Source organism: Pseudoalteromonas agarivorans (assembly GCF_024518735.1).
GTDB lineage: Bacteria > Pseudomonadota > Gammaproteobacteria > Enterobacterales > Alteromonadaceae > Pseudoalteromonas > Pseudoalteromonas atlantica.
Genome location: NZ_JANIGJ010000002.1, coordinates 403,701 through 461,371, shown reverse-complemented (window position 1 = coordinate 461,371; position 57,671 = coordinate 403,701). Strand labels below are relative to the sequence as shown.

49 protein-coding genes, 1 pseudogene and 1 riboswitch (1 of these 51 only partly in view) are annotated in these 57,671 nt (G+C 40.4%); of the genes and pseudogenes, 32 read left to right on the top strand and 18 right to left on the bottom strand.

The annotated features are described in order from the left end of the window. Positions 1-574, bottom strand: the start of a protein-coding gene (argE, locus tag NQT65_RS06460) for an acetylornithine deacetylase (RefSeq protein WP_256850745.1). The gene continues 578 nt to the left of window position 1, outside the view; the window shows 574 of its 1,152 coding nt (coding positions 1-574); its start codon is at positions 572-574; the stop codon falls past the left edge of the window. A gap of 218 nt (positions 575-792) precedes the next feature. Between argE and argC the strand changes: the two genes are divergently transcribed. The 11 genes and pseudogenes from argC to NQT65_RS06400 all read left to right on the top strand — a co-directional run bounded on the left by argC (position 793) and on the right by NQT65_RS06400 (position 10,254). After that, a complete protein-coding gene (argC, locus tag NQT65_RS06455; protein ID WP_256850744.1) occupies positions 793-1,803 on the top strand; it encodes an N-acetyl-gamma-glutamyl-phosphate reductase in 1,011 nt (336 codons plus the stop codon). Then, positions 1,803-2,570, top strand: a complete 768-nt coding sequence (gene argB / locus NQT65_RS06450; protein ID WP_024034342.1) for an acetylglutamate kinase — start codon at positions 1,803-1,805, stop codon at positions 2,568-2,570. Before argC ends, argB begins: the two co-directional genes overlap by 1 nt. 7 nt (positions 2,571-2,577) lie before the next feature. Then, complete coding sequence (locus NQT65_RS06445) at positions 2,578-3,510, top strand: ornithine carbamoyltransferase (RefSeq protein ID WP_024034341.1); 933 nt, start codon at positions 2,578-2,580, stop codon at positions 3,508-3,510. Continuing rightward, positions 3,507-4,709, top strand: a complete 1,203-nt coding sequence (locus NQT65_RS06440) for an argininosuccinate synthase (RefSeq protein ID WP_004588532.1) — start codon at positions 3,507-3,509, stop codon at positions 4,707-4,709. The genes NQT65_RS06445 and NQT65_RS06440 overlap by 4 nt, the downstream gene beginning before the upstream one ends. Positions 4,710-4,760: 51 nt before the next feature. After that, the gene (gene argH / locus NQT65_RS06435) at positions 4,761-6,626 is read left to right on the top strand and encodes an argininosuccinate lyase (RefSeq protein ID WP_004588531.1); all 1,866 of its coding nucleotides are present in this window, start codon (positions 4,761-4,763) and stop codon (positions 6,624-6,626) included. A 310-nt stretch (positions 6,627-6,936) separates the two neighbouring features. Then, a complete protein-coding gene (locus NQT65_RS06430; RefSeq protein ID WP_256850743.1) occupies positions 6,937-7,146 on the top strand; it encodes a hypothetical protein in 210 nt (69 codons plus the stop codon). Positions 7,147-7,720: 574 nt separating this feature from the next. Next, a complete protein-coding gene (locus tag NQT65_RS06420) occupies positions 7,721-8,200 on the top strand; it encodes a hypothetical protein (protein WP_240452947.1) in 480 nt (159 codons plus the stop codon). Continuing rightward, positions 8,184-8,675 carry a hypothetical protein gene (locus tag NQT65_RS06415; protein WP_138684400.1) on the top strand — a complete coding sequence of 164 codons (492 nt, stop codon included), beginning with the start codon at positions 8,184-8,186 and terminating at the stop codon, positions 8,673-8,675. Before NQT65_RS06420 ends, NQT65_RS06415 begins: the two co-directional genes overlap by 17 nt. A gap of 176 nt (positions 8,676-8,851) precedes the next feature. Next, positions 8,852-9,295 carry a hypothetical protein gene (locus NQT65_RS06410; RefSeq protein ID WP_084554546.1) on the top strand — a complete coding sequence of 148 codons (444 nt, stop codon included), beginning with the start codon at positions 8,852-8,854 and terminating at the stop codon, positions 9,293-9,295. A 68-nt stretch (positions 9,296-9,363) separates the two neighbouring features. Next, a complete protein-coding gene (locus tag NQT65_RS06405) occupies positions 9,364-9,807 on the top strand; it encodes a hypothetical protein (RefSeq protein ID WP_256850741.1) in 444 nt (147 codons plus the stop codon). Further along, a pseudogene (locus NQT65_RS06400) lies at positions 9,800-10,254 on the top strand (hypothetical protein). The gene NQT65_RS06405 and the pseudogene NQT65_RS06400 overlap by 8 nt, the downstream one beginning before the upstream one ends. Positions 10,255-10,295: 41 nt before the next feature. On the opposite strand, the gene coaD reads toward NQT65_RS06400, so the two are convergent. Continuing rightward, positions 10,296-10,787, bottom strand: coding sequence for a pantetheine-phosphate adenylyltransferase (gene coaD, locus NQT65_RS06395; protein ID WP_004588523.1), 492 nt, complete (start codon positions 10,785-10,787; stop codon positions 10,296-10,298). A 325-nt stretch (positions 10,788-11,112) separates the two neighbouring features. Here coaD and NQT65_RS06390 point away from each other — a divergent pair, with 325 nt between their 5' ends. Next, a complete protein-coding gene (locus NQT65_RS06390; protein WP_004588522.1) occupies positions 11,113-11,766 on the top strand; it encodes a TetR/AcrR family transcriptional regulator in 654 nt (217 codons plus the stop codon). Between the two features lie 97 nt (positions 11,767-11,863). Beyond that, the gene (gene thiI, locus NQT65_RS06385; protein WP_004588521.1) at positions 11,864-13,321 is read left to right on the top strand and encodes a tRNA uracil 4-sulfurtransferase ThiI; all 1,458 of its coding nucleotides are present in this window, start codon (positions 11,864-11,866) and stop codon (positions 13,319-13,321) included. 26 nt (positions 13,322-13,347) lie between these two features. On the opposite strand, the gene NQT65_RS06380 is transcribed toward thiI, so the two are convergent. Next, the gene (locus NQT65_RS06380) at positions 13,348-14,250 is read right to left on the bottom strand and encodes a ketopantoate reductase family protein (RefSeq protein WP_256850740.1); all 903 of its coding nucleotides are present in this window, start codon (positions 14,248-14,250) and stop codon (positions 13,348-13,350) included. Beyond that, the gene (locus NQT65_RS06375) at positions 14,243-14,596 is read right to left on the bottom strand and encodes a VanZ family protein (protein WP_064386896.1); all 354 of its coding nucleotides are present in this window, start codon (positions 14,594-14,596) and stop codon (positions 14,243-14,245) included. Before NQT65_RS06375 ends, NQT65_RS06380 begins: the two co-directional genes overlap by 8 nt. A 150-nt stretch (positions 14,597-14,746) precedes the next feature. Here NQT65_RS06375 and NQT65_RS06370 point away from each other — a divergent pair, with 150 nt between their 5' ends. The 3 genes from NQT65_RS06370 to NQT65_RS06360 all read left to right on the top strand — a co-directional run bounded on the left by NQT65_RS06370 (position 14,747) and on the right by NQT65_RS06360 (position 18,395). After that, positions 14,747-15,229 carry a YajQ family cyclic di-GMP-binding protein gene (locus tag NQT65_RS06370; protein ID WP_004588518.1) on the top strand — a complete coding sequence of 161 codons (483 nt, stop codon included), beginning with the start codon at positions 14,747-14,749 and terminating at the stop codon, positions 15,227-15,229. Between the two features lie 267 nt (positions 15,230-15,496). Then, entirely contained in the window at positions 15,497-16,279 is a 783-nt protein-coding gene (locus NQT65_RS06365; protein ID WP_256850739.1) for a transporter substrate-binding domain-containing protein, read from the top strand. Between the two features lie 67 nt (positions 16,280-16,346). Further along, positions 16,347-16,516: riboswitch (cobalamin riboswitch) on the top strand. A 49-nt stretch (positions 16,517-16,565) separates the two neighbouring features. Beyond that, positions 16,566-18,395, top strand: coding sequence for a TonB-dependent receptor domain-containing protein (locus tag NQT65_RS06360; protein ID WP_256850738.1), 1,830 nt, complete (start codon positions 16,566-16,568; stop codon positions 18,393-18,395). Between the two features lie 83 nt (positions 18,396-18,478). Here the strand turns inward: NQT65_RS06360 and msrA are convergent, their stop codons facing one another. From msrA to NQT65_RS06345, 3 genes are all read right to left on the bottom strand, one after another. Further along, on the bottom strand, positions 18,479-19,015 hold the full coding sequence (msrA, locus tag NQT65_RS06355; protein WP_256850737.1) for a peptide-methionine (S)-S-oxide reductase MsrA: 537 nt from the start codon (positions 19,013-19,015) through the stop codon (positions 18,479-18,481). A gap of 89 nt (positions 19,016-19,104) precedes the next feature. Beyond that, a complete protein-coding gene (locus tag NQT65_RS06350; RefSeq protein ID WP_256850736.1) occupies positions 19,105-22,212 on the bottom strand; it encodes an efflux RND transporter permease subunit in 3,108 nt (1,035 codons plus the stop codon). Positions 22,213-22,215: 3 nt separating this feature from the next. Further along, positions 22,216-23,268 carry an efflux RND transporter periplasmic adaptor subunit gene (locus tag NQT65_RS06345; protein WP_126006201.1) on the bottom strand — a complete coding sequence of 351 codons (1,053 nt, stop codon included), beginning with the start codon at positions 23,266-23,268 and terminating at the stop codon, positions 22,216-22,218. A gap of 246 nt (positions 23,269-23,514) precedes the next feature. Here NQT65_RS06345 and NQT65_RS06340 point away from each other — a divergent pair, with 246 nt between their 5' ends. The 6 genes from NQT65_RS06340 (at position 23,515) to NQT65_RS06315 (ending at position 29,094) form a co-directional block, all read left to right on the top strand. Beyond that, positions 23,515-24,219, top strand: coding sequence for a DUF2982 domain-containing protein (locus NQT65_RS06340; protein WP_004587177.1), 705 nt, complete (start codon positions 23,515-23,517; stop codon positions 24,217-24,219). A 20-nt stretch (positions 24,220-24,239) separates the two neighbouring features. After that, positions 24,240-24,572, top strand: coding sequence for a hypothetical protein (locus NQT65_RS06335; protein WP_024034321.1), 333 nt, complete (start codon positions 24,240-24,242; stop codon positions 24,570-24,572). A gap of 151 nt (positions 24,573-24,723) precedes the next feature. Then, positions 24,724-26,379 carry an Lcl C-terminal domain-containing protein gene (locus NQT65_RS06330; RefSeq protein ID WP_256850735.1) on the top strand — a complete coding sequence of 552 codons (1,656 nt, stop codon included), beginning with the start codon at positions 24,724-24,726 and terminating at the stop codon, positions 26,377-26,379. 9 nt (positions 26,380-26,388) lie between these two features. Beyond that, a complete protein-coding gene (locus NQT65_RS06325; RefSeq protein ID WP_256850734.1) occupies positions 26,389-26,907 on the top strand; it encodes an Lcl C-terminal domain-containing protein in 519 nt (172 codons plus the stop codon). 175 nt (positions 26,908-27,082) lie between these two features. Continuing rightward, the gene (locus NQT65_RS06320) at positions 27,083-28,000 is read left to right on the top strand and encodes an ExeA family protein (RefSeq protein WP_024034318.1); all 918 of its coding nucleotides are present in this window, start codon (positions 27,083-27,085) and stop codon (positions 27,998-28,000) included. 11 nt (positions 28,001-28,011) lie between these two features. Next, positions 28,012-29,094: a general secretion pathway protein GspB gene (locus NQT65_RS06315; protein WP_256850733.1), complete on the top strand. Its 1,083-nt coding sequence runs from the start codon at positions 28,012-28,014 to the stop codon at positions 29,092-29,094. A 49-nt stretch (positions 29,095-29,143) separates the two neighbouring features. On the opposite strand, the gene NQT65_RS06310 is transcribed toward NQT65_RS06315, so the two are convergent. Both NQT65_RS06310 and putA read right to left on the bottom strand, forming a co-directional pair. After that, positions 29,144-30,337 carry a cyclic di-GMP phosphodiesterase gene (locus tag NQT65_RS06310; protein WP_138684408.1) on the bottom strand — a complete coding sequence of 398 codons (1,194 nt, stop codon included), beginning with the start codon at positions 30,335-30,337 and terminating at the stop codon, positions 29,144-29,146. 121 nt (positions 30,338-30,458) lie between these two features. Next, on the bottom strand, positions 30,459-34,262 hold the full coding sequence (gene putA / locus NQT65_RS06305) for a bifunctional proline dehydrogenase/L-glutamate gamma-semialdehyde dehydrogenase PutA (protein ID WP_256850732.1): 3,804 nt from the start codon (positions 34,260-34,262) through the stop codon (positions 30,459-30,461). A gap of 207 nt (positions 34,263-34,469) precedes the next feature. Here putA and NQT65_RS06300 point away from each other — a divergent pair, with 207 nt between their 5' ends. Further along, positions 34,470-34,952: a winged helix-turn-helix transcriptional regulator gene (locus NQT65_RS06300; protein ID WP_004587169.1), complete on the top strand. Its 483-nt coding sequence runs from the start codon at positions 34,470-34,472 to the stop codon at positions 34,950-34,952. A gap of 110 nt (positions 34,953-35,062) precedes the next feature. Here NQT65_RS06300 and NQT65_RS06295 read toward each other — a convergent pair whose 3' ends face one another. Beyond that, complete coding sequence (locus tag NQT65_RS06295) at positions 35,063-35,668, bottom strand: TIGR04211 family SH3 domain-containing protein (RefSeq protein WP_054983196.1); 606 nt, start codon at positions 35,666-35,668, stop codon at positions 35,063-35,065. A 215-nt stretch (positions 35,669-35,883) separates the two neighbouring features. Between NQT65_RS06295 and NQT65_RS06290 the strand changes: the two genes are divergently transcribed. From NQT65_RS06290 to NQT65_RS06280, 3 genes are all read left to right on the top strand, one after another. Beyond that, on the top strand, positions 35,884-37,404 hold the full coding sequence (locus NQT65_RS06290; protein WP_138684410.1) for a CYTH and CHAD domain-containing protein: 1,521 nt from the start codon (positions 35,884-35,886) through the stop codon (positions 37,402-37,404). A 163-nt stretch (positions 37,405-37,567) separates the two neighbouring features. Then, positions 37,568-38,377, top strand: coding sequence for a phosphate/phosphite/phosphonate ABC transporter substrate-binding protein (locus tag NQT65_RS06285; RefSeq protein ID WP_256850731.1), 810 nt, complete (start codon positions 37,568-37,570; stop codon positions 38,375-38,377). Beyond that, complete coding sequence (locus NQT65_RS06280) at positions 38,364-40,610, top strand: ATP-binding protein (RefSeq protein ID WP_256850730.1); 2,247 nt, start codon at positions 38,364-38,366, stop codon at positions 40,608-40,610. The genes NQT65_RS06285 and NQT65_RS06280 overlap by 14 nt, the downstream gene beginning before the upstream one ends. A 24-nt stretch (positions 40,611-40,634) precedes the next feature. Here the strand turns inward: NQT65_RS06280 and NQT65_RS06275 are convergent, their stop codons facing one another. Then, the gene (locus NQT65_RS06275; protein WP_126006216.1) at positions 40,635-42,152 is read right to left on the bottom strand and encodes a S10 family peptidase; all 1,518 of its coding nucleotides are present in this window, start codon (positions 42,150-42,152) and stop codon (positions 40,635-40,637) included. Positions 42,153-42,489: 337 nt separating this feature from the next. Between NQT65_RS06275 and NQT65_RS06270 the strand changes: the two genes are divergently transcribed. The 4 genes from NQT65_RS06270 to mrcB all read left to right on the top strand — a co-directional run bounded on the left by NQT65_RS06270 (position 42,490) and on the right by mrcB (position 48,004). After that, positions 42,490-43,710 carry a GGDEF domain-containing response regulator gene (locus tag NQT65_RS06270; RefSeq protein ID WP_138684414.1) on the top strand — a complete coding sequence of 407 codons (1,221 nt, stop codon included), beginning with the start codon at positions 42,490-42,492 and terminating at the stop codon, positions 43,708-43,710. Between the two features lie 221 nt (positions 43,711-43,931). Then, positions 43,932-44,270: a P-II family nitrogen regulator gene (locus tag NQT65_RS06265; protein WP_004587162.1), complete on the top strand. Its 339-nt coding sequence runs from the start codon at positions 43,932-43,934 to the stop codon at positions 44,268-44,270. 12 nt (positions 44,271-44,282) lie between these two features. Then, a complete protein-coding gene (locus NQT65_RS06260) occupies positions 44,283-45,512 on the top strand; it encodes an ammonium transporter AmtB (RefSeq protein WP_004587161.1) in 1,230 nt (409 codons plus the stop codon). Between the two features lie 149 nt (positions 45,513-45,661). After that, complete coding sequence (gene mrcB / locus NQT65_RS06255; RefSeq protein WP_256850729.1) at positions 45,662-48,004, top strand: penicillin-binding protein 1B; 2,343 nt, start codon at positions 45,662-45,664, stop codon at positions 48,002-48,004. Between the two features lie 63 nt (positions 48,005-48,067). On the opposite strand, the gene NQT65_RS06250 is transcribed toward mrcB, so the two are convergent. The 5 genes from NQT65_RS06250 to NQT65_RS06230 all read right to left on the bottom strand — a co-directional run bounded on the left by NQT65_RS06250 (position 48,068) and on the right by NQT65_RS06230 (position 54,640). Continuing rightward, on the bottom strand, positions 48,068-49,909 hold the full coding sequence (locus NQT65_RS06250) for a methyl-accepting chemotaxis protein (RefSeq protein WP_256850728.1): 1,842 nt from the start codon (positions 49,907-49,909) through the stop codon (positions 48,068-48,070). Between the two features lie 157 nt (positions 49,910-50,066). After that, on the bottom strand, positions 50,067-51,347 hold the full coding sequence (gene hemL, locus NQT65_RS06245) for a glutamate-1-semialdehyde 2,1-aminomutase (RefSeq protein ID WP_256850727.1): 1,281 nt from the start codon (positions 51,345-51,347) through the stop codon (positions 50,067-50,069). A 35-nt stretch (positions 51,348-51,382) separates the two neighbouring features. Continuing rightward, the gene (locus NQT65_RS06240; RefSeq protein WP_004587156.1) at positions 51,383-52,399 is read right to left on the bottom strand and encodes an aspartate carbamoyltransferase; all 1,017 of its coding nucleotides are present in this window, start codon (positions 52,397-52,399) and stop codon (positions 51,383-51,385) included. 116 nt (positions 52,400-52,515) lie between these two features. Continuing rightward, a complete protein-coding gene (locus tag NQT65_RS06235) occupies positions 52,516-52,950 on the bottom strand; it encodes a CopD family protein (protein ID WP_024034304.1) in 435 nt (144 codons plus the stop codon). A 7-nt stretch (positions 52,951-52,957) separates the two neighbouring features. Continuing rightward, positions 52,958-54,640 carry a chloride channel protein gene (locus NQT65_RS06230; RefSeq protein ID WP_055252948.1) on the bottom strand — a complete coding sequence of 561 codons (1,683 nt, stop codon included), beginning with the start codon at positions 54,638-54,640 and terminating at the stop codon, positions 52,958-52,960. Positions 54,641-54,888: 248 nt separating this feature from the next. Between NQT65_RS06230 and erpA the strand changes: the two genes are divergently transcribed. Beyond that, on the top strand, positions 54,889-55,227 hold the full coding sequence (gene erpA / locus NQT65_RS06225) for an iron-sulfur cluster insertion protein ErpA (protein WP_002958911.1): 339 nt from the start codon (positions 54,889-54,891) through the stop codon (positions 55,225-55,227). 48 nt (positions 55,228-55,275) lie between these two features. On the opposite strand, the gene NQT65_RS06220 is transcribed toward erpA, so the two are convergent. After that, the gene (locus tag NQT65_RS06220; RefSeq protein WP_004587152.1) at positions 55,276-55,464 is read right to left on the bottom strand and encodes a hypothetical protein; all 189 of its coding nucleotides are present in this window, start codon (positions 55,462-55,464) and stop codon (positions 55,276-55,278) included. A 499-nt stretch (positions 55,465-55,963) separates the two neighbouring features. Between NQT65_RS06220 and NQT65_RS06215 the strand changes: the two genes are divergently transcribed. Beyond that, positions 55,964-56,203: a helix-turn-helix domain-containing protein gene (locus tag NQT65_RS06215; RefSeq protein ID WP_004587151.1), complete on the top strand. Its 240-nt coding sequence runs from the start codon at positions 55,964-55,966 to the stop codon at positions 56,201-56,203. 71 nt (positions 56,204-56,274) lie between these two features. Here the strand turns inward: NQT65_RS06215 and NQT65_RS06210 are convergent, their stop codons facing one another. Further along, on the bottom strand, positions 56,275-57,654 hold the full coding sequence (locus NQT65_RS06210) for an AmpG family muropeptide MFS transporter (protein WP_004587150.1): 1,380 nt from the start codon (positions 57,652-57,654) through the stop codon (positions 56,275-56,277). Between the last annotated feature and the right edge of the window lie 17 nt (positions 57,655-57,671).

Here is a 57,671-nt window from a genome sequence, read left to right as displayed (position 1 = left end):
CTGAACGGCCAATCACTCTTATAGCCGTGCTCATATGTCCTTTGTGAGTAAATACAGGAGTCATATCAGTAGGTTCACCAATAATACAACGCGCAGGTTTTAAATTAGGATGCTTACAAATTTGCTGCGCTCCCGCCATGGTGGTTTCTTCATCGGCAGTGGCGAGTATTAAAATAGGTTGTGTTTGCTGTTTTATATCAAGCTCACTAATAGCTTGTAATACAAAAGCAAAAAAGCCTTTCATATCAATACTACCTAACCCATATAAGTTATTGTTATGTTCAGTGAGTTTAAACGGGTCGTGGTTCCAGCGGCTATCGTCAAACGGTACGGTGTCTGTATGGCCTGCAAGCATTAAGCCGCCATCGCCTTCTCCCCGCTTAGCAAGTAGGTTGTATCGGCCTTTCCCACCTTCTAACTCTATAATTTCGCAAGTAAAACCTAAACTTTCGCACCAACGTGCTAGCAACTCTATTACCTCTTTATTACTCATACAAAGTTCATCTTCTATTGCACTAATAGAGGGGGCAGCAATGAGTTGTTGGTACATAGAGATAAATGACGGCAAAGACATAAAAAAATCCAAAATAATTATTCAATTTAATTGCATAACAATATAAAAGTATTTATGATGAATATCAATTCACTTTTTAAGCATAAATATATTAAGTATAGCCATGAAGATAATGCGACGATAATCAACATTTCATTGAGAAAAGTATTAGCTAGCATCTAAGCTAGTGTAAGCGAACACCACACCTATTTAGTAGTAAATTTATAAACGAGTAAAAAATGAATGTAGCGATTATTGGCGCAAGCGGTTATAGCGGCGCAGAATTAGCAAGCTTAGTTGCTAAGCACCCTAATTTAACGTTATCGGGCTGTTATGTCTCTGAGGGAAGTTTAGATAAACATAAATTATTAAGTGATTTATACCCAGAGCATAGAAACCTTCTTGATATTCCTCTACTACCACTGAACGAATCAGCATTTGATGACATAAATTCAAGTGCCGATTACATCTGCTTATGTACTGATCACAAAGTAAGTGTTGATTTAGCCCCGCAGTTTTTAGCAATGGGTAAAAAAGTATTTGACCTATCAGGTGGTTACCGCCTTGCTAACAACGACGACTATGTTACTTACTATGGTTTTGAGCACCAACATCCTGAGTTATTAAACGAAGCAGCCTACGGGTTAGCCGAATGGAATAGCAGTGCAATTGCCAATGCAAATCTTGTGGCAGTAGCCGGCTGTTACCCAACCGCTGCGCTTAATGCGTTAAAGCCGTTGCAACAGGCAGGCTTGTTGAGTGATGAAAAAGTGATTATTAATGCTGTTTCAGGTGTTACTGGCGCAGGGCGTAAAGCCAGCGTAGGTACTCACTTTTGTGAAGTATCGCTTGCCCCATATGGTTTATTTAACCATCGTCATGGGCCTGAAATTGAACAACACCTTGGCCACAAGGTGTTATTTACACCGCACTTAGGTAACTTTCCGCGTGGAATTTTAGAAACTATTTATGTACAGCTTAAGCCAGGCGTTACCAAGGAAAACGTATCTGATGCTTATCAAGTACTTAAAAACGAGCCGTTGATTCGTTTGTTAGCTGATAAAGTGCCATCTATTAAAAGCGTGGTAAAACAACCCTATGTTGATATTGGTTGGCAGCAGCAAGGCTCTCAACTGATTGTTATGGCAGCGATAGATAATCTATTAAAAGGCGCTGCGGGCCAAGCCTTGCAATGTATTAACTTATCGATGAATTTAGATCACACCACTGGCTTAAAAGGAGCCTTTTAATGAGCACTAAAACGTGGGTAATTAAATTAGGTGGTGCTGTACTTAATACTGAAAACGCGGCAAAAGCTTTGTTTGATGTATTAAGCGCTGATCAAAATAATCAGTTTGTTATTGTTCATGGTGGTGGCTCGTTAGTTGACACTTGGCTAAAACAAGCAGGCTTTGCTAGTGCAAAGCACCAAGGACTGCGTATTAGCCCAAGTGAGCAAATGCCTTACATAGTGGGGGCGTTGGCTGGCTGTGCAAATAAGCAGTTGGTAAGCCAAGCTATTAATGCAGGCCATAAACCTGTTGGCCTTTGTTTGTATGAAGCCGGAGTTATGGCGTCTCAAAAGCTAAAAGCGCTTGGGCAAGTAGGTAAGTGCGAAAGTAATGATGATTCAATTGTTAACGATTTACTTAAACTTGGTCGGTTACCTATCGTGAGCTCTATTGGGTTTGATGAGCAAGGTAACTGGTACAACGTTAATGCTGATGAAGCTGCCGCAGCGATTGCTAGCAACTTAAATGCAGAACTTATTTTTATGACAGATGTAGAAGCGGTACTTGATGCAAACAAGCAGCCGTTACATCAACTTGACACAAAACACATTGATACTTTAATTGATGAAGGGGTAATTTTGGGCGGAATGGAGGTCAAAGTTAAGACCAGCCTGCACGCTGCCCAACATTTACGACGCGGTGTGTATATTTCCAGCTGGCAAAAGCCAGACAATTTAACTGCTTTGCTACAGGGCGAGCATGTCGGAACAAAAATTACACCATAGGGTTATCATGTTAGAGAATTTTTTAACGGGTCTAGAATTAGACCAACAAGGCGCACTAAATTTACTAAAACTAGCGCGTGATTTAAAAGCAAAGCCAGAAAAATACAGCCAAGTATTAGCGGGTAAGTCAATTGTTACCTTATTTGAAAAGCAAAGTTTACGTACGCGTTTATCGTTTGATATTGGTATTAACCGTTTAGGCGGCCACGCTGTGTATTTAGATCAGCAAAACGGCGCTATGGGAGCACGTGAATCTGTAAAAGACTTTGCACTTAATATTTCTACGTGGGCTGATGGAATTGTAGCGCGCGTAAACCAGCACAGCACGTTAACCACCTTAGGTGAATACTCTAGTGTACCTGTAGTGAATAGCTTGTGTGATTTATATCACCCGTGCCAGGCATTGGCTGATTTTTTAACGCTACAAGAAGTACACGGCGATGTAAGCGAGCTAAAAGTGGCTTACTTAGGTGAAGGTAACAACGTTACTCATTCACTTATGCTATTAGCGGCAACGCTAGGTACTGATTTTGTTGCTGTTACACCAAAAGGCAGCTCGCCTGATTCGCAAATTCTAAAAAAGGCTGAGCAAATTGCTGCAATGAACGGCGCATCAGTAATGGTAAGCGACCGTGTAGAAGCCGCTGTAGGCGCTAATGTTGTATATGCAGATACGTGGGTGTCTATGGGCGATGATACGCCTCTTGAGCAAGTTAAAGAAAAATACATGCCATATCAGCTAAACCAAGCATTGCTAGAACAAACAGGTGCGACTACGGTATTACATTGCCAACCGGCACACCGTGAGTTTGAAATTACCTCTGAGGTAATGGACGGCCCAGCATCAAAAATTATTCAACAAGCAGAAAATCGCATGCATGCGCAAAATGCTCTGCTAGTTACATTACTAAATCCAAATTTTGTTAAGGAACACCTATGAGTTCAATTAAAAAAGTCGTTTTAGCCTATTCAGGTGGTCTTGATACTTCAGCTATCGTGCCATGGTTAAAAGAAAACTACGGTTGTGAAGTAATTGCCTTTGTTGCCGATGTAGGCCAAGGCGCTGAAGAGCTTGAAGGCGTTGAAGAAAAAGCAATCGCATCAGGCGCATCTGAGTGTTACGTAGTTGACTTAAAAGATGAAATGGTAAGTGAATACATTTACCCAACGCTTAAAACGGGTTCTATTTACGAAGGTACTTATTTATTAGGTACGTCTATGGCGCGTCCTATTATTGCTAAAGCGCAAGTTGAAATTGCACGTAAAGTAGGTGCCGATGCACTTTCGCATGGTTGTACTGGTAAAGGTAATGACCAAGTACGTTTTGAATCATGTTTTGCAGCACTTGCACCCGATTTAAAAGTAATTGCACCATGGCGTGAGTGGGATTTATCAAGCCGTGAATCATTATTAGATTACTTGGCTGAGCGTGATATTCCGTGTTCTGCTTCAGCAACAAAAATTTACAGCCGTGATGCTAACGCATGGCATATTTCGCACGAAGGTGGCGAGCTTGAAGACCCATGGTGTGAGCCTAGCGACCAAGTTTGGACCTGGACTAACTCTCCTGAGCAAGCACCCGATAAAGCTGAGCATGTAACGCTTACGGTTATTGAGGGTGAAGTAGTTGCCGTAAATGGCGAACAGCTTAAACCTTATGACTGTTTAGTTAAATTAAACGACATTGCTGCGCCACATGGTGTTGGCCGTGTAGATATTGTAGAAAATCGTTTAGTAGGCATGAAATCGCGCGGCTGTTACGAAACACCTGGTGGCACCGTTATTATGGCGGCACTGCAAGCCATTGACGAGCTAGTACTTGATAAATCAAGCCGTAAGTGGAAAGAAGTACTGGGCGGTGAATTTTCGCATTTAGTCTATGACGGTCGTTGGTTTACACCTCTTAAAGATTCTATTTTAGCCGGTGCAGAAGCGCTTTCTACACTTGCTACAGGTGAAGTTGTACTTAAGCTTTACAAAGGCCAAGTGACAGCCGTTCAGAAAAAATCACCTAATAGCTTATACAGCGAAGACTTTGCTACATTTGGTGAAGACGACGTATATGACCAGTCACATGCTGAAGGCTTTATTCGTTTATTCTCGCTTTCGAGCAGAATTTCAGCAATGGCTAAAAAGTAAATTATTTATAGCCCCTTGTATAAGGGGCATTACAGGGTTTGGAGAGATTTCATGGCATTATGGGGCGGACGTTTTTCTACGGGTCCAGATGAGGCGTTTAAACAATTTAACGACTCACTTCCGTTCGATTATCAGTTAGCAGAGCAAGATATTATTGGCTCTGTGGCATGGGCAGGTGCGCTTGAGCAAGTAAATGTACTTACAAGCGATGAGCACACTAAGTTGGTTGCAGCACTAAATGAACTACTTGAAGAAGTAAAAGCAGATCCACAAGCAGTGGCAACCTCAGGTGCAGAAGACATTCACTCGCACGTAGAAGCTGCACTAATCGAAAAAGTAGGTGATTTAGCTAAAAAGCTACACACAGGCCGAAGCCGTAATGACCAAGTAGCCACTGACTTTAGATTATGGTGCCGAGATACTGCCGATCATTTGCTCGGTGCAATTGCTGCACTAAAAGCTGAGTTTGTAGCGTTAGCTGAGCGCGAGCTGGGCACTATATTGCCAGGCTACACTCATTTACAACGTGCTCAACCTGTACTATTTAGCCATTGGTGTATGGCTTATGTAGAAATGCTAGAGCGTGATGAAAGCCGCTTGCAAGATGCCAAAGCGCGTTTTAATTTTTGCCCTCTAGGCAGTGGCGCACTAGCAGGTACTGCCTACCCAATTGATCGCCAAGCTTTGGCGCAAGGCCTAGGCTTTACTGGCGCAACTAAAAACAGCCTTGATGGCGTATCTGACCGTGATTTTGTAGTAGAGCTTTTAAGCTGTGCCTCTATTTCGATGATTCACTTATCACGTATGGCTGAAGATTTAATATTTTATAATTCTGGTGAAGCCGGGTTTATAGAGCTTGCTGATAATGTTACCTCTGGCTCATCGTTAATGCCGCAGAAAAAGAACCCTGATGCACTAGAGCTTATTCGTGGTAAAACGGGCCGTGTATTTGGCGCGTTTAGTGCCATGATGATGACCTTAAAAGCACTCCCTCTTGCGTACAACAAAGATATGCAAGAAGACAAAGAAGGTCTTTTTGACGCTATGCCAACTTGGCTTGCCTGTATTCACATGGCGCAAGCGTGTATTAAAGGCGTAAAAGTAAACGGCGATAAAACGCTTGCAGCGGCAAAAGGCGGCCATGCTAATGCGACAGAGCTTGCAGACTACTTAGTAGCTAAAGGTGTGCCATTTAGAGAAGGCCACCACATTGTGGGTGTACTTGTGCAGCTTGCTATAAGCGAAGGTAAAACCCTAGAGGAGCTTTCGCTTGAGCAGTACAAGTCAGTTAATGACGTATTTGAAGATGACGTTTACCCAGTACTTGAAATAGATGCCTGTATTAAAGCACGTCAAGCGCTTGGCGGTACATCTATTGAACAAGTTACTAAAGCGGTTAAAGAAGCCAAAAAAAAACAGCAAATAACGGTTCGTGATGCAAATTTAGATGATGTTGAAGATATTGCTAGGCTGATACAGCACTGGGCTACGGTAGGTGAAAACTTGCCGCGTGCTAAAAGCGACATGGTGCATTCAATTAACGAATTTGCAGTAACGGAAATAGACGGCAAAGTGTCGGGATGTGCATCGTTATACATTTACGATACGGGGCTTGCTGAAATACGCTCTTTAGGCATTGATCCACAAAGCGCGGTAACTGGGCAGGGTAGGCAGCTTGTAGAGCACTTATTAGCAAAAGCCAAAAAATTGGCGCTTAATCGCGTTATTGTATTAACCCGTGTGCCAGACTTTTTTGAACAGCAACGTTTTACTTTTTGTAGTAAAGAATCGTTACCAGAGAAGGTAATGAAAGATTGCGAACTTTGCCTTCGTAAAGAAAACTGTGACGAAGTAGCAATGGAATATATTTTAAAGCCAAGTACACGTGCGGAGATCCCGTGTAAATACGTGGCTTAAATTCCCTGGATATAAAAAACGTACGGTTACCCCTGTACGTTTTTTTATGTGTATAATAAGCTGGTCAGATGAGTTTGGGGTGCGAGTTTTCACTTTAGTTGCAAGGGTTAACTTAAGGCTTAGTGTGAATAAAATACCTTGTTAGCATATATTATGGGTATGTCAAAAAATCTTGGCACGCTGGTTGCTTTGTATAAGTCAGATAGCAAAATAGCTATCACTGCTTAAAACAGGTAATGCAATTACCTACATGATGGTGTGATTAAAAGTTGCGCCAAATAATATTAAAACTTATACAAGGATCAATCACATGCAAGTTTCAGCTAATAGCCAATTACAAATGCAAGCATACAATAAAACACAACAATTACAGCCTGCAGCGGAACAAATTGCTAGCCCTAAAACCCTACAATCTGATACAGTAAGTTTCTCTCACGAGGCGATGAGTGCTGCGAGTGCAGATATCCAACGTAATGGTGCTGCAATACTGTCAGGTGGTTCAGGTACTCGCCCTAAGTAATTACAAGGTCTTGAATGTTTTTAGCTGAGTTTTTTGGTCTGTTTTCGTTGTCAGCCTTTTCAATGTGGGCTTTTTTGATGGCGTTCTTCTTCAATATCTTTATATATACCTTAGATATTAAAAGGAATACTACACTACTGCTCAGCTCTTTCATTATGATGGTTTCGTATACTGCTTCGGATTATATTTTTACTTGGTTCTCATATTACGACACTACTTATTTCGATTGGGCTGTATACGATCTATCTACGATCTTATGCTTAATCATCGCTTCATTAATTATTAAAAAGACTACACCTTCTTTTTTATACTTACTCTTAGGTCTATCTATAAATTCTATATTTTTCTTTTTGATGTATTTAGATGTTTATATTAATAAAAATCTAGAACCTTGGTGGTTTTGGAGTCTTTATCAGTTTGCAGTAAATATTATAGATATGCTAATGGTTATAGCTCTTATTGTTGATAGGGACTTTTTAGGTCTACACGGTATAAAAAGAAAATTAACTCGATTGTTTAAATCGAGAAAAACACAGCCCACGACCTAGCTTAAATGTACTTATCTGAAGCCCTAATGGATTATGTAGCGGCTTTCTCCCAATGGGGCTTTTTAATGGCCTTCCTATTTTGTTTGGTCTCCAGCATAAACAAAGAAAATAAGTCACCAGTTTACCTATCTGCGCTAATGCTCTGCTCATATATTTTTGGCGGCTATATAAGATTGTTAGATAACCTATATCTTAATTGGGCGTTCTACGATTTTATTACAATTGTAGCGCTGCTCTCTTTGCAGTACTTCAATGTTTTTAAACGTACCAAAGCTTTCCTGTTCCTCGTTTTGGCTTTAACTGCTAATGCCGTACTTACGTTGCTTTTGTATTATGACTTATATGTTCTATATAACTTTGAGCCATGGTGGTACTGGAGTGCCTACTCCATCGGTGTGAACCTTATCGATGTATTAATGATGCTTTCATTAGTGGTTAACCACCGAATGGTAAATCCCTCTCAACCCGTTATTTTAAATAGAGGGGAAAATGACAGTAAGTTATAATTACGCAATTTATCTTGGAGCAATTGTACAATGGGGTTTTTTGTTTGCATTTTTGCATGCATTAGCAAACTCGATTAACAAGCCAGATAAAGAGCTTGTATATATCTCACTTGTTATGTGCATTTGCTATTCGGGAAGTTTGTTCACTGATTATGGGCAAACTACTTATTTAGATTTTATTTTATTAGATGCATGTACATTACTTGCTCTACTCTTTTTAAAGCGCTTCAAATTTAAATCATACCCAGTAGCGTATTATTATGTCACTACAGGATTATGCACTAATATTATTTTTAGTTTTTTAATGCACCTAGATATGACTTTTTCAAAATATTATGAATATTGGTGGTTTTGGTCAGTATTTACGGTTGTGGTAGGAAGTGTAAATATTTGTATGATCATAGTGTGCTTTATTAACCGAGATTTTTTAGGTCTTGTTAGGTTTAAAAGTTGGTTTTTTAATAGAACTTTGTAATTAACAATAATTGTTAAAAAGTTTAGTGTTAAGTCAGGTTGTTTAGTAAATGGTTGTTTTAATGAATTTCGAGATCTTTATTCTCCGAGCTTGCTTTTAAGATGGGGTTTATTTCTTTTATCTCAGATATAAGCTTTGCACATACTTTAAGTATTATTATGCAATGGGGATTTCTCATGGCATTTCTATACTCTTTAGTTTCATCTATTAACTCACGCTTTAAAGCATTAGTTATTCTTTCGCTTATAATGGCTGTTTCATATTTTCCAGGAATGTTCTTTAATTTTCAAACAGTTACTTATTTTGATATTGCTTTATTAGATGCTATAACCCTAGTTATATTGGCACTTGTGCAGAACTTATATATTAAAGAAAAAACAATTGCCTTTAACTACCTTATGTTTGGGCTGAGTATAAATATGTGTTTAGCTCTGGGTATGTACTTAGACCGTCATATTTTACAGAATTACACCCACTGGTGGTTTTATGATTTTTATGTAACGGTAGTACTGGTATTAGATTTAAGCATGATTTTAGTGTTGTTTATCAATAGAGATTTTTTAAAAATTATTTATTTAAAAAACCTTATTTACTCGTTCTTTGCTAAGAAACCGCAATAGTGAATAATGTCCTAATCCCTCCTGAAGTGTCAGTTTATATCGGTGTGTTGGTGCAGTGGGGATTTTTAATGGCCTTTTTATATTCACTAACAACTAGCATTAACAATCCAATAAAACAGGCTGTATGGCTATCTTTAGTTATGGCCATATCTTATTGCTTTAGTTTCTTTATTGATATTTATGATATTACCTACATAGAGTTATTTTGCTATGACGTAGTCACTTTGTTTTTTATTTTTTTTCTGCGGTATTACTTACCTGAAAAGCGCATATCTACTTACTTATTATTTGGCTTGAGCATTAATTCGTTATTATTTTTAGCTATGCACATAGATGTGTTTGTACGTGGTAATTACGAACCGTGGTGGTTTTGGTCTTTTTATACGGTTGTGATTAATATTATGGATATCATCATGGTTAGTATTTTTTTCGTTAAAAAGGATTTTTTAATGTTAGTGCATGCTACTGATAAGTGGGTGAGCGGTGTTATGAGATTGAAGCAAAGTGGCTGATATTCTTTGGGGACTGGTCGATTTAGGGTACAACGTAGGTATTTTGTTTACGTGGTTTTTTATTCTTGCCTTTTTGTATAACTTATCGGCAAGTATTAATAAGTCAGATAAGAGCAGGGCACAACTTTCATTTATTATGATGCTGTAACTATCTTGGTTTTACTTCTGTGGCGTAATTTCACCAAACAAACTATACCTACGCCCTTTTATTATTTAATTGTAGGGCTGAGCTTTAATGCCTGTTTATTTTTAGGTATGCATTACGACATTGTTATACAAGGTACACTTTACTATTGGTGGTTTTGGGCGGTATATATTTTTGGGATGTATTTTAGCGATTTCACAATGGCAATTGTACTAATTATAAACAAAGATATTTTAGGCTTGGCAAAGCTTAAACGCGCTTTATTTAACCGCAATGAATTACAAGCTATGGCTAAAAAGTAGTTAGGTATATTAGCGCACCAAAGTGCGCTAATTGTGTTTAATTAGCTTGCGTCGCAGCCTAACTTTTGTTTTAAAGCATCCACTACAAGTGGGCTTACAAATTCGCTCACATCGCCATTATGGCGGGCAACTTCTTTTACCAAGGTTGATGATATAAACGAATTGCGCTCAGAAGGTGTTAAAAATACGCTTTCTAAATCTGGATTTAGGCGGCGGTTCATATTTGCGAGCTGAAATTCGTAATCAAAATCAGATACCGCTCTAATACCGCGAATAAGCACATCAGCTTTATGATCAAAAGCTAAATCGGCTAGTAAGCCTGAAAAGCCAATCACTTTTACATTACTTAAATGCCCTAAAATAGTGTTGGCTAAATCAACTCGCTCATCAAGACTAAAGCACGGCTTTTTAGAAGGGTTATGAGCAATAGCAACAATAACTGTGCTAAACATTTTAGCTGCGCGCTGAATTAGGTCGGTGTGGCCGTTGGTTAACGGGTCGAATGTACCAGGATAGATTGCCGTAACGTTCATAGATTTCACTAACTATTATTTTTTAAGTAGTCTATCAGTGTTTGTTCTACAAATCAGCCTAGGAGATCAGGTTGAGCTTTTATGTTTGATATTTAATCAGTGAAAGTGCTTTAAATGCGTTACTATTTTTTAAAGTGTAATTACGCTGCTTAGGCTTTACTTTAGTTAACAGCACCACATTAATACAAATGCCTGCGTGGAGCATAATCAGACCTCGTTTTTAAAATAGTAAATTATGATGGTATTTAAACCAGCCTGATTTGTTTATACTGCAAGGCTGATATTTAGTGTAATGTAGTTTATAAGTTAATTTGAGTCGTCGCATATGAATACTAAGGATAAAATAATACACACCAGTATTTCGTTATTTAATGAACATGGTGAGCGTGCAATATCAACCAATCATATTGCATCACATTTAGGGATGAGCCCGGGTAATCTTTACTATCATTTTAAAAATAAAGAAGACATTATCCGACATATTTTTGCGCTTTACAGCGAGCATTTACATACTCATTTTAAACCCATTGAAGCAAACGATGATGCGTTTGATCATTTAACTGCTTATTTAGATTCATTATTTGAGCTAATGTGGCGCTATCATTTTTTTTACGACAACTTAGGCGACATCCTCTCAAGGGATGAAAGTTTAAAGCAAGCCTACATTGGTTTTCAGTCAACTTTATTAGAGCAGGTTCGCCAAGTTATTTTAGGCCTGCGCGATAACGAAATGATTGCCATAGAAGAGCAAGATGCGCTTGAACTTGCCCATACTCTTAAGCTAACCGTTAGTTTTTGGACTCCGTATATTAAAGCGCGTAGGCTCAGTGGTAATTTAGCTGAGCAAGATATTTATCATGGCATTTTAAAAGTATTAGCATTATTTAGGGCTTACAGCACCGAAAAAAGCATTCTTAAAATGAATCAGTTACGTGAAAAATACACCCAACTTGCAGAGCAAGCGCCAGCGCTTGCCTAACTGCTGTTAGTTGGTTAGTTCCTAGACGCAAAAATTTTTGCTATAATCGCGCGCCCAATGCCTGGGAGCGCGAATTCCCGCAGTCTAAGAGTGAACTATGCTTAAATTTATCGTCAAACTACATCCTGAAATTGCCATTAAAAGCCGTTCGGTACGTAAACGCTTTACTAAAGTGTTAGAAAATAACATTAAAATTGTATTGCGCCGTGTTGACGAAAAAGTACAAGTAAGAAACAACTGGGATAATATTTCTGTTGTAACTAAGCTTGATGATGCACAAACACGCCTAGACTTTATCGATAGCTTGCAGCGCATTCCTGGTATTGTGCAATTTATTGAAGTGACCGAAACTGACTTCACAACGCTTGACGATATCTATAAAAAAACCATAGACCTAGTAGGGCACACTATTGTTGGTAAAACGTTTTGTGTACGCGCAAAGCGTATTGGTCAACACGACTTTACTTCTACCGATTTAGAGCGTTACGTGGGTGGTGGTTTAAACCAGCACGTTGAAGGCGCTCGCGTTAAGTTAAGCCGCCCAGAAGTAACTATTCGCTTAGAAGTAAAAGACGATAAAGCCTACATAGTTACGCAAACTCACCTAGGTATGGCAGGCTTTCCACTGCCAACACAAGAAGACGTGCTTTCGTTAATGTCAGGCGGCTTTGACTCTGGTGTAGCAAGTTATCAGATGATCCGTAAGGGCGCTCGCACGCACTTTTTATTCTTTAATTTAGGTGGCGCAGCACACGAAATTGGTGTTAAACAAGCCAGCTACTACTTATGGAAAAAATTTAGCTCTACTCATAAAGTTAAATTTATCACGGTTGATTTTGAACCGGTTGTAGCCGAAATTTTAGAGAACGTTGAAAACAGCCAAATGGGTGTTGTGCTAAAACGTATGATGATGCGTGCTGGCAGCCAAGTAGCCGAAAAATTAAATATTCAAGCCTTGGTAACAGGTGAGAGTATAGGTCAGGTTTCTAGTCAAACTTTAGCTAATTTAAGTGTAATTGACCGCGTAACAGAAACCCTGATTTTGCGCCCACTTATTCAGCACGACAAACAAGAAATTATTAATATTGCACGTAAAATTGGCACCGCAGAAATGGCCGAAACCATGCCTGAATACTGCGGCGTAATATCTAAAAAGCCAACAGTTAAAGCTAAACTTGACGTTATTAAAGCCGAAGAAGAAAAGTTCGACTTTGATGTGCTTAATACTGTTGTTGAAAACGCTCGCATTATGGATGTGCGTGATATAGACGTAGAAGCTAAGCAAGAACTTAAAGAAGCTGAGTCGGTAGTTGATTTACCAGCGGGTGCAGTGGTTGTTGATATTCGCTCACCAGAGGAAGAGGATGCAGCGCCGCTTGAGATTGACGGTATAGATGTAGTGCATTTACCGTTTTTCCGCTTAGCGACTAAATTTGGTGATCTGCCAAAAGATAAGGATTACTACCTGTATTGTGAAAGAGGGGTTATGAGCCAGTTACAGGCGCTTATTCTTCATGAAGCAGGCTTTACGGGTGTAAAAGTTTATCGCCCGTAAAGGTTAACCGTAATTTAGAGCGTGGTTTATACCACGCTTTTTTTTGCCTTAATTTTAGCAAGTAGGGCATCGTTTAGCGGGGTGCTGATATTTAATCGCTTACCTTGTTGGCTAATATAGCCACAAATGGCGTCTATTTCGGTTTGTCGGTTATGCGCTACGTCTTGATGCATCGAAGAGTAGTTTTCAGCGGTTAGCATCATTACGTTGTAAGCGTTGTTAAGCGCATCGGCCAGTTTAATGTCAAGCTTTAAAGCATGGGCTATTTGGCATGCCTCAGTTAATAAGTTAAAAATAATGCTATTAAAATAAGGGGCACGTAACTGACCATTTTTTATATCATACAGTGCGCTTAATGGGTTAATGGCAATATTTACTAATAGTTTTTCAAACCGTAGCTGCTCAATATTAGTACAGTAGCTTAGCTGCGGCACGTTTTGCAATTGCTCATACATTGCTTGACGATAACTGTGCGCGCAAGGGTTGCAGGCACCTAATACGCTTTTACCTTCACCGGTGTGCTGTACTATAAAGTCGTTTGTTTTAAAGCCAGCCATGCTGGTGGTTAAAAAGTACAACGCTTGTCGCTTATCGAGTTGCTCATTGAGCGTTTCAACATTACCCATTCCGTTGTGCGATACAATTAGTACACTACTTGGCGATAAAAAGGGTTTAACTTGCGTAAAGGCTGATTGCACCTGAAAAGCCTTTACAGCAAAAATAACAATATCAAACGCGGGCTGTTCATTAATTTGCTTAAGCGTAATAAACCGCGCATTAATTTTTTGCGAAGGCTGTTTTGCTTTGCAATAAAAGCGTGTATTTGCAGTGGCTTTGCGTGTTAACACATGCACAGTGTGAGCTTTAGATAAAAAATGGCTTAGCAATAAACCAATAGCGCCGTCGCCAATAATAAGAATATTAGCCATAAGGGTTCTTTTTTCGAGGAGTAAAAATGGTTCTTAGTAAAAAGTACGTGGCCGCACCGGCAAAATCAGCAATAAAATCACCTAACGAGGCCTGCCTGTAGGGAAGCGCATCTTGCATTATTTCTATTGCTGCACCGTAGCCCGCAAGCAAGAGTACTTGCGTGTACAGCGGTAGCTTAAAGGCTTTATCCATAATGATGGCAAGTATAAAAAATATCCCAAAGTGGGCAACTTTATCAACATGTGGAAATAAGTTCGTAACGCCGCCTTTTATTTCTTTGGCAAATAAGAGGGTAAACACCACTATACTAATCAAAAAAACTGCTTGGTAAACACGCCTTGTCACGATGAATCCTAAAACCGCTTAAAAAAGAGGCTGCAGTATATCAAACTAAATTAGTATCGCACCTGAACAACTGGCAGAAAAATGTAAAGATTTATAATTTTAGCGTTATAATCGGCGCATAAATTTAGATTTAATAGTTAGGAGAACCCAATGCCTTCATTTGATATCGTATCAGAAGTAGAAATGAACGAAGCTAAAAATGCAGTAGATAACGCCAACCGTGAGCTAGAAACGCGCTTTGACTTTAGAGGTGTTGACGCATCAATTGAGCTAAACGACAAAACAATTAAACTAAAAGCAGAAGCTGACTCACAAGTTATGCAATTGTTTGATATTTTAGCAGGTAAAATTTCTAAGCGTGGTATGGACGTAGCAAGCTTGGAGCTGCAAGACATCACTCGTGCTGGTAAAAATGTGTTTCGTAATGTTGCACTTAAACAAGGCATTGAGAAAGACATGGCTAAAAAAGTAGTTAAAGCCATTAAAGACTCAAAAGTAAAAGTACAAGCTGCTATTCAAGGTGAAGAAGTACGTGTAACGGGTAAAAAGCGTGACGATTTACAAGCCGCTATGCAAGTCGTTCGCACTGCAGATTTAGGCCAGCCTTTCCAGTTTAAAAACTTTCGCGATTAATTAGCTAAGTGTCTTTAGTGTTTTAAAGTGAAAATTTAAATGTGTGGTTATTAAATATATTAGCCACACATTTTACCCCGCCCTAATTACAGCCTTTACTTACTCGCAAGCCTAAACCCCTTTTACCTACGTAAAATTACTCTACTGTTATTCCATATTCTTTTAACGTTATTTAAATGCATTATTAAACCTGCTTATCACGCAGTTGCGTATATTAGGCTATTCTTAATATCAATATTACTTAATAGCGACTGTTAAAGGCTTTGAATGCTTAAGTTTTTTGTTTTTATAATTATTATTGCGTGCAGTAAGTTTAGTTTTGCCAAGCCAATAAATGTAGATGTGTTGGTAGAGGACGGTTACTTTCCAATTATTATTAATGCCGAAAAAGAGCAAGGGTTAGCGCCTGAGTTTGTAAAAATACTCAATGACTCTCAAAGCGAATATAAATTTACTCTTAACTCTTTGCCTGTAAAAAGGCTCAAAAAGTGGGTCGAATGGGGGGAATTCGACATGTTATTTTTAATGGCTATGCAATGGGTGCCTGAGGTAGCAAGAAGTGCCTTACAGGAAACGAGCTTTTATGTTATTGCTAAAAATGAGTTCTATACGCTGGCACAAAACACCCAAAAGCAAAGCTATTTCGATGACTTACATGCTTTAACAAAAGCGGGGGTATTGGGGTATTCCTATCGTTTTGCTGATTTTAAAACCGATGCACAATATTTAAGTGATGAACACCAAGTTAGTTTAACAATCGATGAGTTTAACGTTGTTAAAATGCTGCTATTAAAGCGTGCCGATGTAGGGGTGTTAAATAACATAGCTTATCAATACTTTAAAAAGAACAACATTTTTAATATGAACCTGCTTTATAAGAGTAATACCCCAGATGCTATATACGATACTCATTTTTTAGTTAATCCTGTGCGCAGTAAAATTACGGTAAAACAAATGGATAAGCTTTTAAATTCGCCTGAAATAAAACCTAAAATCACAGCGCTTTTAAGTTCATACGGCGTAACATCCAGCTTTACTGGGAATGAATAATTTAACCTTTAGCTATATAGACGTCCGTTGACATTTGTAAACAAACTGCTCACAATAACCGCCTATTTTCAAGGTGCTTGCTGGTTGCTAAATACAGGGTTTAAAGTATTAAAACTAACAGCGAGATAATCGGGAAGTTGGTGCGCCTTTATGATAAAAGCAATCCCAACACTGCCCCCGCAACGGTAAAGTATTAACGCATTTATGTGTTTACTGAGTCCGGAGACCGGCCTTGAAGTAATCTTACTTACTTAAATCTTTGCGGTGGGCAAAGATAGGGAACATCATGCTAAATAAAACAACTCTTGGCGTTGCTATCTCGGCTGCGCTGTCTTTTTCTGTATCTGCTGCACAAAGCCCAATTGAAAAAATCACTGTTACCGCTAATAAATTTGAACAATCAATAAATAATGTATTAGCGAGCGTTAATGTAATTGAACGCGCCGAAATAGATGCAAGCAATGTACGCGATTTACCAACCTTACTAAGCACACAGGTGGGTTTTCAAATTAACCCTAATGGTGGTTTTGGCCAAACGTCGGGCGTGTCTTTACGTGGTACAGGTTCTGGCGATACGCTAATTTTAATTGATGGTGTACGCACGGGCTCAGCCACACTAGGACAAAAAGCATTAAGTAACGTGCCGCTAAATAGTATTGAGCGAATAGAGATCATAAAAGGCTCGCGTGCAGCTGTGTATGGCTCAGATGCATTAGCTGGGGTTATTAATATAATAACGCGTGAAGCGAGCAATGTATCACTTGATGCCACATTTGGCTCTAACGCTTATCAAAACTATCAGCTTGCAGGTTCAGTAAAATCAGATGAAGTTGTTAGCGCATTTAATGCAGGCTTTGAAAAAACCGATGGTTTTGATGCATTACAAGGTATAGCGCCTGATGACGACAGCTATGAAAATAAAAACGTAGGCTTTAAAGTAAACTATGCAGATGCACACTACGGTAACTTTAAGCTACTAGGCCAGTACAGCGAAGGCTACGCGGATTACGATAGCAGCTTTAGCCCTGCAACGAGCACGGTTGAAAGAGGGGATTTTAAAAACTATCAACTGTCGGCGAAGTGGAGCAAAAACTACACTAACCAATCTCATGCTATAGATGTTGCTTTTGCAACCGATGATTCTGACAGTACATATGTGGACTTTTTTACCGGCGGGCCAATAACCAGTACGTTTATTACTAAACGCTCGCAAGTAGATTACAGCGGCCAATACCGCTTAACAAATGCGCTTAATATTAGCGGCGGCGTTAATTGGTATAACGATGATGTATCGCACAGCTCGCAAGCATTTGATGAGGATAGCCGCGATGTATTGGCAGTGTTTGTTGGGGCTTATTACGGCACCGACACTGTGCTTGCCAATTTAACTCTTCGTCAAGACGACGATGAACAGTTTGGTGATGAAACAACCTATACTGCGGCGGCTGGTTATCATTTATCTGAAAATTCAACATTTAGAATTAGTCAAAGCACAGGTTTTAAAGCGCCAACATTTAACGATTTATACTACCCAAATTTTGGTAATCCAGATCTCCAACCTGAAAAATCAATAAACCGCGAGCTTGGTGTAAATGTTAATTTTGACAGTACACAAGTCGATTTTGCAATTTTTAGAAACGACATCGAAGATAAAATTGATTACGATGAAAACTTTGCGTTAGCTAATATAAACGAAGCTCGCTATGAAGGGGTTGAGTTTAGCCTTACACAACAAATTTTAGGGTTTGATAGCCACTTTAATTTTGCATACTTAAGTGCCGAAAACAAACAAACCGGTGATGAGCTACGCAATGTTGCCAAGCGCACTGTTAATTGGGAAATCGCAAAGCAATTTGGTGATTTTGATGCTCGCATTAATATGCAATACCGCAGTGATCGCGAGGGGGCAGTAACGCGCCTAGGATCGTATACACTTTGGAACCTAGCGGGTAAGTATCATGTAAACGATAATATTGAGCTGTCGCTTCGTGTAGAGAACCTATTTGACAGAGATTACAATGTGGTTGACTCAAGAGCTGACTTTACAAGCGGTGACGTATATTACTACAACACCCCAGAGCGCCGCTTTTTTGTAGGTGCAAGCTATCAGTTTTAATAGCGTTTTTTTAATATACAAAAGCCCGATTTATATCGGGCTTTTTAATGTGTATTTAGAATTGTTTTAACAACGCAAATTAGCTAGTCAGCTAAAAATTCTTTAAATACAGTTTCAAACTTGTGTAACTTAGGCGCAATTAAAATACTACAGTAACCCTGCTGTGGGTTTTCGTTGTAGTAATCTTGATGATAATGCTCCGCTGGGTAATATGTGGTAGCAGGGCTAACCTCTGTCACTATTGGCTCGCTAATATGGTTTTGTAGCTGGGCTATCATCTCATTGGTTTGATTTAATTGTGTATCGTTGTGGTAATAAACAACACTTCTATACTGTGTGCCAATATCGTTACCTTGGCGATTTAATTGGGTGGCATCGTGTAACGTAAAAAACATGCTAAGCAGTGTTTCAAAACTCACTACAGCGCTGTCAAATTCCAGTTGCACAACCTCAGCATGGCCTGTTGTACCAGAGCAGACTGATTTATACGTGGGGTTGTCGGTATTACCGCCGGTGTAACCTGAGCTTACGTTTAGTACACCTTTTACTCGTCTGAATGCAGCGTCTATACACCAAAAACAGCCTCCACCAAATGTTGCTAGTTGTGTTGATGTGCTCATAAGTTGTCCTAATTATGTATGTTACAGTATTAAGGCGAGCATAAATTGAATACGCCGTAACAGCAAGTTACGGCGCAGTGTAAGCTCAGTTAAATTTCATCGCTGTCTTTTAGCGGGTGAGAGTCGGCTTGCTTATTTAATTTTTGCTGTAAAAATTCTGGCGACTGTGTGTTGCGGGCTAGGGCATAATACGCCGCAGGCACAACATAAAGCGTTAGCAATGTTGATACAATAACCCCTGTAAATACCACCACACCAATTACCATGCGGCTCTCTGCGCCTGGGCCTGATGCCAATACTAAAGGCACAGCGCTCATTACCGTAGTCAGAGAGGTCATTATTATTGGGCGCAGGCGCTGAGTGGCCGCTTGCAAAATAGCCTCGCTAAATTCTACGCCTTTATCGCGTAGTTGGTTGGTAAATTCGACTATTAAAATACCATTTTTAGCGCTTAAACCTATCAGCATTACAATACCAATTTGGCTATAAATATTAAGCGTTAAGCCAGTTGCCCATAGGCCAAACATGGCGCCCATTAGGCCAAGTGGTACTGTTAGCATAATGACAAACGGGTGCATAAAACTTTCAAATTGCGCTGCTAAAACTAAAAAGGTCACAGTCAGGGCAAGCACAAATACATAGGTCATGGCCGATGCGCCTTCGTAATATAATTGTGATTCACCTTTATAATCTACAGCGCCGTCAATGTCGTTTTCCTCAGCGGCTACTTTGTTTAAAAAGTTAAGTGCTTGTTCAAGTGTATAACCATCCGCTAGATTAGCGCTTAGTGTGATGGCGCGCATTCGGTTATAACGGTTTAAGCGCGATGCTGTGGCCTCTTCTTTTAAGCTTATAAGGCTATCTAGTGGGACCAGCTCACCACTGCGTGATTTAAGGTAAATATTTGAAATATCAGTAGGGTTTGTAAAGTCTTGTTTAGTGCCTTTTAAAATTACATCGTATTCTTCACCACGGTCAATAAAGGTGGTAACACGGCGCTGCCCTAGCATGGTTTCAAGCGTGGTACCTACATCTGATACTGACACACCTAGATCGGCGGCTTTGTTTTTATCTATGCTGACTAAAAATTGTGGAAAGGTCTCTTTATAGTCGTGATCGATTCTTACCAAGCCTGGATTTTTTTCTGCGCGCTCTATAATGCGGTCGCGCCAATCAGCAAGTTGTTCGTAATCGTTACCTTGTAGTACAAACTCAATCGGGCGAGAAGAGCCACCACCGCCAATACCACGGCGCATAATAGCAAAGGCACGTACATCTGTTACTTCGGTCATTTTGGCGCTTATTTCGTCCATAACTTCCCAGGTAGAGCGCTTACGCTTATCCCAATCGGCCATACCAACGATAGCAACACCGCCACTGCCGCCCCAGCCCGGTACGCGCACTAAAACACGGCTTAATTCGCCAGCTTCTGAGTAAGGAAGCAGGCGCTCTTCTATTTTAGCCATATTGGCTGCGTTATTTTCATAACTTGCGCCTTCAGGGCCGCTCATCATAATAAAAAAGGTACCGCGGTCTTCTTTTGGCGTAAGCTCAGAGGGCACTTGTAAAAACAACGAGTAGCTAACAAAACCAGCAAGTACTAGGCTTATCATTAAGCCCCATTTTTTGGTCATATTTGAGGTAAGCGATTGGCGGTAACTGTTTTCAACTTTGCTAAAAACACGGTCCATCCATTGGCTAAATTTACTTTCTTTTTCTGACGCTTTTAAAACTTTAGAGCACAGCGCAGGCGATAGGGTAAGGGCAGTAATACTAGAGAAAAACACCGCGGCACTTACAGCCATTGCAAACTCTGTAAACAAGGCGCCAATTCGCCCATCCATAAATACTAAAGGTACAAACACCGAAATAAGCACAAGCGTTGTCGCAATAATTGCAAAGCCTACTTCGCGGGCACCTCTAAAAGCCGCTAATAAAGGTGGTTCGCCAAGCTCAATCCGACGGTGAATATTTTCAAGCATTACAATGGCGTCATCTACAACCAAACCAATTGCTAATACCAGCGCAAGTAAGGTTAATAAGTTGATTGAATAACCCATGGCAAGTAAAAACATAAAGCTGCCAACAAGTGCTACAGGCACAGTAACAGCAGGGATAAGCGTAGCGCGAATATTACCTAAAAAGATAAATATTATTAACACCACTAACCCCATAGAAATGGCAAGGGTGCTATATACTTCGTTGATTGACTCTTTAATAAAAATAGACGAATCGTAGCTGTCTTGAATAGTGGTGCCCTCTGGCAAATTACGTTTTATTTTTTCAAGTTCACTGCGGGCGTTGTCTACCACTGTTAAGGTGTTTGCTTTAGCTTGCTTTACTATGCCAAGGCCAATCATGTTACGGCCGTTACCACGGAACAGGCTTTCATCGTCGGCGGCTTCTAAATGTACATCGGCAACTTCACCTAAACGTACAAGGTAGCCGTCTTCACCGCGTTTAATAACTAAGTTTTGAAAATCACGTTGGTCTTTATAGCTACGCGCTGTACGTACGGTAAAGTCGCGGTCGATAGATTCAATTTCACCTGCTGGTAGCTCTACGTTTTCGCTGCGTAGGGTGTTTTCGATATCACTTGAAGTGATCCCTCGAGCGGCCATGGCTTGGCGGTTTAGCCAAATTTTCATGGCGTATTGACGCTCACCACCAATACGTACATTTGAAACGCCATCTACAACGGCTAATCGGTCGACAATAAAGCGCTGTGCATAATCGCTCAATTGCAGCGAGTTCATGGTTTCACTGTTAAGTACAAACCAAGCAATAGGGCTCTCGTCGCTGTTTGACTTAGATACCTCTGGTGGGCGCACTTGCTCTGGTAGGTTGTCTAGTGCGCGAGCAACTCGCTCTCGTACATCGTTTGAGGCTGCGTCAATATCACGGCTTATATCAAACTCAATAACGATATTAGAGCGCCCATTTCTGCTTGAAGAATTAATACTTTTAATGCCTTCAATACCCGATATCCGGTTTTCTAATATTTGCGTTATTTTTGTCTCGACTATTTCTGCCGAAGCACCAGTGTAGTCAGTACTAATACTGACAATAGGGGTTTCAATATCAGGGTATTCTCTAAGTGGTAGCATCGAAAAAGCCACCAAGCCAAATGTTAGCAGTAGTAAGTTAATTACTATGGCAAAAACAGGGCGTTTAACACTCGTATCTGTAATTTTCACCGATTAACCCTCAACACTTACTTTGCTTCCAGGGCGAATTTTAATAATGCCTTCGGTAATCACTTGCTCGCCATCGCTAAGGCCTTCATCAATCGCTACCCAGCCGTTATTTCTGCCAGCAACATGCACTTCTACCTTGTTGGCAATACCATCTTTAACTTGGTATACAAAATGTTTATCTTGCAGTGGGATCACGGCTTTTTCTGGCACCATAAGCGCCTGATTACTACTAAGCTCCAAAGCGGTGTTTAAAAGCATACCAGGGCGTAATAACCCGGATTTATTAGCAAAGCTTGCGGTTACTTCTACACTGCGAGTAATCGAGTCGATACGAGAACTAATATGGGTCACTTTGCCGGTAAAAGTGCGCCCTGGGTAGGCATCGTTTTGAGTATGTACTTTCATGCCTAGGTTAAGTTGAGATAAATATTTTTCAGGGACTTTAAAGTCAACTTTTATAATACTAATATCATCAAGCGTTGTAATAATTGTATCGCTACTTACATAAGCACCAACCGACACTTCTCGTTTGCCTAATAAGCCAGAAAACGGCGCGGTAATTAGCATTTCATCAAGTTTGGTTTTAGCGCTTTCTAGTTGGGCTTGCGTGGCATCTACGCGAGAAAGCTGCTCTTCTAATAATGATTTAGCGGTAGATTGCGTACGAGAAAGCTCAGTAAGGCGGCTTAACTGACGTTTTTCTTCTTTTAAATTAATGCCTAGCTCTTTTACAGCGTATTGTTCTTGCTGATTTTGCAGCTGCACAAGGCGTTGGCCTTTACTTACTAAGTCGCCATCTTCAAAATATATGTGTGTAACATAATCGCTTTGTGCGCTTTTTATATAAATTGCTTGGTTTGCGCGTGCACTGCCTATGGCTTCAATCATAACGGTGTTTTCTTGAGATGATACCGTATGAGCCATTACCTGTGTGGGTGTATCACTTGAATTAGATTGTTCACCATGGCTAGATGGCAAATATAAGTACACACTTAAAATAACAAGAAGCGTAATTAAAAATGGAAAAAGAGCTTTACCTGACTGTTTTGAATACATCGTTTTCATACCTGAAAATAAATTGTAAGTATTGTACGAAATAAGACCGTGAAAAGGCGGTTATGTGTCTCATAAATTTGTGCGTTAGGCGTAAAAATTTATGAGACTAATTACTTGTTCCCATTTAACACTAAAATTATGATAAAACGATGAAGCAACCACCGCAGTGTAAAACCTGTTTAACAATGAGAAAAATAATACTTTGGGGTATTGTTATGTTTTTATTTTATATGGCTTTTTACCAATATGGGTAAGCCAAGTTCAATAATAAAATACAGGGCGCAAGGGGCGCGCAATGGCATTGAAGTACTTACTGTAGGCAGCGTAGGATTAGTATTTATTATGCTGTTTAATTTACTGCGCCCGGGTGAAATTAGCTTAATAGAAATTTTTTTAGTAAGCATGTGCATAGCTGCTATTTTTATTGGTTTTTTAAAAACGCAGGAACCTTATTACAGTTTAGTGCTTAGTGAGTCCTTACTTGTGTATCAGCATAAGTATGGCCAGTGGCAGTTACATGTTAGTAACTTACACCACAGCGGTATTCCTAAGGTGGCTGACGGCCTTGAACACCTTGAATTAAACGCAGTAGGTTTAAAACTCAATGATATGGACGAATTTTTAAGCGCTATACACCCACGCATTGCCGGAAAACTACTGATAGAGCAGCGTAATTTATTTATGCAAGCTGTTCAAAAACATTGCAAAAATGGCAATTGCCCATCAGAATGGTTAATAGAAGAGACACAATACACCTCACCTAAAGGATTTAGCTATACTGGACTTATAGCTATGTTTGCTAACAGAGCCAAGCACCTTGAGTTGTTAACGGGATATAATTTACTGTTACCCGCAAGTGTATTAGAGACAGACATTTGGTCGTTCAGTGCCGATTTAAATAAATGGAAACGCGCACCTGAACGGTTTATAGCATCGCAAGTTGGACACTAAATGCGATAGTAGGAAAAATAATGAGCCAAGAAAGATCTTTTATAAAGAGTGGTCGCAATACCATCATCCATAAAGATAAAAAGCTTGATCTAGTCATTGTAAATGCAGAGCAGCACCCACGTATAAAGGTAACTCAAAATGGTTTGGAGCCATTTAAAGAGGACCTACCTAAAAACCGGCGTGATGCCAAAGAGCGTTACCTTGAAATTGTTAATGTAAGTAGCGCTGATATTTTTGGCGAAGAAAAACAGCTGTTGTTTATTCAGGCGCTTGATGGGCGTGAATACAAAGTAGATTACTCAAAAATAGGCACTAAGCTGTTTGTGCGTATTCATCAAGATACGTATATGTAATACCAATCCGCAATAATGCTTAATCATTTTGCGACACGTTTTCCAGCCTCAAAATGGTTCACTTAATTAAGCGAATTGGTATAACTCTAAATGGCACCTTTATTGCTAGTGATTACACTATAGTAATTATTTGACATTATAGGTGCGTTTTATGAAAGCGTTTGCTTTTACTCCCCTTATATCTTGTTTTTTATTGGCTGCCTGTGGCGGTGGAGGCAGCGGTAGTGATGACTCTGCTGTTGAAACCTCGGTTAATGCCGGAACCGATCTTCAGGTTGTAGAAAAAACAGAGTTTACAATCTCCGCACAAGGCTCACCAGCCGACGGTACCTTTACTTGGCAGCGCGTTAGCGGGCCATCTGTGGACGGCTTCCCGCTTGAAGGTGCAGAGCAAACAATTACTGCGCCCGATGTTAAAGCCGATAGTGAACTTGTACTATCTGTAAGCTATCAAACAGATAATGGCAGCTTAGTTAGTGACAACGTGAGCATATTTATTACCTCAAGTAATCAATTACCGCTTGCTGTTGTTAGTCAAACAGCCCCAGAAACACTACCTTCAACCTATAACGACACCGTAACGTTAAGTGCTGAAGAGTCGAGCGACCCTGATGAAAATGGCCAAATTAATAGCTATCAGTGGCAATTAATTTCAGGCCCTGATTTAGATGTAACCGACTTTGACAACTCTACGGTAAGTTTTAGCCACCCGCTGCTTGAATCAAATACTAATTTAATATGGCAATTAAGCGTTACCGACGACGAGGGCGGCGAGGCAAGTACTGAATACAGTATGACATTAAATAAAACAGACGAGCTGGTTGTGGCCAATGCCGGAGATGACCAAAACGTTGAAGAATTTGAGGAAGTGACCTTAGATGCAAGTGAAAGTGACACCCTGACAGATACGTTTTCATGTAGCTGGCAACAATTAACGGGCAATGCCGAAACGCTGGCAAATACTAGCCAATGTACCACGACATTTTTTGCCTCCGACGTTGATTTAGATACCACATTGAGCTTTGAAGTCACTGTTACTGATTCTAAAGGGCGCACTGACACCGATACCGTATTTATTGACGTATCACCAAAAGCATTAGGGTTAATTAACGACAGTGGCCTAGGCGAGTGTTATAACAATACGCAGCGTATCAATTGCCAAAGTAGTGACTTTCCGGGTCAAGATGCAGAGCTTGGTCGAGACAGCTTTGCCAACCAACTCGATAAAGCAGGCCAAGGTAACCTTGCGTTTGACTACACTAAGCTAAATCAGTTTGCTGATGAAGTAGCTGATGATAGTGACGACTTTACTTGTATACGCGACAACGTAACGGGGCTTGTATGGGAAGTGAAAAGTGTAGAATCAGGTACATTACCTAATACCACCTTACGCGATGGCCAAAATCATTACTTTTGGGATTTAGGCACGACAACCTTTACCGATACCAGTACCGCTAATACCACCTGCCCAGATGATACAAGCTGTGGTGTGCAAACCTATATAAATGAAGTGAACGACTTAGATTTTTGCGGCGGTACCAATTGGCGCTTACCAACTTACACTGAGCTGTTGAGCTTAATAGATTATGGCAAGCAGGGCGAAAACGTATTAATTGATGAAGCGTTTTTTCCAAATATGCCAGAAGCAGGCGCTATAGATGATGTGAATTTACCGTACTGGACATCGCAAACTGCAGCCGATGGTACCAGCTTATCGCAAGCGTACATTATTGATATGAGCAACGGGAATGACTTAGCCTACCCGAAAGAAAAGTACGCGTATGTACGTTTAGTCAGAAGCCGATAGGAGAAAATCATGAAAACATGCTTACTATTTTCAATGGCTGTATTTAGCGCAAGCTTTCAACTAGCCGCAGCGCAAACGTGTTACGACGGGGCGGATACAACAACACTAACCACACGCTTCACCCTTAATGACGATGGCACAGTGTTAGATACAGAAACAGGCCTAATGTGGCAACGTTGTAGCTACGGACAAGTTTACGATAGCGACACTGAAACATGTACAGGCTCTTCTCCGTCACTTAATTGGCAAGAAGCACTTAGAGGCGCAGAAAACGACACCACTGCCGATTACGACGATTGGCAGGTGCCTAATATTAAAGAGCTTGCCAGTATTTTAGAGCACAGCTGCACCGAGCCAAGTATTAACGAAGAGGTGTTTTTAGGCACTAAATTGCAAAACTACTGGAGTAATACCTCAGGGGTAAGCACGATGAGCTCAGCATGGGTTTACCAGTTTGATAGCGGGCTTAATAGCTTACATGCTAAAACCAGTGACGTGTATTTACGTTTAGTGCGTTACGAAAACTAAGTAAAATAAAATAGCCAAGCACTTAGCTTTAATACAAAAGCGCCGCTAAATTTAGCGGCGCTTTTTTGTTTTACATAAATTTACGTTATTTCAATAATAAAGCGCATACAACGTTGTTACTTTGTCGTTTTTTTTGCCATTATAGGCCGAGTTTTAATGACGAAGGAACATTGCGGTGTATTTAAGCTACTTTGGCTTGAGCGAAAAGCCATTTTCGATCTCGCCCAACCCCCATTATTTATTTTTAAGCGAACGCCACAAAGAGGCACTTGCCCACTTAACCTATGGATTAGGCGAAGATGGCGGGTTTGTATTGCTAACCGGCGAAGTGGGAACAGGCAAAACCACCATTACCCGCAGTATGTTAGAGCAACTGCCAGAGAACACTCAAGTTGCAATGATCCATAATCCGGCGCTGTCGGAGCTTGAGCTTTTGGCCAGTATTTGTGATGAGCTAAACATTACTTACGATGCCCAAAATGCCACCCTTAAAAGTTTAACCGACATTATTAAGCAGCACTTAGAGGCTAATAACAAAGCGGGCGGGCACACAATTTTAATTATTGATGAAGCGCAGCTCCTTGCCCCCGATGTGCTTGAGCAATTACGACTATTAACTAACATAGAAACTGATCATAAAAAACTGTTACAAATAGTCTTAGTGGGCCAACCAGAGCTTCAGGCATTATTAAAACGTACTGAGCTTAGGCAGTTAGCTCAGCGAATTACAGCACGGTATCATTTATTACCGCTCACCCAAGGGCAAACAGTTGCGTATATAAAGCATCGTTTACATATTGCCGGGTGTGATAAAGGCGTGTTTTCGCTCGATGCGATGCAAGCTGTACATCAGTTAACTGGCGGCATTCCACGCTTAATGAATTTAGTCTGTGAGCGCGCGTTAGTCGGGGCTTTTTCTAAGCAGCAGCTTATTGTTGATAGTGATATTATAAAACAATCAGCCCAAGAATCACTGCCTATGGACTTTGTGGCTGCGCAGAATAATGCACCTAAATCCACTGGCCGTGTTTATTATTACTTAGCATTTGCTGCTTTGTTTGCAGTAGGTGTTGGCATGTCGTTTATTATATAGTTAGGTAATTTATGTCTTATTTATTAGATGCATTAAAGCAATCTCAACAAGCAGATATGAGCGCCGAGCAATATGATTTGCAGTCAGCGCAGTTAAAACAGCAGCAAGCACTTACGCGCTATAAAAAAATGGTGTGGCTACTTGGCGGCGCAATTGCAGCATTTATTGCTATAGCGGGTGGCTTTACAGCAGGTAAGTGGTTTCAAAGCAGCGCACTATTAAACGCAACCCAGACGGTTGATGTTGTTAGCACTGATAGCAAAAAGCAAAAACAAGCAGTAACAGATGAGCCAACTACAGCGCAAAATAAAGCCGAAAAGCCTGTAACATCACCTTCTTCAGAGGCTGAAAAAAATAGTAATAAAGCAACGATTGAAGGGCAGTTGGTGTATGTACAAACACCTACCGGGGTACAAAAAATGTTGCTTACCCCACAGGGGCAGTATATCCCTATTAATGATAATCTGGCGCAGCAGCAACCAGGTTACAATGTGCAACCCCCTATAAATGCTAACGGGTATAATCAAAATGCGTTTAATCAGCAAACTTACAATGCACAGCTACCTAATACGCAAAGCTATAATCCACTTGCTTATAATGCACACGGCCAAAACACGCAATTTATGCAGCCGCAAGCACAAAATACAAGCTCAGCAGGTTTAGATATGAGCAAGTACAAAGTGCTTGGAAAACCACTGAATGGTGAAAATACGCCACACACGCAAGCGCCGCAAAGTAGTCCGGAGCTTGATGCTGTACCGAGTAAATTAAAAGATGCCTTTGCACAAGCGATAAAAGACTCGGAGCAAGAACAAGATTACGAAGTAACGCAGGCCTCTCGCAGTTCATCTCGAGTTAAACCGGTTGAGCTATTACCAGATGGCTTACAAGCCATGCTGCCAAGCATTAAATACCAAGCACATATATACTCTTCAAGTGCAGATAAACGCTGGATAAAGCTTAATGGCAGAGAGCTACACGAAGGGGAGAGCATTGGGGCACTAACAGTGCGCGAAATTACCCCAGAGCAAAGTGTACTTGATTTTGATGGTTATGAATTCAGTATTAAAGCTTTGCAGGATTGGCCGCAATAAAGCGCAGCTAATAAAGTAAAGCCGCAAAACTGCGGCTTTACTTTTTAACTCAGGGTAAAATAGCGTTTTTGTAAAAGCGCTCTAAATCAATGTTGTAGTCGGTCGGCTTAACGGTTGATTCGAGCTTGTCAGCTGTTTTTTTATTTGCCAAGTTTATATCTTGCATTTCCGTGTAGCGACCGTGTTTAGCACTATAAAATGTTTTAACCACCGGCTTTAAAGGCGTTTCAGGGTTACTCTGTGTAACTAAGCCTACTTTTTGGCTAGATAAGCGCACTAAGGTGCCTACTGGGTGAATGCCAATACATTGGATAAACTTAGTAAGTAGCTCACCATCAAAGCTATCAGGGCAACCATCTTTTAAAATTTTAAACGCTTTTATAGGCTCCATACCGGCTTTATATACCCGCTCTGCCGTAAGTGCATCATATACATCTACAATTGACGCCATACGTACGTATTGGCTTATCTCATCACCTTTTTTGGCAAACGGGTAGCCTTTTCCGTCTAAGCGCTCATGGTGTAGGCCGGCAATATCTACAGCAATTCCCGTTAACCCTGCTTCTTCCAAAATTTGCTTAGAATACAGAGCATGGTTTTGCATAATTTTAAATTCGTCATCACTAAAGCGGCCCGGTTTATTGAGCACTTCGTCAGGAATTTTAATTTTTCCTATGTCATGTAACAAAGCACCTGTAGTGAGCTCTACAATAATGTCGCGCTCTATGCCTAAGTGCTTTGCAAAAATACCCATTAAAATAGAAACGTTGATAGAGTGCTCTAATAAGTAAGCATCTTTTTGGCGCATTTGCGTTAAGCAGGCTAGGGCATCTTGGTTTCTAAAAATAGAGTCCATAAAGCCACTGGCAAGCTCTTTAAAAGGCGCTATGTCTATATCTCTACCCGCTTTTATGTCGCCAAAGGCCTTTTGTTGAAGTGTTTTAGCTTCGTCGTAGAGCTTTTTAGCTTTGCCCATTTCTTGTTCGCTACTGTGAACTTTAAGCCAAGGGTCGCGTTTTTTAATCTCTGCCTTAGGCACTGGGGCTTGGGTGTCGGGCTCGGGTGTAGTTAATGTTTTATCTGGATCTATCTCTATTTCTAAAATGCCCGCTTTTTTGAGCTTATCGATACTCGCCTGAGTCTTAACCCAGCCTTGGTTTTTAATTTTAATGCGCCCAGTTTGTTTTGTAACACTTTGAACAAACATGCCAGGCTGTAATTGCGAAATAGAGATAACTTTCAATTTTTTTTACTTCTGTAATGGGTCTTTGTTTAAATTAGCATCATTATACGTTGCAGGGTAAAAAAAAAGGCACTTTTTAAGTGCCTTTTTTTACATTTTTAGTTAATTAGTATTGGATGGGCTATTCGTCATCTTCTACTAGGGTCATCAGTGAAGTATTACCACCAGATGCGGTAGTATCTATACTGATCGTTTTTTCAGTAATTAAGCGCTTAATTAACGTATCGTAATACTCTGAAGTAATTACTGGCAAAATAGCGCCTTTACGCTGTGCAAGTTGTTGGCTGAAGTAACCTAAACGAGATGAACGTGCAGCAACCACCGCACCCGCTAAGTGAGGGTGAGCCAAAATAGCTTGTAGCTGATTAGGTTTTGCAACCTGGAACACGCCCTCAGCAACGCCTGTGGCAATAAACTTATCTTTAAAGGCTACCGCTTCATCGTAAAATAGCTCTGATGCTACGGTAATTACTGTATTACCTGCAGCAAGTGCTGTGATGATTGAAAGCGCCCAAAAGTTAAATGACGTGCTTTTATCTGCATAACATACTACACAACCACGTGCTTCAAGGTGCAAGGTGTTTGATTCACCAGTAGGCCCAGGCAAAGTAGTAAACTTACGCATGTGTTTTTCTAAACGGTTAAGTTGTGCACGCGCTTCTGAAAGCGTTAATGCCAAATCATCCGCTAAGTCATCAATAATTTCGACCGTTGCTACTTTAGCAAGCAACTGACGAACAGCCGATACACGGTCATTTAGCGGTGTTGCACGCCAAATTTTCTCATCGCGCATTGAGTTAGCCATCAGCTTTTCAACTTGCTCGTTTGCACCGCTGTAATGGTGTAAATCAAGCTCATCTGGCGTTAGGTTAGTCATTTGCACGTTATCAGGTGATGCTTTCTCTTTTACTAAACGCTGCAGGTAGTTAGGGCCACCGGCTTTAGGGCCAGTACCAGATAAACCACGGCCACCAAACGGTTGCACACCTACAATGGCACCAATCATGTTGCGGTTTATATATACGTTACCCGCACGCGACATTTTAGCTAGGTACTCACAACGCTCTTCAATACGTGAATGAACACCCATTGTTAAGCCGTAACCTGTGTTGTTAATTTGGTCAATCACGTTGTCGATATCATTCGCTTTAAAGCGAACAATGTGCACACATGGACCAAATACTTCACGTTTAAGTACTGATAAATCTTCGATTTCGTATAAACGAGGGGCAAAAAAGTAGGCGCCATTTTCGGTGTTATCAGGGATCTTACATTCGTAATGAAGTGTTGCATTACCTTTTAAGTATTCAACATGATCATTTAGCGTTTTAAGGGCTTTTTCATCAATTACTGGGCCTACATCGGTAGAAAGTAATGACGGGTCGCCAATATGCAGCTCGGCGAGTGCGCCTTTAAGCATTTCTATAATGCCATCGGCTACATCTTCTTGTATAAATAATACACGCAGTGCTGAACAACGCTGACCTGCACTTTGGAAACCTGAGCTTATTACATCATCAACAACTTGCTCTGGCAGCGCTGTTGAGTCCACAATCATACAGTTTTGGCCACCGGTTTCTGCAATTAGCGGTACTTGAATATCGTTACGCGCAGCCAGTGTTTGTGAAATCAGTGTGCCTGTTTCTGTAGAACCGGTAAACATAACAGCCTGAATACGCTCATCAGGTACAATTGTTTTACCTACCTCAGAACCGCGGGCAATCACCGGCTGTACTACATGCTCTGGTAAGCCAACCGAAAGCATTAGCTCAATAGCGCGAAGTGCAATTAAGCTTGTTTGCTCTGCAGGTTTTGCAATAACAGTATTACCAGTCACAATGGCAGCGGCCACCTGACCTAAGAAAATAGCAAGCGGGAAGTTCCACGGGCTAATACATAAAATTACACCGCGTGCTTCAAAGCGCTCATCGCTTGCAAGTTCTTCTGCACGTGCCGCGTAGTAACGACAAAAATCAACGGCTTCACGTACTTCGTCAATACCATCTTGCGCAATTTTACCGGCTTCTTTAATACAAATAGCGACGAGCTCATCGTGGTGACGCTCTAAAATATCTGCCACGCGGCGTAATAAATTAGCACGCTCTTTTACAGATGTTTGTGACCATGACTCAAACGCCGCTTCTGCATTGGCCAAAATGTCTTTCATCTCATCGCCAGATTGCAGTTTAACGTGGCCGATGATTTCGTTGTGATTAGCTGGGTTTTTAACCGCTAATGCGCCTTCAGGTACTTGGCTTTGATCAATTAAATGCTCGTTAAACCAGCTTTCAAGGTTTTCTTTGAATGGCGTAATTACATTAATATCGGTTAAGTCCATGCCTTTAGAGTTAGCACGTTCATCGCCGTATAAGTCGATTGGCATTTTAATTTGCGTATTGTACTTATTACGTAAACCTTGCAGTGTTTCTACTGGATCAGGTAATAGCGACTCAACTGGTTTAGTGGTATCAACAATGGCGTTTACAAACGATGAGTTAGCGCCATTTTCTAGTAAACGACGTACTAAGTAGGCAAGTAGGTCTTCGTGCTGGCCAACGGGTGCATAAACACGGCATTGAATTTTTTCTTCATTTACGATTTGGTCAAATAAAGATTCGCCCATACCGTGTAAACGCTGGAATTCAAATCCGGTGTTATCGCCTTTAGCAACTTCTAAAATAGTGGCTGCAGTGTAAGCGTTGTGTGTTGCAAATTGCGGGTACAGTACATCGCGTGCTTCTAGCATTCTAATAGCACAAGCTTTGTAAGATACATCGGTAGTTGCTTTACGCGTAAATACTGGGTAGTGCTCTAAACCATCTTGTTGCGTGGTTTTAATTTCTGTATCCCAGTAGGCACCTTTTACAAGGCGAACCATCATTTTACGGCCTACACGAGTAGCAAGTTCAGTTACCCATTCAATAACAAAAATAGCGCGCTTTTGGTATGCTTGTACGGCTAAACCAAAACCTTGCCAGTTACCTAAATCTTCATCGCTAAATACCGCTTCTATAACATCTAGAGAAATATCTAAGCGGTCAGCTTCTTCTGCATCAACTGTAAAGCCAATGTCGTATTTTTTAGCAGCAAGCGCGAGCTCTTTCAGTTTAGGTACAATTTCGGCCATTACGCGGTCTTTATGCGTGAATTCATAACGTGGATGAATAGCAGAAAGTTTAACTGAAATACCAGGGCTTTTAACTGGGCCACGGCCATTTGCCGCTTTACCAATTGCATGGATTGCGTTCATGTAGCTGTCGAAGTAACGCTTGGCATCTTTCATTGTGCGCGCGCCTTCGCCTAGCATGTCGTATGAGTAAACGTAGCCTTTTTGCTCTTTTTCAGCAGCGCGTTCAATGGCTTCGTCAATGGTGCGACCCATAACGAACTGCTTACCCATAATTTTCATGGCAAAGTTTACAGACTTGCGAATCACAGGCTCGCCTAAACGACCTATGGTCTTTTTAAGCATGCCAAATTGCTGTTCTTTGGTTTTATCTGTGTAGTTAACCATTTTACCGGTTACTAATAATCCCCACGAAGAAGCATTAACGAATAAAGAATCGCTGCTTCCTAAATGAGAACTCCAATCACCTTTAGCAAGCTTGTCACGAATTAACGTATCTTGCGTGGCTTTGTCTGGTACGCGAAGTAGGGCTTCGGCCAAACACATTAACACTACACCTTCCTCACTAGAGAGTGAGAATTCATTTAAAAGTGCGTCTACACCGCTTTGACCGTCTTGATCTTTTCGAATGTTTAAAACAATCTGGCGAGCTCTTTCCCATGCACGGCTTCGTGCTTTAACACCCACTTCTGCAAGTGGTAAAATATGATCAATAACAGCATTTTCATCAATGCGGTAAAAATCACGAATTTTCTGTCTTGTAGGACAGGTTGTTGTCAAATCGCCATTGAATAACATAAGCAACCCTTAGGAATGTTAATATGTAAATAGTAGAACAAAACTTATGTGCTTGGGCTGTTGAGCTAAAGCAACTTTGCTACCAATAAATTACCAGTGATGTAATGCGTGCATTCTAATTAAATTTCAGCAGAATATGCTGGTTAAATTTCACGATTTACGATAATTTACAGGGCATATTTTCAACTTATCCGTATAAAATTCTGTATGACAAGTCCAAATAGATTACGCCTGCTTGATCGTATCGATTTAGCAATATTAGACGTTCTTCAAAAGAACGGCAGAATTTCTAATGTTAACCTAGCAAAACAGGTTAATTTAAGTCCTAGTCCATGCCTTGACCGTGTAAAACGTTTAGAGCAAGAAGGCTATATAGAAGGGTACTTTGCAAAGCTTAGCGAACAAAAGCTGAATCAGAGCTTAGTAGCGCATGTGCAAGTATCGCTGGTGACATCTAACACGGCCGTTTTTAAAGTATTTAAAGAGCATATACTTAAAATTGAGCAAGTTGTAGAGTGCGATATGGTAGCGGGAGGGTACGACTACCTGCTAAAAATTAGGGTCTCGGATATGGATGAGTATCGACAGGTGCTAGGAGACTTGGTCGACATTCCGGGAGTAGGTACTCACCATACTTACATGGTAATAGAAAAAATTAAGCAGGATCCTGGTTTACGTTTGGATGTTTAAAAGCCAAATGCTTATTGCAATACATTACACACATTAAAAAAGCACCTAAGGGTGCTTTTTTAATGATTAGCCAGCGGCTATTAAACTTAGTTAACCAAGGTTTAGGTTAATTAAGCCCACCCTTCGTAGCGCTTACGGCGCGAAAGTACAACGGTAAGTATAATACCTAAAAACAAACCTATAAAAGCAATAGCGCCACCATAAGTAAGTAGTTGGCGTTTTTCTTTTGCAGTGGCAGCTTGTTTTTGAGCACGCTCTTGTTCAAGTGTTGTTTGCAGCTCAGTAATTTGTTGATTAAGCAACTTGTTTTGATTAGTTAAGCTTTGATTATGTTCTTGTAACTGAGGTAGCTCAATTTGTGCTTGGCGTAGTTTGTTTTGCACTGTGCTCATTTCGCTACTGAGTGTTTGATACTGCTGATGAAGCCCTGGCGTTTGCGATATAAATTTAGACTCAACCCAACCTTCACGGTCTTTATCATCTTTTATTTTTATAAAGCCGTTTTCTTCTTTTGATAGCACGGTTAATTTAGTACCCGCATCTACAGAGCCAAGTAAGCGGTAGTTTTTACCTGCGCCAGAGCGCATAAAGGTATATAGATTATCGATTATATAAGCTGAATTTGCATCTGATGAATTGGCTGTTTGAGCTTCTTGTGCTTGGCTTATAAACGAGGTGGCTGTTAAAAGTAGCCCTAGTAAACAGTGTTTTAGCATTTATCTACCTTGTTAGTCTATCCGTGTCCGTTGTGGTTGTGATTGAGATTTTCACATAAGTAGTGAGATAGTATGGATTAAACGCGTTAATAGCAAGGTTGATATTGTAACCCAGTGCGGGCGTTGCTCAGCCAAAAAGGTTAAAAAATTTGCAAAATGAGGTGGCTTTGTTTATTTTGAGCACTTATTTATTTTAAAGGTAATCCTCAACCCTAATGGATACTGAGATAGAACTGAAGTTTTTGGTATCAGATGCCGTTGTTCCACTGATCCCCTCGCTAATCACACAATTTGCTAAAACGGTTATTAATAAACCTTCACGTAGTTTGCAAAATGCCTATTACGATACCCCAAGTAGAGAGCTAAGAGCCCTTGATATAGGTTTTAGAACCCGCTGTGCCGACAGTAAATGCGAACAAACAATAAAGCTTGCTGGCGAAGTTGTGGGTGGGCTACACCAACGTCCTGAATACAACTTACCCATTGAATCAAGCCGTCCTGATTTATTAGCATTTAATAATGCTATTTGGCCTCATGGTATGCAAGTAAATGCTATTAGCGATAATTTATATCCTATTTTTAGCACTAACTTTATTCGTCGTACTTGGTTAATTGAAACCCCAAATGGCGCAAAAATTGAAGTCGTGCTAGATAAAGGCGAAATAGCTGCATCAGGTAAGGTTGATATTATTAGCGAGCTAGAAATAGAGCTTGTTGAGGGCAACAGAGACGAGCTATTTGCTTTGGCAGATAAACTTGTTAGCCAAAACTGTATTCGTTTAGGGCTTTATTCAAAAGCAGCTAGAGGCTACCGACTAGCCGATGAAACACCGCTCAAACCAAGTAAGTCTATTGGGTTTGTAAAATTAAAAAAACAAGCAACTCAAGAGCAAGCACTAATAGAGGCCATGAACTTTGGTATTCGTTTTGTGCAAAAGCATGAGCAGTGTTACTTTGACAAACCAAGTTTAAAAACGCTCAAACGTGTGACTGATGGCATTAGCTTAATTAGGCATAATTTTTGGTTGTTTGACGATATTGTAAGTAAAGAGAGTACTGAGCAATTAAGAACAGAGTTAAAGTGGCTGTTAAGTGAATTAGCCTGGGTTGAAAATGCAATTCAGCTAAAAACTTATACATCTAAACGCCATGCATTTTATAAAAAAATAAATGCAGCGCCTGCATTAGCGCAAGTTATTAACGATTTAAAAGAGCTACAGCCAAGCATTGATGATATTAATGCTTTGTTTCAAAGCGCGCGATACAACCGTTTATTGCTGTCGTTAACTACCTGGTTGGTAGATAAACAATGGCGTAAGTTTTGGGGGCAAACTCAGCTACAAGCGGCAGAGCAGCCAGTAGCTAAAATTGCTAAACGTTTATTTAATAAAGATTGGCAAAATTTAGATAAGCTACTTCCTAAAGAGCAAACGCTTACAGCACAAGATTATTTAAGCTTACGCACCCAATTAGAAAACAGCTTATTAAGCGGTAATTGCTTAGGGTCATTGTTTGACAAAGAAGAGCGCTTAGAATTTAGACTGCCGTGGCTGGATATTTCTCATGGTATGTACGAGCTCAGCACGCTGGAATATTTAAAGCAGCTTTGTGGCGGACAAGAAGACGAGCAGTTGGCTAAAATTCAACAGTGGCTAGATCAAAAGTCAGATTACTTAGTCAGTGCAATGGAGCAAAGCCGTTTAGCGTCTTTTGATATAGAGCCGTACTGGCAGTAATATATTTAAGCAGGTGTGTATGGGCACCTGCTTTAATCTTTTTGTTGAAACGTTCTTAAACCTCCTAAATTAAATAACCTCTTAATTTCTACGTAATAAAAATGGTGCGTTAGTCACTCGTTAACTATGCTTATAGTCATAAACCTGCAGCGGTAAGACTAATATGAAGTGTAGTGTTGTTTTGCTTTTTTTATTCAATAGTATGGGTGTCTATGCTCAAACCTTTACTTTTGGTGTAGTTCCGCAATATGAGCCTCAAAAACTCACTGCAATATGGCAGCCCTTTCTTAATAAAGTAACCGAAAAAACAGGCGTGCAACTAAAGCTTGTTACCGTGGAATCAATCCCGGTTTTTGAGCAAGGGTTTGCAGATGGCGATTACGATTTTGCTTATATGAACCCATGGCATAGTGTGATTGCTTACGACAAACAAGGCTATTTACCTATAGTGAAAGATGCTGCGCGCCATTTGCAAGGCGTATTAGTGGTCAATAAAAACAGTAATGTTGAATACGTTAAGCAGCTTGAAGGCGCCGAAATTGCTTTTCCTGCGCCTAATGCATTAGGCGCTTCTTTATTAATGCGGGCGGAGCTTGCCCTATTGTATGGCTTAACAATAAAGCCTGTGTATGTACAAACGCACTCATCTGTTTATTTAAATGTGGCACTTAACGCAACGCCTGCCGGCGGCGGGGTAATGGGCACATTAAAGCAACAGCCTCAAAACTTGCAGCAAAAGCTAAAAGTTATTTACAAAACGCGTAAGGTTAGCCGCCACCCCATTGTGGTTCACCCTAGAGTAAATAATCAGGTACAAGCGCAAGTTCAACAAGCAATTATAGAAATAGGGAGCGACCCTAAACAAAAACACTTACTAGCGGGTATTCCTATAATTAACCCGAGTAAAGCAAGCATTGACGATTATAAACAATTAACGCAATGGGGTTTACGCTCGTTTTATGTTGAAAATTAACTGGTGGCGCAGCCTAAGGGTTCAAAGCTTTATTGCAGTAATGGCATTTGGCTTTTTATTAATATGCTTATTTATTTTTTACGCTTTGCCAGAGCAAGCTAGGTGGGTAAACGATGGCCTTTCTAGCGCAGCGCAGCGCTCTTTACAGCAACTATCGACATCAATAAAAACCCCTTTATTAACTCGTCAATACGCACAGCTGTATGAGCAAATAGATGCGCAACTTAATACAAACCCTAATTGGAAAGCAATTAGGGTAGTAGAGCCGACTACAGGTAATCAGTTATATCCATTAGATGAGTGGCAGCTGTTAGCGCAGCAGGGCAATGTTACGTTAAATGAGCATATTGCTTTTTTAGATAAACCTTTGGCTGAAATAACGTTAGTCGTTAATTTTGAAGACGAAATAAACGAAGCGGCCAAGCTACATTACACATTAATTTATATTCAGTTTTTTATACTTGTGGTGTTTTTTATTGGCTTAGCTTGGTTGGTCGATTATAGAATTACCAGCCCTTTACGGGCGCTCGAAGTCGCATTTTCTAAACTGGCTAAAGGGAACTTTGATTGCCACGTTAGCGTTCAGCAAAAAAATGAGATTGGCAGCGTCATAAATGCATTTAATAAAATGGCCGGTGAGGTTGCTACTAATCATCAAAAAGTAAACGCGCTGAGAATTCAAGCCGAGTCGGCCAGTAAGGCTAAGTCTGACTTTATGGCGAGTATGAGCCATGAGCTTAGAACGCCGTTAAATGCTATTTTAGGGTTAGCTCAGCTTTATCAATATGACAGTAAAGCAACCGAGGTACACAAAGACAATGCGCAAAGTATTTACCAAGCTGGTGAGCATTTACTTTTACTAATAAACGACGTGCTAGATTTAACTTCTATTGAATCGGGGAATATGCAGTTTAATTTTGAATATGCCCCCGTGAAAGACATGCTACAGCATAGTATTGAAATGGTGAGCGAACTTGCCAGAGTTGAGCTTGTTACTATAAATACTCACAATATTGACTCCCTTGAAGGTATTTACTTATATGTAGATAAGCGCCGTTTTAAACAGGTACTGCTTAATTTACTTTCCAACGCAATAAAATATAACAAAGTGCGAGGTAAAATAGATATACGCTGCGAGATTGCTGATTCAAGCCGCTGTAATATTGATATTGAAGATACAGGGTGCGGTTTTTCAGAAGATGATATTTTAAGGCTTTTTAAACCCTTTGATAGACTAGGGGCAGAGACCAGTAAAACACATGGTACAGGCATAGGTTTAGTTATTACTAAAGAGCTTGTAGAGCGTATGCAAGGGCAGCTACAAGTAAATAGCCAAATAAATAAAGGCGCGTGTTTTACCATTAGCTTTAATAGTTTTAAAGAAAGCGCTTTAACGACTATACAAGCTGATGAACCGATAAATCACCCCAGCAGTGAGCCCGCAGACTCCGCCACAGGTAAACTCCCAGTATTAAATGTGCTGGTGGCAGAAGATCAACTGACTAATCAGCAGGTTTTAAAGCAGCAACTGACCATGCTTGGTGTTAATTCAACGTTTGCAAATAATGGTGAACAGGCCTGGCAAATGCTCCAAGATAAGTGTTTTGATATGCTACTTACCGATATTCAAATGCCGTTGTTAAATGGCCTTGAATTGGCTAAAAAAATCCGAAAAAACACACAGTTCAATGAGCTAATAATTATTGCTGTTACTGCCAATATAATGGAAAAAAACATACAGGATTGTTACAGCGCTGGGATGAACGGTTTTTTAACTAAACCGATAGAGCTTGAAAGCCTAAAAGCACTGTTAATGAAGCACTCTCAAGGCGTTGTTCCTTCGCATACACAGCCGCTGCAAATTACAGCGCAAGCAAGCTCTATGTATAGTCAATTAGATATGCCTTTATTGTTTTCGATGTTAGGAAAAGATACGCATGTACATTGTTTAGTCTTTCAGGCGTTTTTACAAACCGCTTATGAGCAAGTTAAATTAATTGAAGCGTATACACATAGTTTAAATTACGCCGATTTATCTTTTCAGGCGCATGGTTTAAAGTCATCTGCTAAATCGGTTGCAGCGTTAAAGTTAAGTGACATTTGCCAGCAAATAGAAAGCTTAGCAGCGCAAAATAAGGTCGATGAAGCGTTATTATTTGCACTACAAACAGGGTTTAATGAAGTGGTTACACAGTTAAAAGTGTACTGTAATAAACATGAGGCATCTTCTTAATGCCTCATGTAATGGCCCTTTTAATTAATATTTAGCGGCCTGCCCTTTAGCGGGTAGGGAGCTTAAAATGAAGTCGCGTAAATCGTTATTAGAAAGCTTAAGATCTTCATGTCTTAGGTACATCATATGGCCGCTGCGGTACCCTTTAAAGCTTAACCTGTCTTTCATTTTTCCACTAGGGTCAAGCTGCCATAACGTGTATTTAGCATCAAAGTAATTTGTTGCGCCATCGTAGTAACCCGCTTGAATCATGACGTTTAAATACGGGTTTTGCGCCATCGCTAAACGTAAGTTTTCGCCGGTATTATTTTTACTGCGATCCCATGGGTGAACATTGCCAAATAAGTTGTATTTTACATCCGTTTTATAGTTGAGCTCTTCACGCAGGTAATAGTTAATTGCAGGCGTAAATGAGTGCAGCCAAGAGGTAAGCTCAGCCCAGTAATCAGGTGATTCGCCAGCATCGCGTTTATCAATACCTAAATAGCGCGAATCTAGACGTCCGACAGTTTGTCCGCGCTCACGTAAAAGTTCTTTCCAAAAAAATCGAGTGGGAATATCTAAGTTGTTTTGCGCTACAAACTGCTCTGAAAGGCCTGCATATTCGGCCATTTTCTTTATTATTTGGCGTTTTTTATCGGCATCGATAAAGCCACCTTTAGCGAGGGCAGGAATAAGCTCATTAATAGTGAACTGTTCTACTTCGGGTAAAAGTTCATTGAGATCTTTTTCTTGCAAGTTTTTATTCAGTGCTTTGTGATACCACGCAGTTGCAGCAAAATAAGGTAAGCGATTAGCCGCTTTTATAGGACCGTCGCGTTTTATACCAATATCGGTCGGCGATACTAATACCACCCCATTAATGTACATCCATTGACTGTTTTGTAGTTCATGGGCAAGGCCTGATACACGAGTAGTGCCGTAGCTTTCTCCAATTAAAAACTTAGGTGAGCGCCAGCGCTCGTTTCGGTTAACAAAGGTATTTAGCCATTCAGCTAAGTATTTTATGTCGGCATTCACACCAAAAAAGTGCTCTTTTTGTTGCTCTTTCGAAAGCATTTCACCTTTGGCGTTTTCTACTACGCGTGAATAACCTGTATTTACCGGATTTACATAAACAATATCTGCTACATCTAATACTGAGTAGGGGTTATCTTTTACGCCATAAGGCTGAATGGGGTAGCCTTCGTCATCAATTTTTAATACGCGTGGGCCAGTATAGGCTAAGTGCATCCATACAGATGCAGAGCCAGGCCCGCCATTAAACGATATCAGTAATGGGCGAGCTGCGGTGTTATCGACTTTATCTCGTGTGTAATAGGTATATTGTAATGTGGCAATGGCATCGCCATTATCATTCCACACCGGCTGAGTGCCTGTTTTAACTGTGTAGCTAAAGCGTTCACCATTAATTTTAGCTTTATGCTTAGTGACTACGTGGCTATCAATGTCTATTTTTCGTTGGTTTTCTGCTGTTGCAGTACTGCTAAGCAATACGATGGCAAGCGCTAAGGTGTAACGAGTTAATTGGACAAGCTTCATTGTCGTTCCTTATTTTTGTTTAGGTGCTATTTAAAATAAAAAACACACAAATAACAAAAGTATTGAGATTAATGGTCGATAATACTGGTTAAGCCTAAGCTTATACACGCCGACATTGTTTATTTAGGGATAATTTATCTTAGCGTGTTTAGCTTAGCTAAAAAATCAAGTATATTTGGTCGACTTTGTATTTAAATTAAATACACGCCTTGCGCTTAGATTAATGGACTTAGCCTACTTACTGGCTTCATAAACAGAACTTTATTGGATGTTTTTCATAACTTGTCGCTTTAGTGCAAGTTTAAGTACGTAAAATAACAAGATTAAAGAGAAGTTTATGCAAAGAGTATTAGTGGTTGAAGACAGTAAAGTAGTGCAGCAGGTGCTACGCCACTTATCGGCTCAATATTTAGATGTCGCTGTCGATTTTGCCTGGTCATTAAATGAATGCCAAGACTATATTGAGAAACATAAATACTCGCTGGCTTTAGTTGATTTAACTTTGCCCGATGCACCTAATGGCGAGGTCGCTAAATTCACACTTTCACACGCCATTCCTACTGTGGTACTTACCTCAAAAATTGATGAATATAAGCGCCAACAAATGCTAGAGCTTGGTGTTATTGATTACGTAATAAAAGACAATCGCGATTCATACCATTACGCTATCAAGTTAGTAGCTCAGCTTCTGAGAAATCAAGGCTGTAAGGCGTTGGTTGCTGATGATTCAATGCTAAGCCGCTCCTTAATGAAACAAATGTTAGAAAAGCAATTATTTGATGTAACCGATGCGCAAGATGGTCAGCAAGCACTCGAAATAATAAAAAGTAACCCTAATATAAAATTGCTCATGACCGATTATGCGATGCCATTAATGGATGGCTTTGAACTGGTTAAAGCGGTGCGTAATTTTAGAGGGCGCGATGATTTGGCCATTATCGGGCTTTCGGGGGCAGGTAAACATGGGTTATCGGCTCGGTTTATTAAATACGGTGCCAACGACTTTTTAACAAAGCCATTTATGAATGAAGAGTTTCACTGTCGTGTTATGCAAACAATGGAGCAGTTGTCACTGATTGCGGATATTAAAGAAAGTGCATACAGAGACTATTTAACGGGTATGTATAACCGCCGTTATTTTTACCAATATGCAGAGCAACTATTAAAAAAACAACAGCAAAACACGCTTGCATTACTCGATATAGATTTCTTTAAAAATATTAATGACACCTTAGGCCACGAAGCGGGCGATCAGGCACTAAAGCAGGTAGCCACGTTAATTAAAACTACGTTTTCTAAGTTTACCGTTGCGCGGGTGGGCGGCGAAGAGTTTGCCATTATATTAGATGATATAGACACGGCGCGTGGGCGAGAGTACTTAGAAGGCTTTAGAAAAAAACTCGCTAAACATGAATTTTTAATCGATGAAAAACCGTTTTCTATCACCATCAGTATTGGTGTTGCTGATTTTCAAAACACTGATTTAACACAAGCCATGCGCATCGCTGATGCGGCCCTTTACGAAGCCAAAAACAATGGCCGAAACTGTGTTGTGTAAATATAAAAAATAACACTAATTACAAGCTAGTAGGGCGTCACTTTTGATGATGCACCAATGTAGCTAAGTTGTTAAAAAAGCGCACCTTGATGGTGCGTTTTTTTTGTTTTAAATTTACTATTCATGCTTATCTTATTGATATTAAGTGTTTTTTAATAGTGGCACAAAGGTTGGATTATGTAAGCCAACAGGATAACAATAAAGCGTCCGAGGGGGCCACTATGAAAATGATTAGTGCAATCATAAAACCATTTAAATTAGATGATGTGCGTGAAGCGCTCGCTGATTTAGGTATTGAAGGGATGACCGTAGTTGATGTTAAAGGTTTTGGACGTCAACGAGGCCATACAGAGCTGTATCGTGGAGCAGAGTATCAGGTAGATTTTATTCCTAAGATCAAACTTGAAATTGCTACTCGTACTGAAAATTGCCAACGCGTAGTTGAAGCAATTACCAAAATTGCATCAACAGGCAAAATTGGTGACGGTAAAATTTTCGTGTACGACTTAGATCAAATTGTGCGTATTCGTACGGGCGAACTTGATGAAGAAGCAATTTAAGGGGGCTGATTAATGGAAAACACAATTGTAGAACTCAAATTTTCACTCGACACCTTTTATTTTCTGGTGTCGGGTATATTAGTAATGTGGATGGCAGCAGGTTTTGCCATGTTAGAAGCGGGTTTAGTTCGCTCTAAAAACACCACTGAAATTTTAACTAAAAACGTGGCGCTGTATTCTATCGCATGTACCATGTTTTTATTAGTTGGCTACAACATTATGTATGTAGACAACGCTGAAGGCGGTATTATCCCTTCAATTGGCGCATTAATTGGCACGCAAGCGGCCGATGCTGACCACTCTTTAGAATCTGACTTTTTCTTCCAAGTAGTATTTGTTGCAACGGCTATGTCGATTGTATCGGGTGCTGTGGCTGAACGTATGAAGTTATTTGCTTTCTTAGCATTTGCAGTTGTTTTAACAGGCTTTATTTACCCAATGGAAGGTTACTGGACATGGGGCGGCGGTTTCTTATCAGAAATGGGTTTTGTAGATTTTGCAGGCTCTGCCATTGTTCACGGTGCTGGTGCTGCAGCTGCTTTAGCAGGTGTTATTTTACTTGGCGCTCGTAAAGGTAAATACGGTAAAAACGGTGAAATTTACCCAATTCCAGGCTCTAACCTACCACTTGCTACATTAGGTACGTTTATTTTATGGATGGGTTGGTTTGGTTTTAACGGTGGTTCGCAATTACTTCTTTCAGATAAAGAAAATGCAACAGCTGTAGGTCAAATTTTACTTAACACCAATGCCGCAGCGGCAATGGGTGCAATTGCTGCACTGTTTGTATGTAAAGTGTTGTGGGGTAAAGCTGATTTAACTATGGTACTAAACGGCGCATTAGCAGGTTTAGTTGTTATTACAGCAGACCCACTTTCACCATCTCCATTAATGGCGTGTTTACTAGGTATTTTAGGTGGCTCACTGGTTGTATTTAGCATTGTAGCTCTAGATAAAGCGAAGATTGATGACCCAGTAGGTGCTATCTCTGTTCACGGTGTATGTGGCGCGTTAGGTATTATGTTAGTCCCTGTATCTAACGGCGATGCAAACTTTGTAACACAGCTTATTGGTTTAGTGACTATTTTAGCCTTTGTTTTTGTAGCTTCATTTATTGTGTGGGCTATTTTAAAGCAAACTATGGGTATTCGCGTAACCGAAGAAGAAGAGCTAAGCGGTATGGACCAACACGATTGTGGTGTTGATGCTTACCCTGAGTTTGTATCTGTTCGCAGTAACTAATATTAAATAGATTAATCATTGTGTTCACAAAGCCCTACCTTGGTAGGGCTTTTTTTCGTTTCAGGGAAGGTTAACTTTTCAGGTGTTAGGCTATACCCAATATGCTAAGCTCACACTCGTGAATAAACCTTGGAATAAATTACACTTAAATGGCTGACAACAAAAAAACACCCAGTAGTAAAACCACTCCTAAGCGTGCACCTAAAGCAACCAGCTCGCCACGTAAAGCTAAATCAAAAACGACTAAAAAAACGTCAAACACTGTTGTTAAACGCACATTTATGCGAAAAACATGGTCTGTTTTTTGGAAATTGAGCTTAGCTGTTTTTATTGCTATGGCCATGTATCTTATTTATTTAGATTCAAAAACAACACGTATATTTGAAGGTAATAAATGGCAGTTACCTGCCCAAGTATACGCACGCTCAATGGAGTTTTACCCAGGGCAGTTTTTATCTAGTCAAGAGGTTGTGTGGGAGCTTGAGCGCCTAAATTATTCATCAGTTAATAGGCTAAGCCGCACGGGGCAGTTTGTAAAAACAGCCGATAGCATAAAAATTTACCGACGCGATTTTGAATTTTATGATGGCCTTGAAGAATCGCACATTATTGAGCTGCGTTTTGCCGGGCAAAAGGTAGCAACCATTAAAGATAAATTTGGCAGGCGCCTAAACAGCGCTCGCCTAGAGCCTGTGCAAATAGCTCGAATTGGAAATGATTCAAAGCAAGATAGAGAGTTTGTACCGCTTGATAAGTTTCCGCCTATGTTGAAAGACACGTTATTAGTGGTAGAAGATCGGGATTTTTATCAGCACCATGGTGTGTCGGTATTTTCTATTTTGCGCGCGCTTTATTCAAATATTAAAGCAGGGCGTACCGTGCAAGGTGGTAGCACCTTAACGCAGCAGCTTGCAAAAAATATATACCTAACGCGTGAGCGCTCTTTAGTGCGAAAAATAAATGAGGCATTTATTGCGCTTATTCTAGATTACCGTTATTCAAAAGATCAGATTTTAGAAGCCTATTTGAATGAAGTTTACCTAGGTCAGTCTTATAACCAAGGCGTGCATGGCATGGGCTTGGCCTCTGAGTTTTATTTTTCAAAGCCTGTTGATGAGCTGGAATATGACCAAATAGCGCTGCTGGTGGCGATGGTCAAAGGGCCTTCGTATTACAATCCTCGACGCTATAAAGAGCGCACTATGGAGCGTCGCGATCTAGTACTGCGCTTAATGGTTGAAAACAAGCTACTAACTACAAAAGAATATCGTGCATCACTTAAACGTCCAATTAATATAGCGCCTATGAAAGCAAGTTTACAAAAGTCATACCCTGGCTTTTTAGAACTTGTAAACCGTGAGCTTAAGCAGTTATTACCTGATCAAAAAACACTAGATGCCGGTGTGCGTGTATTTACTTACTTTGATTTGCAAAAACAAACGGCGATGGAAGAGTCCATTCAAAAAAGTTTACCGTATCTAGAAAAACGCCCTAACACCGATAAACTCGAAGCAGCCATGATCTCAGTTAATGTAGAAAAAGGCGGTGTGTCGGCTTTAGTGTCGGGGCGCGATGTTCGCTACTCAGGTTTCAACCGAGTGCTCGATACTAAACGAAATATTGGCTCTTTAGTTAAACCCGCGGTGTACTTAACAGCCCTGCAGTTACCACATTATAACTTAGCCACATTACTTGATGACTCCCCTGTGCAGGTAACAAATGAGCAGGGTAAAGTGTGGCAACCTGAGAACTTTGATCACCAATACCGAGGCGCATTGCCACTTTATAAAGCCTTTAGTAACAGTATTAATATTCCTGCGGTAAATTTAGGCCTAGATGTAGGTGTTGATAAAGTAGCAAATACGCTCAAAGGATTAGGCGCAAAAGGTATTATAGATGAATACCCCTCGCTGCTACTTGGTGCTGTAGAAATGTCGAGCCTTGAGGTTGCCCAGCTTTATACAACTATCGCAGCAGATGGCGAGTATAGAGAGCTTACTTCTGTATCTGCGCTAACAGACTCGGTAGGTAACGTTTTGTATAAGCATAAAGTTAAGTCTGAGCCGCGCTTTGCAAAAGACGCAGTATATATGACTAAATATGCCATGAAGCGAGTGACAAAAGACGGCACCGCTAAGCGTCTAAACTTACACTTTCCATCAATTCAGCTTGCCGGGAAAACAGGCACTAGTAATGATTTACGTGATAGCTGGTTTGCAGGGTTTGATCAAAACACAGTGACCGTTGCATGGCTTGGTAGAGACGATAATAGAAGCACCGGTTTAACCGGTAGTGTGGGCGCGTTAGAAGCTTATATTCGTTACTTAAAACCGCTCAACCCTGAAGCAATAGCAGATACACGTCCGCCATCAATAAGATGGGCTTTCGTCAATGAAAGAACGGGTTTACAAGCACCGCCCGGATGCGGAAAAGTCATTCAGTTACCACTAAGAGCCAGTGAGTTTGAACCTAGGCCGCAGTGTATACGCTAATAAAATAAAGTCCTTAATGATAAAACCGCTAACTCAGCGGTTTTATTATATTTAGCTTACCTATCAAGATTTAAAAAACTGCATTGATTTAGTTAAGTCATCAGAGAGCTGACTAAGTTGCTGTGCGTCTTGCAGTGTAGATTGTGCAGAGAGAAGAGTTTGATCTGCTAAGTTACTTACTTCTTGTGAATCAGTTAATGCTTGGGTGGTTGCGTTAGATTGCTCTTTAACCCGCAGTGCTATTTCCTCGCCTTGGTGTTTTATATCGCCCATACTTTGCTCTGCACTTTGTAAAATATCGTTTGTTTCGGTGGCGGCGTTTACCGATTGTTCCATCTTCTGGACACTTGAGCGCATTTTTTGTTGTGTATCGTCAGAAGCTTGTTGGAGTGAGCTAATAATTTGGTGAATTTCTTGCGTTTGAGTTTGTGTACGCTGTGCAAGGGTTCTTACTTCATCAGCTACCACTGCAAAACCACGGCCATGTTCACCGGCTCGTGCGGCTTCTATTGCTGCGTTTAGGGCTAATAAATTAGTTTGATCGGCTATTTCGCTAATGCCTTTACTTACTTTACTAATTTCTTGGCTATCTTGAGCTAGTCTATCTAAGGCTTGTTGGCTTTCGGCAAATTCAACCTGAAGGTCTTGCATGTATTTGGCAAGTTCCATGGTGTTGTTAGAGCCTTGCTTTACATGCTGCGCGGCATCTTGTGCTGTTAACATCGCTTGATTAGCAGACTCTTCTACACTCACTGCACTTTGCTCCATATTACTTAGTGCATCATGAATAGCGTTTACCCGTATTTGCTGTTTTTCAACATCGTTACTCGTTTGGCTGCTTGCCTGTGAAAGCGATTTAGTGGCGCCGCATAGCTCCACAGTACTTGCTTTTACATTCTCTAAAAGTTTTGAAAAGGCATTAAGAAGTGCGTTATATCGCGCTGCAATAATACCCATTTCATCATTAGTACTTGAGTTGATAACCGCATTTAAGTCGCCATTTGCTGCTCTTTGCGCAGCTTCGGCAAAGCGATTAATGGTATCAACTACCGCAAAATAAAAACCAACCATTAAGTAAAATGCAATCAATAAACTAATTAATGATGCAGCTAATACAGTGTTTCTTGTCAAGCGTTGCGTGTTCAGTTTTTCATTTATTAGCGATTCAAGGGTAGGGATGCTTTTATCAATTAGTTGGCTAATACGACTAAGCACTTGGCTGGTAAGCCCTGCAAATTCGTTTTGTGTAAGCTGTATATCATCTGGTTCAAGCAGCTTTTTATCAATGGCTGTTTTAAAAGCGGCTATGGCGTTATGTAAATTAGTGAGAGAGGGCGTCAGTGCTTTATTTACAGATGCATCGGCCGTGGTGGCAATTGTAAGTATTTTATCGAGTTGCTGCTGGTACAAAGGTAGCGACTTACTTAAGTTTGAAAGCGCAATAAAAGTCTCTGGTGTAAAACGCTGATTAGTAAGAACAGTATTAGCGCTTTGCGCTGTCGCGTTTATCTGCATGATAAGCGCAGGTATAGGCGTAGCTAATGCGCGATTAACATAAGCACTCGCAAGTTGGTTATCTAAGGCTAAATTAGACTGTATTGAAACCAGCTCAAGTACGTCATTCATTTGCTCATCTTTTACATTAAAACCACGTGCTTTAGCTACTTTTACATTTTTATAGGTTTCACCCTGCATTTGATTTGCAAGAATGTCTCTGTAGCCCAGTAAACCTTGTTTTTGCATTTGAGAGACGCTGATACTCTCGCTTAATAAAGAGACTAAAAAAAACAAACTAAGCGCAAGGGGTAATAATAAAATACCAAAAACTAAAGCAATTTTAGTTTTATATTTTAAGTTGCCCATTAATGATATAGCAGGTGCTGCTAAGTGCCTTAAGCTCGTCATACGTTTCTCTTGTGGGGTAAAAGTGAGTCTAGAAAGTGAGACCGTATAAAGGCTAAAAACCATTCAATTATCAATACGCACAAATAAAAAAAGCCCGTAAGGGCTTTTTTTAACTTTAGAGTTAATAACGCACATTATTAACACATGTATTGGATGCTTATAGCTTAGCGAAGGCGCGCTCTGCAGCTTCAATAGTCGCTTGTACTTCTTGCTCTGTGTGCGCAGCACACACAAACCCTGCTTCAAATGCAGAAGGTGCTAGGTATACGCCTTCTTCCAGCATTAAGTGGAAAAAGCGTTTAAAGCGTTCTAAATCACATTCTGTAGCTTGTTTATAAGTGGTTACTTTTTCAGCATCAGTGAAGAAAAAGCCATACATACCGCCTGCGTAGTTAGTGGTTAAAGGAATTCCAGCTTTTTGAGCGCATGCTTCAAAGCCTTCACAAATAGCTTTAGAAATAGCTTCTAACTTTTCGTGCAAACCTGGCTCACTTAATAGCTCCAGCGATTTTAAACCCGCAGCCATTGCAATAGGGTTACCAGAAAGAGTACCGGCTTGGTAAACCGGACCTACTGGCGCAATGTAGTCCATAATTTCGGTTTTGCCGCCAAAGGCACCAACAGGCATGCCGCCGCCAATGACTTTACCTAAACATGTTAAGTCAGGTTTTATGTTGTAATACGCCTGAGCGCCACCTAATGCAACACGAAATCCGGTCATTACTTCGTCAAAAATAAGCACTGATTTGTACTCATCACATACTGCACGCAAGCCTTCTAAAAAGCCTTCTACAGGAGGAATACAGTTCATGTTACCCGCTACTGGCTCAACGATGATACAGGCAATATCGTCAGCGTATTTTTCAAATACAGCTTTTACTTCATCAAGGTTATTAAACGATACGGTAAGCGTGTGTTTTGCAAAATCCTCAGGGATACCGGGTGAATTTGGCACACCCATGGTTAATGCGCCAGAGCCTGCTTTTACTAATAATGAGTCGGCATGGCCGTGGTAACAACCTTCAAACTTAAGGATTTTATCACGCCCTGTATAGCCACGTGCTAAGCGAATGGCGCTCATTGTTGCTTCGGTACCAGAGCTTACCATACGTACTTTTTCGATTGAGGGAACAAGCGCTTTTACTTTTTCGGCCATTAAAATTTCAGCTTCAGTGGGCGCCCCATAACTTAAACCGTTTTCTACCGCTTCGTGAACAGCTTGCTTTATAGCTGGGTGGTTATGGCCCATGATCATCGGGCCCCACGAACCTACATAATCGATATAACGGTTACCATCTGCATCAAAGGTAAAGGCACCCTCGGCTTTGGTAATAAATAGTGGCGTGCCACCAACACCGTTAAATGCACGTACAGGTGAATTTACGCCACCAGGAATTGAAGTTTGTGCACGATTAAATAAATCTTGGCTTATTGTCATGAAAAATCCTATTAGTTGTCGCTTGGTAAAAGTGTTTAGCTGTCGCGTTTGCGGCTAAACCAAGGTACGTCTACTTCATATTGCTCGACTTTGTTTTCTACGCCGAGTGTTAAAGCAAACAGTGCCATACGAATTAACACGCCATTTTGTACTTGGCGGAATATAGCTAAATTGTCGTTACTGTTTAAGTCGTTATCAAGCTCATTAGCTTCTAAACGGCTATCGCGTGGGAGCGGGTGCATAAGCACAGAATTTGGCTTACAGTGCGCGTTATAAATTGATTGGCTAATTCTAAAGCCGCCACGGTATTTATTGGCTTCCTCTTGTGAAGGGAAGCGCTCTTCTTGAATACGTGTTTGGTACACAATATCGGCTGCTAAGTTCCCTTCCATTTTGTTGACTAATTGTATTTTATGGCCTGCATTTTCTACCGCATCTAAAATACTCGTTGGCATTTGCAGGCCATCGGGCGCCACCATCGAAAATTTTACGTTTTTGTAATGGCACAATAATTTAGATAATGAATGTACTGTGCGGCCATATTTTAAATCGCCAACTAAGGCGATATGCATGCCATCAATGTTTTGATCAAATCGGTTTAGTTCGCGTTCAATAGTAAGCAAGTCGAGTAGAGCTTGAGTAGGGTGCTCGTTTGGGCCATCACCACCGTTAATTACCGGTACGGTACAACCGTCTGCAAATTCGCTTACCGAGCCTGCATCAGGGTGGCGCATTGCGACGGCATCAGCGTACGCTGAAATAACGCGCGCAGTGTCGTAAAGCGATTCGCCTTTAGCAAGGGCAGAGCTTTGCATGCCGGTTGTTTCGCGCACGCCACCGCCTAGTAAATTAAAGGCAGTACCAAAGCTTACACGCGTACGCGTGCTTGGTTCAAAAAACAAATTAGCTAAAATAGCGCCTTCTAGCACTGTTGTTTGCTTTTGTTTTTTAGCATAAGGCTCCATTTTTTTCGCTACTGCAAAAATACGCTCAATGCAGTCTCTGTCGAGTTGATTTACCGACAGTATATGTTCACCTTGGAAACTTAACATGGGGTTATTCCTAATCAATCAAAGGGGCGCGATAATCCATTAAAATGGGGCACGCAATCGCGCGTGTTATAGCAAGTATTGTAAATTGCAGCGCAGTTTAACATGCGCTACACAGCTTATAAATTAGGTTTTATTACCGCAAGCGCAACAATAATTAGCAGTGCAATAACTGGGAGCTCATTAAAAATACGATAAAAACGGTCCGTTTTGGTATTTCTGTCGTGTTTAAAGTCGCTCAGTAATTTAAAGCAGTAGCCGTGGTATAGATATAAAATAATGACCAGAACCAGTTTGTAGTGTAGCCACATGCTGTATCTAAACCACTCACGGCCATACTCTACAATAGTCAATACACCAAAAACGGCCGTTAAAATAGCAAACGGGGTAACAAAAAAGAGTAGCCGACGCTCCATTACTTTAAGCATTGAGTTACAGGCTTTTTCTTCGCTCATTGCGTGGTATACAAATAACCGAGGTAAATAAAAAATACCGGCAAACCAAGCAATCATAAAAAAAATGTGCAGTGTTTTATAAATTAGTAAAGCGCTCATAAGAATCCTAAAGTAGGCTGTTACGAATAGTTAAAATATTATTTATTTGATCCCAGCGTAATAGCCCCATTATTTGCTGATCATCTAGCAAGTTGTATACATACAGGGCGCCGCTGCGTTTATCTTTTAAAATATCAAAGGCATCAGCTAAGGTCGACTGGCTGCTAATGCCTTGTAAGCTAATGTAGTTTATATTTATGTTTTCGCCCGACATCAGGGTAAGGTCATACTCTGCTAGGCGATAGCCGTTTTCTTCATCGTAAACTATTAAAGGGGTTTGGCTGTCCATGGCGTCTAAGGTGTTTTTAATTTGCTCTTTATCGTCTGAATAAAGCAGTTTAAAGTCCTCATCCATATCATCCATTATACCCACTTTTTGTAGCGCCTCCGTTGCGGGCGATACATGATAGGGTAGCCCCTGAAAATCAAGCTGTTGCAAAAATATAGACCGATTGCCAAATACTTGCAGCGCCGTTACATAGGCGGTCGTTATCACTAACATGGCCGGTACAATAATCTCTGGCGAGGACGTAAGCTCCATCACAGTTGTTAATGCTGCTAACGGCGCATGTAATGTAGCTGCGAGTAATCCTGCCATTCCTAATACGCCGTATGTGCCTGCAATGTCAGCACCTGGGCTTATAAATTGGGCAAAAAAGGCCATTAAAGTACCTGTTAATACACCTAGCCCAATAACGGGACCTATTAAGCCGCCCGGTATTCCTAGGCCAATGGCAAACAGGGTCGCCAGTAGTTTAGCTATTAAAATAGTGGTAAGTAGCTGCGCGTTTTCAGGCGATTCAACCGCAATAGTAATCGCACTCATACCCGAACCCATTGCTTGGGGCACTGCATAGGCAATAATACTCGCAATACAACCTGCAATGAGTAAACGAGGAAACATGCTTAAAGGTTTAAATGTTTTTATGATCAGCATTAAATTTTGATTAAAGCTATAGGCAATTGCCCCTAAGGCCATGCCACATAAAATTAAATATGGGTAATGCCAACCACTCAATGGCGTAATGCTAATAAGTGCAAGCTCTGAGCCTTCACCAAACACAAATTGGGTTGCTAATGCACCAGTTAGTGCGGCAAGCATAATTGGTACAAAAATATGCACTTTGTACTCACGTAGCACCACTTCCATTACAAAAATAACCGCAGCCAGTGGGGTATTAAACGAGGCCGCAATACCAGCGGCGACACCACAGCCACTTAATGTACGCATGGCGTTATGCGGTAAATGAAGTTTATCGGCTAATATACTTGCGCCAGTGGCGCCCATATGAACAGATGGCCCTTCGCGGCCAACCGAAAAACCACTAATAAGTGCCAGTGCACCACCAACAAATTGGTTTACGGTGTTGTAAAGCGGCATTTGCCCGTAGTGGCGTTTAATGCGATGAATAACAAAAGGAATGCCTAATCGGTAGTGTTTAAAGCCAGTAAATGCAGCAAATGTAGCAATCAGTAGCGCAGCAATTAACGGCATTAAAACCCGTTCAAGAGTGGGGATAGTAGTAAAATTATCGGGAGTGTCTAAAAATAAGCTTTGAAAAAACAGAATCGTTAAGCGAAATAAAATAATAAAAAATGCAGCAATTAAACCAGCACTTACGCCTAATAAGCATAATTGCACAGAGGTTTTTGGTTTTGCTAATCGACGCCTGAGTTGCTCAAGCCACATGCTGTATTCTCCGCCACATTTTTTCAGCGAGCAGTTTAACAAAAGTGTGCAGGTAAGTCCTTGTGATTTTGCAATTTTAAACACTTATATTAACAAATATTACAGCAATCACTGAAAACACATTTTGCTATCGTATCGGTTAAAGCAATAGTTAAAAGCCTAAGATAGCACAAGAGATGTTTGACTATACTTGATTAAAACACTCGGGTATTAGATAATCACGCCATTGCGATATTGAGGGTTTTAAAATGTCTGAAGAATTACCAATAAAGTTCAGCGATGCAGCTGCTGTTCGTGTTAAACAGTTAATCGACGAAGAAGAAAATCCAGATTTAAAACTGCGTGTTTACGTAACAGGTGGTGGTTGTTCTGGTTTTCAATATGGTTTTACTTTTGATGAAAAAGCAAATCCTGGCGATTTAGAAATAGTTAAAAATGGTGTAACCCTGGTTATTGACCCAATGAGTATTCAGTACTTAGTTGATGGCGAAGTGGATTACACCGAAGGGTTAGAAGGCGCACGCTTTTTTGTATCTAATCCTAATGCAACGACTACCTGTGGGTGTGGTGCAAGTTTTAGCGTTTAAGCAATTTACGCTTAGCTATTAAAGCCGCGTTAGCGGCTTTTTTAATGCCTAAAATTCAATTGGGCTGTAATGGGTAAACTGCATTATTAATACAAAAAAGCCTAATACAAAAGCAGAAAAGGCAAGTATGTATAAAAAGCCTTTTTTACCTTGTTTAATGGGTACTCCGTAGTGACGTAAAAACAAAAACCATAAAAAGCATAGTAAAATAGGCAACAAAAATAAGACTCTAAACATACTTCCTCTTTAGTCCCTCAGTTAGGGAAAAACGTTATTTATGGGAACTTTTTTACCCTTACTGTTGTTTAAACATCAATACAGCAAGGTTATTTGCACGTTAATTTGTAACAAAGTGCTTTTATCTTACAATTAATTTTTTAGGAAAAAACCTAATATTTTTGGTACGTTAACTTAAATATTCAGCATAAGTAAAGGTTAGTGGTTGGGTGAATTTATGCAAACTATGTAATTAATTATTTAACCGAACTGTTAATAGTATATAATGTATCCAAGAGTGAGACGGGCAAAATTTCACTCTTAATAAAAATAAACCTATATCCTATTTTTGCGGGTTAGCACTGAATAGATTGGTAGGTTGAATAAGTAGCAATACCTTTGCTTATTTAAGCAATAGCTTGCTATTGAATAATGTAGTGGGTATCTGCTTATATGCCTCCAATCATTGTGTGACTACTGCTTTGACGGGTATGTCATATCATCTAGTAGGAGATGTAAAATGATGGGCAAGACTGTTTCTTCTGAAGAAAACGAAAAGCTAACTAAATGGCTTAAAACAAAACGCCATGAAAAGGGTCATACAATGCGTAGCCTGGCACAAGTGCTAGGAACACCTCACTCATTTATCGGTAAGATTGAAAATCAAGAACGCCGCTTAGATGTTATTGAGTTTGTACGTTACTGTAATGCACTTGAAGTTGATCCGCATGAAGCGCTAGGCTTAATTAAAGCGGATTAATATTGTTTTGCTTAGGGTGTTATAAGGGGCACTTGAACGGCCTAAGCAAATCACGTTAATGCAGGGATGCATTACATATTTTTATGGTAATTTTGCTCTAACTGATAGAGCTTATGCCTAATCAAATATAAAAACACCAGCGAAGGTATTACCATTAATGCCGTTAACACAAAAAATAATGCCCAATTTCCCATTAGCCAATCATCAATAACCACACCACTGTAACTTGAAAGCAATGTACGCCCTAAATTACCAAGCGAAGCCAGTAATGCATAATGTGTTGCACTAAATGCCCGGTCACATAACATCGATATAAATGCCACCATAGCCACTAACGACCAAGCCTGAGTAAAGCCGTCAATTACAATAGCAAAAGCGTATAAGCCCAAATTAGGGCCAACCAGCGCAATAGCCGAAAATGCTAAATTAGACCCCGCCATAGCAACACCACTTATAAATAGCCCTTTTACAATGCCGTACTTTTGATTGAACAAGCTGCCCACAAAGGTAAAAGCAATGGTGAGTACTGCAGTGCCTACTTTTGAAAAAGTGGCTATATCGCTGTTGCTAAAGCCTATTTCTTTATAAAAAACAATCGACATACGCCCTAAAAAAGCTTCGCCTATTTTAAATAAGAAAATAAATGCTAATAAGGCAAGGGCTGTTTTAACCCCATTTTTAGCAAAAAAGGTTTTAAAGGGATCAACCACTGTAACGCCAAGCCAAGCAATCACTTTAGTAAAGGGCGTTTGCTTAATGCTGGCTAGTTTTTCAAGGTATACGCGCTCAAGCTCTGCGTGAACAGCTTCTCGGTTTGATTTAGGCTCTTTGGCAAACAACACGCCGCTCATTAGTATCAACATAACAGCGGCTAAAAAGTAATACACTTGTGGCCAATCTAAAGAGGGGATATCGGCCATGTAAAAAGGAATAGCCCCCAGTAATGCGTAACCTGTCCACCAACCCGATGTGGCCATAGCAGCAGCTGCAGTGGCTTTATGAGATTCGTTTTCGCTTAACGTGTCTATTCTAAAAGCATCAATTGCTATGTCTTGTGTGGCAGAGGCGACTGCGATGAGTAAACACAAGCCGGCGGCAATCGCTAAGTTTGCTTTTAAATCAAGCCCCGCTAAAAGCAGGGTGCCAATAAACATAAAGCTTTGGCAAAATAAAATCCAGCTGCGACGTTGCCCAAACCATTTGTACAATAACGGCAGTTTGGTTCTATCAATAAGCGGCGACCACATAAAGTTAATGCTGTATGCGCCAAATACAATACCAAATAAGCCAATCATACTGCGGCTTAGGCCTTCATCTTTTAGCCAAGCCGACATCACAGAGCCAATCAGTACCCATGGAAAACCACTGCTCATACCAAATATAAAAATATTGATTAAACGTTTATCTTTAAAATACGAGAAATATTCGCTTACTGAGAGGGTTTTGCTCATAGGGCCTTCATTGGCGT

Bases quoted from the DNA above. Each gene is read 5' to 3' on its own strand.
- argC (WP_256850744.1), top strand. From the start codon at position 793: ATGAATGTAGCGATTATTGGCGCAAGCGGTTATAGCGGCGCAGAATTA.
- argB (WP_024034342.1), top strand. From the start codon at position 1,803: ATGAGCACTAAAACGTGGGTAATTAAATTAGGTGGTGCTGTACTTAAT.
- NQT65_RS06445 (WP_024034341.1), top strand. From the start codon at position 2,578: ATGTTAGAGAATTTTTTAACGGGTCTAGAATTAGACCAACAAGGCGCA.
- NQT65_RS06440 (WP_004588532.1), top strand. From the start codon at position 3,507: ATGAGTTCAATTAAAAAAGTCGTTTTAGCCTATTCAGGTGGTCTTGAT.
- argH (WP_004588531.1), top strand. From the start codon at position 4,761: ATGGCATTATGGGGCGGACGTTTTTCTACGGGTCCAGATGAGGCGTTT.
- NQT65_RS06430 (WP_256850743.1), top strand. From the start codon at position 6,937: ATGCAAGTTTCAGCTAATAGCCAATTACAAATGCAAGCATACAATAAA.
- NQT65_RS06420 (WP_240452947.1), top strand. From the start codon at position 7,721: ATGGATTATGTAGCGGCTTTCTCCCAATGGGGCTTTTTAATGGCCTTC.
- NQT65_RS06415 (WP_138684400.1), top strand. From the start codon at position 8,184: ATGACAGTAAGTTATAATTACGCAATTTATCTTGGAGCAATTGTACAA.
- NQT65_RS06410 (WP_084554546.1), top strand. From the start codon at position 8,852: ATGGCATTTCTATACTCTTTAGTTTCATCTATTAACTCACGCTTTAAA.
- NQT65_RS06405 (WP_256850741.1), top strand. From the start codon at position 9,364: ATGGCCTTTTTATATTCACTAACAACTAGCATTAACAATCCAATAAAA.
- coaD (WP_004588523.1), bottom strand. From the start codon at position 10,787: ATGAACGTTACGGCAATCTATCCTGGTACATTCGACCCGTTAACCAAC.
- NQT65_RS06390 (WP_004588522.1), top strand. From the start codon at position 11,113: ATGAATACTAAGGATAAAATAATACACACCAGTATTTCGTTATTTAAT.
- thiI (WP_004588521.1), top strand. From the start codon at position 11,864: ATGCTTAAATTTATCGTCAAACTACATCCTGAAATTGCCATTAAAAGC.
- NQT65_RS06380 (WP_256850740.1), bottom strand. From the start codon at position 14,250: ATGGCTAATATTCTTATTATTGGCGACGGCGCTATTGGTTTATTGCTA.
- NQT65_RS06370 (WP_004588518.1), top strand. From the start codon at position 14,747: ATGCCTTCATTTGATATCGTATCAGAAGTAGAAATGAACGAAGCTAAA.
- NQT65_RS06365 (WP_256850739.1), top strand. From the start codon at position 15,497: ATGCTTAAGTTTTTTGTTTTTATAATTATTATTGCGTGCAGTAAGTTT.
- NQT65_RS06360 (WP_256850738.1), top strand. From the start codon at position 16,566: ATGCTAAATAAAACAACTCTTGGCGTTGCTATCTCGGCTGCGCTGTCT.
- msrA (WP_256850737.1), bottom strand. From the start codon at position 19,015: ATGAGCACATCAACACAACTAGCAACATTTGGTGGAGGCTGTTTTTGG.
- NQT65_RS06345 (WP_126006201.1), bottom strand. From the start codon at position 23,268: ATGTATTCAAAACAGTCAGGTAAAGCTCTTTTTCCATTTTTAATTACG.
- NQT65_RS06340 (WP_004587177.1), top strand. From the start codon at position 23,515: ATGGGTAAGCCAAGTTCAATAATAAAATACAGGGCGCAAGGGGCGCGC.
- NQT65_RS06335 (WP_024034321.1), top strand. From the start codon at position 24,240: ATGAGCCAAGAAAGATCTTTTATAAAGAGTGGTCGCAATACCATCATC.
- NQT65_RS06330 (WP_256850735.1), top strand. From the start codon at position 24,724: ATGAAAGCGTTTGCTTTTACTCCCCTTATATCTTGTTTTTTATTGGCT.
- NQT65_RS06325 (WP_256850734.1), top strand. From the start codon at position 26,389: ATGAAAACATGCTTACTATTTTCAATGGCTGTATTTAGCGCAAGCTTT.
- NQT65_RS06315 (WP_256850733.1), top strand. From the start codon at position 28,012: ATGTCTTATTTATTAGATGCATTAAAGCAATCTCAACAAGCAGATATG.
- putA (WP_256850732.1), bottom strand. From the start codon at position 34,262: ATGTTATTCAATGGCGATTTGACAACAACCTGTCCTACAAGACAGAAA.
- NQT65_RS06300 (WP_004587169.1), top strand. From the start codon at position 34,470: ATGACAAGTCCAAATAGATTACGCCTGCTTGATCGTATCGATTTAGCA.
- NQT65_RS06295 (WP_054983196.1), bottom strand. From the start codon at position 35,668: ATGCTAAAACACTGTTTACTAGGGCTACTTTTAACAGCCACCTCGTTT.
- NQT65_RS06290 (WP_138684410.1), top strand. From the start codon at position 35,884: ATGGATACTGAGATAGAACTGAAGTTTTTGGTATCAGATGCCGTTGTT.
- NQT65_RS06285 (WP_256850731.1), top strand. From the start codon at position 37,568: ATGAAGTGTAGTGTTGTTTTGCTTTTTTTATTCAATAGTATGGGTGTC.
- NQT65_RS06280 (WP_256850730.1), top strand. From the start codon at position 38,364: ATGTTGAAAATTAACTGGTGGCGCAGCCTAAGGGTTCAAAGCTTTATT.
- NQT65_RS06275 (WP_126006216.1), bottom strand. From the start codon at position 42,152: ATGAAGCTTGTCCAATTAACTCGTTACACCTTAGCGCTTGCCATCGTA.
- NQT65_RS06270 (WP_138684414.1), top strand. From the start codon at position 42,490: ATGCAAAGAGTATTAGTGGTTGAAGACAGTAAAGTAGTGCAGCAGGTG.
- NQT65_RS06265 (WP_004587162.1), top strand. From the start codon at position 43,932: ATGAAAATGATTAGTGCAATCATAAAACCATTTAAATTAGATGATGTG.
- NQT65_RS06260 (WP_004587161.1), top strand. From the start codon at position 44,283: ATGGAAAACACAATTGTAGAACTCAAATTTTCACTCGACACCTTTTAT.
- mrcB (WP_256850729.1), top strand. From the start codon at position 45,662: ATGGCTGACAACAAAAAAACACCCAGTAGTAAAACCACTCCTAAGCGT.
- NQT65_RS06250 (WP_256850728.1), bottom strand. From the start codon at position 49,909: ATGACGAGCTTAAGGCACTTAGCAGCACCTGCTATATCATTAATGGGC.
- hemL (WP_256850727.1), bottom strand. From the start codon at position 51,347: ATGACAATAAGCCAAGATTTATTTAATCGTGCACAAACTTCAATTCCT.
- NQT65_RS06240 (WP_004587156.1), bottom strand. From the start codon at position 52,399: ATGTTAAGTTTCCAAGGTGAACATATACTGTCGGTAAATCAACTCGAC.
- NQT65_RS06235 (WP_024034304.1), bottom strand. From the start codon at position 52,950: ATGAGCGCTTTACTAATTTATAAAACACTGCACATTTTTTTTATGATT.
- NQT65_RS06230 (WP_055252948.1), bottom strand. From the start codon at position 54,640: ATGTGGCTTGAGCAACTCAGGCGTCGATTAGCAAAACCAAAAACCTCT.
- erpA (WP_002958911.1), top strand. From the start codon at position 54,889: ATGTCTGAAGAATTACCAATAAAGTTCAGCGATGCAGCTGCTGTTCGT.
- NQT65_RS06220 (WP_004587152.1), bottom strand. From the start codon at position 55,464: ATGTTTAGAGTCTTATTTTTGTTGCCTATTTTACTATGCTTTTTATGG.
- NQT65_RS06215 (WP_004587151.1), top strand. From the start codon at position 55,964: ATGATGGGCAAGACTGTTTCTTCTGAAGAAAACGAAAAGCTAACTAAA.
- NQT65_RS06210 (WP_004587150.1), bottom strand. From the start codon at position 57,654: ATGAGCAAAACCCTCTCAGTAAGCGAATATTTCTCGTATTTTAAAGAT.